Here is a 57,671-nt window from a genome sequence, read left to right as displayed (position 1 = left end):
GACCATGGCCTGCTCTGCAGCCATCTGCGCGTCATCCTTCTCCTCGGACATGCCGATCGGGCCGATCATGGTGCCATTGAGGAACTGTTTGACCACCGGCTCCTCCGAGGTGAGCAGTACCTCGCGGGGACCGAACATCACCAGTTGTCGGCGGAAGAGCATGCCGATGTTGTCCGGCACCGTGCGGGCGAGGTTGATGTTGTGCGAGACGATCAGGATCGTCGCGTCGATCTCGGCGTTGATGTCGATCAACGTCTGGCTGATGTAGGTGGTGCGGACCGGATCCAGGCCGGAATCCGGCTCGTCGACGAGGATGATCTGCGGGTCCAGCACCAGCGCCCGGGCCAGGCCGGCGCGTTTGCGCATGCCGCCGGAGATTTCGCCGGGCAGTTTCGTTTCGGCGCCGATCAGACCGGTCAGTTCAAGCTTTTCCATCACGATCGTGCGGATCTCGGATTCGCTCTTCTTGGTGTGCTCGCGCAGGGGGAAGGCGACGTTGTCGTAGAGGTTCATCGACCCGAACAGGGCCCCGTCCTGGAACAGCACCCCGAACAGTTTGCGGATCTCGTAGAGTTCCTTGGTCGAGCACTCGAGGATGTCGGTGCCGTCGATCACGATCGAGCCCTGCTCCGGGCGGAGCAAACCGATCAATGACTTCAGGAACACCGATTTACCGGTACCCGACGGGCCCAGCAACGCGCTGACCTCACCGGGCGGAAGCGTCAGCGACACGTCCTGCCAGATCTTCTGCGATCCGAAGGACTTCGTCAGATTGGTGACCGCTACCTCGACACCCATTGTTTCCTCACTCTCACGGCCTGGGGATTGGTGTTGCGCAGCAGCGGTGGCCACTATCCGCTGCGGTGCTGTCAGAACAACGGTTCGAATCGGCTGATCAACCAGGTGCTGTCGATGCGGGTGAGTCCGACCCGAATTGCATTCTGCGACTGCGTCGTTTCGGGGCTACTTGCTGTCGTCGTGCTCTGATTGATGTATACGAGGACCGATGCTTGGTCCTTGGACACCGATTCGACAGCGGAACCTGCTGCCGCCGCTTGCATCGTGACCTGCTTGTCTTTTGCCGTCGGCGCGACCACGTCTTTCGCCAGCTTTGTGTATGTTTCGAGGAAGTCGCCGGTCAGCACGCCGCGTGCGGCGTCCAGATCCTGCTCGACGGTGTCGGGCTTGTACGACAGAAGCGTTACCGCACCGTCGGAAGCAACCTGTGCCACGGACTCGCGCGACGCCACGAGCGCCTGGTCATCGGTGCGCTGAACGAAGAATTGAACCAGGACGAGGGAAAGAACTGCGCAGAGCGGGATCAGCGCTGCGGCAGTCATACCGAGTCGGCGCCGACCGGCGGTGGGGCGCCCCGTATCGGACGTCGTGACCAGTGATCCGGCGACCCTGTCGGCCAATGTGCGCCGCTGTCCGCGATGGAGCGGCCAGAACCGCCCGATGAGGAACAAGATCGCCTCGACCGGAAGGCACCCCACCCGGATGATCGCACGGAGGATCCCGATCGGAGATCCTGTGGTGGCAGAGACCGTGCGGAATCCCTCGAGGTACTTGCCGGCTGTTCGCCCGGTGCGCCCCTGCCAGATGATGCTGTTGGAGACGATGTAGAGGCCGGATACGGCCACGACTCCCCAACACAGGGCGACCCATACCTGTCCCGCCAGAATCTGCGACAGGGCCCCTGCAGTTGCCGCCACGGCGAGAGGTGGGCCCATGTCGACTGCCAGTGCCCGGCCGCGGCGCACGAGTGAGGCTCCCTGCTCCCCCGCGGTGCCACTGTCGGGTTCTGCGCTCTCTTCTTTCACCTGGGTAGTCACGTTCAGTGTCGTCATTGGACGAATCCCACCTTCGACAATTTGAGTTGCCCGTCGACGTCGACAACGTCAACGCGCAGCTGGTACTCCTGCGGTTCGATCGTCGCTGTCACACCGGGATCCTGACCCGAAGGTTGGGTCCGATCTCCACCCGCTTCAGGGTTGGGGCCAGCGGAATCAGGTCCGATGACCGGGACGCTGCCCTCCGCCGATGCGGCCACCAGAACAGTGGTACTGCCGTCGTCATTGCGTCGCTCGATGCCAGATTCCACGGCGTGGCCGACGGTGACGTTGCCCGCCGCGCTCATGGTGTCGAGGACGGACTGTTTGCGGGCGTCGAAGTCGTCGTGCCACTGGCCGGCGGCGTTGTCGAGGACCCGTTGGACGTAGCCACCCGGATCGTCTTTGCTTGTCGAGATGAGCTGCGCGACCCCGTCTTCGGCAAAATGCATCAGGGCGCGGTCCGCCGCGTCTCGTTGTTCGACGGCGCGGTGATCCCACCATGCCTTGCCACCGGAGGCGGACGCGGCGAACGAGGCCAGAATTAGGACCGCAACCGCGGCACGGTTGATCGCTGCCTTTCGGCGCCCGCGAACAGCACCTCGTTTCGCCGGACGCTGCGGCTGCTCGTCGACAGTGCGGTCGGCGACGGCATCCGGCGGATGCTGATCGGCCGCCTCTGCAGCGCGTTCGGCAGCAGCGAGTGCGGCAACCGCGGCCGCGCGGGCTTCGATTGCGTGAGCGCGGAGGGTTGTGGTGTCGACGTCGATCCGCGAGCGTGGCGTGTGGGTGGATGTTTTCGTCATCCCAGCCTCCTTTGACATTTCAGGACGGGTTTCTCACAGAGGCTCGAGTTGGGAGATGAGCCACTGATCGCCGGACGCCTCCATGCGGACTCGTACACTGCTGAAGAGGTACGTCGGGTCCGGTTTCGCGGCGCTGGCCGTGGTACCTCGGAGGAAGACGAGGACCACCGCGGAGTCGGATTCGGCTGAAATCACCGATGCTCCGCTCGCTTCCCAATGCGTCTCGACCTGCCCTTGCTTCGCCTGCGGGATTATCGTGTCGGCCGTGAGAGTCGAGTACGAATCCAAGAAGTCGCCGGTCAGGTGGCTTTTGGCCTGGGCGACGTCGTCCTCGACGGTGGGTGCCTTGTAGGTCAGCACGCCCGCGGTCAGTTCACCGGCCTTCCCGGCGACGGCGGCCCGTGTTTGTCCGGTTCGCTCGTCGGAGACGGTGAGATGGAGGTGTGCCACGGCGGCGAAGGTTGCCGTCGACGCAGCCAGGAGCGCCACCGCAACCAGTGTGCGCGTGCGCCGCCCTCTGACTGTGGCGGAGCGGATCAACGCGACTTCACTGCGGTAGGTCAAAGCGGCGGTGGCGAGGACAACGAGTGTGCTCGCAATGATGAACCAGAGGGGGAACTCGAGAACTGCCCCGGTGGCCACGAGCGCACCGAGTGCGACCGCAGTGAGTCCGCATCTGAGGAAGGCGGCCTGACGGGCGGTAGCCGGGTTCGGTGCGGCCGCGGCGGGCGGTTCCTGCGTCGATTCCGCTGCGACATCCTTGTTCTCGAGTTCACAGGTCATGGCACGACCTCCACTTTTGACAGTTTGTAGGACCCGTCGACATCGACGATGCCGACTCGTAGACGCCAGGTTCGTGGCTCGTCCTTGGCGCCGGCGGCGTTGCTTACCTTCGACACCGCCGATACCAGAACGGTTGTGCTGCCGTCATCGTTTCGGCCCTCGATTCCGGCACCGAGCACTTCGCCGCTCGACTCGGTCTTCGACTCCGCAATGGCGGCGACGAACTGATCCTTTGTGCCTTCGAACTCGGTGAGCCACGATCCGGTCGCGTCGTCGATGATGCGATCCGCCCCGGCGGCGGGATCTTGGGAGCTCGGGGAGATCAGATTGAGGACTGATTGCCGGGCGGCGCCGAGCATCGCCAGATCCTGATCGCTGGCGTCCGTGCTGTCCTGGTGCGCGTTCGCGAGGGCCCCCGCAGCCACCAACAGGCCCGCAAGAACGACCACAAACAGTGCCGCCGCGGCGGTGTTCCATCGGCGTGAGCTCGGTTCTGGATGGCGCGAGTCGTCGCCGACCGCGAAGGTGTCGCCGGGATCGCCTGCTTCCTCTGCCGCGGCCGCGGCTTCCGCCGCCTCGGCCGCCTCGGCCGCCGCCACGGCTACCTCGGCGGCCTGCCGTGCGTCGAGTGCGGCGCGGACGGCTGCGACATCCGACACGGTTGCCGATTTACGTCGGAGCATCAGTGGCCTCCTGTCAGAATCGCCTGGACCGGCGAGGTTTCACCATGACCAGATCCGGTGCGGCTGAGATCTGTTTGCGTGTATGTTCGGCCGTCGCTGCCCTGATACTGGCCGGACAGTGGGTTGTAACTTGCCGTCCCGATCTGGGGGCCGGCCGGCTCCTGTGTGTTGGATGCGGGGGCGGCCGCGTTGCCCGTGGTCGGTGTCGGGTCCCCCACCCAGGGATTGGTTCCCGACGGGGTGTAAGGCTCGTCGCTCTTGCAGATCTCCACGGTGGGTGCGCGTTTGCCGGGTTTGTCCATGCACGGCAGATTCCGTGCACCGCGCACCGCCACCGACGAGTCCTGCGGCACCGCGCAGAAGATCGGGTCGGATGTGCGCGTCGGGGCGTCGGTGGCAGAGCCATCGCGCCGTTCGGAGGCCGGGAGGAACCCGGTCGTGCAGGGCGGCGGGGCGTTCAGATTCAGGTTGAAGTCGAGGAATGCGCCGTTTGACGTTCCCTGATCGGGGACATTGATCGTCTTGAGGGCGCTGACGCTGGCGGGCAGCAGTACCAGCAACTGTTCCAGTGACTGATTGTAGGTGACCGCGACCTGACCGAGGCTGGTCAGATTGGCCGCCAGGAGCGGAGCGGTGGGGTGCAGTTGCTGGAAAAGTGCACTTGCCTCACTGGCCGCTGCGGGACTGGTTTCGAGAATGTGCCGGATGTGCTGGTCATTCGCGTCGGCCTGTTGGACGGTTCCCGCCAGGTTCTGCACCCACTCGCGGATCGCGGGGCTGCTGACCTTCTGGGAGTCCAGAAATGGTGCCGCGTCGTTGATCAACGTGGTGGTGGCGTCGGCGTCGGTGTAGGCCTGGTCCAGTACACGGTCGGAGCCATTGAGGATCCGCTGCAGCGCGGGGCCTGACCCCTCGAAAGCGTTGTGCGTCTCATCGATCAGTGCGCTCAGCTGTTGCTGCGGGATCGATGTGAGGCTCGCATTGAGTGTGTCGATCATCGGTCCGATGTCCTGCGGCACACTCGTTTGGCTCGCTGGTACGACCGCCCCATCTTCGAGGAACGGTCCCTCGAGCGAGCTGGGGACGAAGTCCAGGTACTGTTCGCCGATCGCGGACCTGCTGTGCACCTGAGCCTCGGCAGAGACCGGAATGCTGATCGAACTATCGAGATTCAGCGTTGCACGCGCCCCTCCGGCGGTGGGCGTGACATCGGTGACGGTGCCGATGGTCGACCCGCGATAGCTGACGTTCGCACTGCTGTACAGCCCACCACTTGTCGGAAGGTCCACCGCGACCGAGTAGCGCCCGATACCCACCAGCGCGGGCAACCGCATGTACACGACGCCCATCGTGATCAAGGCAATCACGGTCAGGACTGCGAAGATGATCAGCTGAATCTTGACGAATTTCGACAGAATCATCGGGTACCCCTCATCACAACGTTGTCGAGCCCCGCAGTCAACGGGTTCTTCGTCGAGACCGCCGGAATTCGACCCTCCGTGCGGCCGAGCGCGGTCTCGGCGTTCGTAAGCGACCCCTCAAGGGGTGTCCCCTGCAGCAGCCCGCGGTCGAGGCGGCCCATGGTGAGATCGACGGTCGCGGAGAGATTGCCGGCGTCACCTTTGAAGAACTTCGGAATGTTTTCCAGCGGCCAGGGATACGTGGGAAGCAGACCCAGGGCCTGGGTGAGGTCGGAACCGGAGTTGCCGAGTTCGCGCAAGACCGGGTCGAGCTCACGGACATTGGCCTGTACGTCGTCCGAGCTCGCCGTGACAACCCGGTTCGCCGAATCGGCGAAATTTCCGACGGAGGTCACCGTGTCGGTGAGCTTCCGTTGCTGCTCGTCGAGAATGGCGAGCGCGGGCGGAATTCGTTCCAGCGCGCCGGACAGTACGGCGTTCTGCTGGTCGACGGTCGAGGCAAGGCGATCGAGGCCCTCGGCGGCCGTGATGATGTCATCACGTTGTTCGTTCAGACTGCCGCTGAAGGTATCCGCTTGATTGAGAAGGTCACGGACTTCAACCTCGTGTCCGGACAACCCGGCGTTGAGTTCGCCACTGATTTCCTGGATCTGAGCGAGGCCTCCGCCGTTCAGAACCGTCGACACCGAGGCCAGTGTCTGCTCTGTCGTCGGATAGGTGTTCGCGTTATCGATCGGGATCGTGTCACCGTCGCGTAATTCGCCGGCTGGTGCTTCCGTCAGTGGTGACGCCAGTTCGATGTGCAGCGAACCGAGCAAACTGGTCTGACCGACCTTCGCCGTCGCATTGGCGGGGAGGTGGACGTCGGGCTCAAGTGAGACCGTAACGACCGCGTGCCATCCGACGAGCTGCACGTCGTCGACATTGCCGACCGTGACATCGCCGACGCGTACCCGACTGTTCCGCTGAATCGACGTCACATTCGGCATCTCGATCTTGACCGTGTACGAGCCGTCTTCGGAACCGGCGGTTCCTGGCAGTGGCAGGGAGTTGGCCCCCTGCCAATCGCACCCGGACACTGTGAGGGTGAATCCGCCGACCAATGCCATGATCGCGGTCCGGGTGATCTTCTTGCTGGCCACTATCGCCCACCTCCAGCGTTTGCGGGTGCCGGGATTCCGAGAAGTCCTGCCAGCCCGGCAGGTGCGCCGACGGGCTCGACCGATGCGGGAGCGGGCACCGTACCGCGTAGCCAATCTTCGCTGTAATCGATCTGCTCGGGTCGGACCTGTTTGCCTGCAACCGGGTTGATTCCGACCGGCGGATAATTCATCTGCACGAGCTGCAACACCGGTGCGAGCTGTTGGACGCACAGTTTCGCCGCCTCGGCGGCACCCAGCTGACTTGCCGCCTGGATTGCGCCGCAGATGAACTGCACGGGGTTCTGGAGCTGGGTGACGGCCAGAGCGCCGGTGAAGGAGCCGTGAGCGGGTTCATAGATGTTGTAGAAGTTCTGGATCGCCGTCGGACCGACGTGCAGGAGTTGCTCGATGTCGGGACGTATCTCGTTCAACGCCGTGGTCACGGTGGCGAGGTCGCTCACAGATTTGCTGAGCCCGTCGCGGTTGTCCTTCACGAACTGCCCCAGCCGGCTGGTCATCGCATCGATGTTCTGCAATGCGGTCGCCAGCTCTTGATCGGAGTCGTTGAGCACGGACGATACCGAGGCGACGTTCCGATTCAACTCGACGATTTGATTGTCACTCGCGGCGAGTGCAGTCATGAATGCCTGCAGATTGCGCACGGTGGCGAAGAGATCGTCGCGGCCGTCCGACATCGTCGACATGGCATCGGAGAGCTTCGTCAACGTCGAGTTGATGTCGTCGCCCTTGCCGGCCAATGAGTCGGCTGCGGTGTCGACGAAGTCCCCAAGAGAACCGGCCTTATTGGCCTCGGTGGGGCCGATCGATTCGGCGAGATGCTGCAGTTGCCTCCGAAGGTCGTCCCATTCCACGGGCACAGCGGTGCGCTCGATCGGGATCTGACCACCGTCAACCAGTTCGGGGCCGCCGGTGTAGGCAGGTGTCAGTTGGATCGAACGTGACGAGATCAGGCTCTGCGATAGCACGGCGGCCTTGACCTGCTGGGGGACCTTGTAGTCGGCGTCGTAGTGGAACCCCACTCGCATCCGCTCGCCGTCGGGATCGATGGAATCGATCACCCCGACGTCGACGCCGAGGATCTTGACCTTGTCCCCGACGTACAGACCGTTGGTGTTCTCGAAGTACGCGACCGCGGTCCTCGTGGTGACTCGGTCGTACGCGTGCCACGCGAGGCCGAGTGTTCCGGCCACGAGAAGGACGACGACGGTCAGGATTGTGATGCGCCGGCGGGACGTGCGCGGCATCAACGACTGGAACATGGTCATCCTCCCAATCCGGGTAGCGGCGGAAGTCCCGGCAGCTGCGGGAGTGGCGGCAGCTGAGGCAGCCCGGGCAGTGCGGGTGATCCCGGCTGGGCCGGAGCCGCTGCGGGAGCGGCGGGGTCGCCGGGTTGGACGGGGCAGGTGCTCGGATTGGGCAGCGGTGTGGTGTGGCCGGGCGGGGTCAGACCGGGGGCCGCGTTGTGTCCGCAGGTCACCGGGAACTGGTTTGGCCCGTTGAGTGTGCCGGGGTCGACGCCCTGCTCCCGGAATGCGGCGTCGATGAAGGGCTGGAGGAACTGGCCGGGAAGCAGATTCATGATGTACGCCTTGAAGAACGGGCCGGACGCCACCGATTCACCGAGCGAGGTGATGTACTGGCTTGCCGGTAGGATCGCCTTCTTCACATCGTCCTTACGCTCGTTCAACAGTGCTGTCACACCGTTGAGTTGATCGAGTACCGGCCTGAGTTGGGCTTCGTTGTCATCGACCAGTGACGCCACCTGTGCGGTGACGGCGGACAGATTCACCAGGAGCGTGTCGATTGCCTGTCGGCGCTGATCGAGCGCGCCGAAGAGGGTGTTGCTGTCGAGGAGCAGCTTGTTGATCTGTTCGCTGCGGCCGCCGAGGACCTTGGTCAGCGACTCCGCATTGTGGAACAGGTCCTTGACCATCTGATCGCGGGTGCCCACGGTATCCGAGAGCCGGGAGACCCCGTCGAGCGCGGCACTGAGGTTCGGTGCGGTCTGATCAAGGGTCTGACTCAGCGTGTCCAGCGCGTTGGTGACCTGGTCGGTGTCCAAGTTGCTCACGGTGGTGGACAGGTCGCCGAGCGCATCGGTCAGGAGATAGGGGGTGGAGGTGTGCTCGAGCGGGATCGGCTCGTCGGGTGAGAGCGCCTCGTCCCCCTTCGGCGTCACTTGCAGGAACTTTCGCCCCAGCACGGTCAGTGTCTTTATCGCCACCTCGGAGTCCACGCCCAGACGCGGTCCGTCCACACTGAATGCGATCCGGACCTTGTCGCCGTCGAGTTCGATGTCCTCGACATCCCCGACGTGGACGCCGGAGAGGAACACTTTGTCGCCGGCCTCGAGGCCGCCGGTGTCCCCGACGTACGCGGTGTAGGTCACCGACGAGCTCAGCGTGGAGGCGATTCGGTCGAAGTTGACCGAGATCAGCACCAGGGCCGCGACCACCAGGACGCCGATCAGACCGGTGCGAACCGTGTTCGTTTTCTGTGTTCGGCTCACTGTGCTGTACACCTTCCTGCCCGCTGCCCGATGATCGGAATGAGGGCGGGATTACCGTCAGGGCCATTGACTTTCAACGTGACATCGCAGAGGTAGAACGTGAAGAAGTCGCCGTAGAGTCCGAGCCGGGCGAGTCGACCGTATGCATCGGGGAGTGCGCTGAGCGCCCAGTTGACGTAGTCCTTGTCTGCATTCACGTTTCCGGCGACACGTCCGATCTCCGAGATGTCGCTCTTGATCGACGGGCGGGCGTTCACCAGGAGATCTGCGACGGAGGCGGACGCGTCGTTCACGCGGACGAGGGCATCACCGATCGGGTCGGACTGCTCCGAGAGTCCACTGATGACCTGCTGCAGTTTGTCGATTCCTTCGTCGAACTGCTTGTTGTGGTCGTCGACCGTGCCGAGCACGCGGTTGAGGTTGTCGATCACCGAGCCGATCAACTGATCGCGGTCGGCCAATGCGGAGGTCAGCTCGCCGGATTGCTTCAGGAAGTCCGATACCGTTCCACCCTGTCCTTGCAGAACATTCACCAGCGAGGTCGAGAGCTTGTTGACCTGATCGGGGTCCAGTGCTTTGAACAGAGGACGGAATCCGTTGATCAGGGCGTCGAGGTCCAGCGCGGCCATCGTGCGATCTGCCGGGATCGTCGAGTCCTCGGGCTGTGTGGTGTTGGACCCCGGACTGTCGAGCAGTTCGAGGTAGTGAGCTCCGATGAGGTTCTCGTACCGCACCGCGAGCTTGGTGGATTCGGTGAACGGCACGTCCTTGGTCAGCGAGAACTCGACCAGGGCGGTGGCCTCGTCAACGATCTCGACAGACTTCACCTTCCCGACTTCGACGCCGGCCACCCTCACGAACTCATCCGACTTCAACCCGGATGCGTCCACGAAGGCCGCCTTGTACGTGCGTTCGCTGCCGAACCGCACTTGGGAGAAGACCACCACGACAGCGGCGGTGAAGACCACCATGACAACGGCGAAGAGGGTCAAGCGTGCAATGGTTCCAGTGATTTTCATTAGCGTGCCGGCCCTCCGACGATATTTCCGAACAGATAGTCGACGAAAAATGGGGAACCGAGACGGGGGCTGGTCGAATCGGCGATCGATGCACCGGTGTCGGTGACCAGCACGGGCGCCGGATACATGTCTTTGGTGATCATCGGATAGCAACCCGGTTGTCCGCCCGGGCCGCCGGACGCCTCGACCTTCGGCAGGTTCGCTGGATAGCGATAGGGGTCGTCGCCGGGAAGGAACCCGACATCGAGGTCGGCAGAGTATCCGGTGTTGCCACCGAACGAGTTCAGTTGAGCATTGCGCGCGTCGACGGATTGCTGCAATAGACAGGTGATTTCGGGACTGTACTTGGACAAGAGCCCGGTTGTCGGCAGCAGGAGCCGCATGGAATCGACCAGCCCGCGCTCGAGATCATTGGTCAATGCCGCGCCTTCGTTACCGAAGCCCACCGCCGCGGTCAGCGTCGAATCGAGCTCGGCCTGCCGATCGACAACCGAATCCGATGTTGTGGAGGCGAACTTCAGTAGGTCCATCAAGGTCGGTGCGACATCCGCATAGGTGTTGACGACGGTGGACGTGTCACGAAGATCGCTCTGAAGTTGCGGCAGAACCGGGTTGAGTCGGGCGAGCACGGAATCAGCCTTGACCATGGTGTCGCCGAACTGCTCGCCGCGGCCTCGCAGACCCTCGGCGACCGCGCCGAGTGCTGAGTTCAGCTTCGCCGGGTCGACATGGTGCATCACCGACGTCAGATTTTCGAATACTGTGTTGATCTCCGTCGTGACGTTGCCCGACCGCACCTCACTTCCCGCGGCGAGCGGGCTGTGCCCCTGACCTGAGGCGCTTGTCAGGGCGACGTACTTGGCGCCGAACGCCGTCGTGGCCTTGATCTCGGCGGTGGTATCGGCCGAGAGCAGGCCGAAGCGCCCCGAATCGATATCGAGACTCAGTCGGGAGGTGCCGCCAACCTGCTGGACCTCTTTGACCCTGCCGATCTGGACACCGTTGAGCTGCACCTTGGCACCAGGTTCCATCACGAGGCCGGACCTATCGGCGACGACGGTCAACGCAACGGTTTCCTCGAAGGCGCCTCGGAATGTCTGCATGCACAGCACCAGGGCTGTGACGACGCCGAACAGCATCGCGGCACCGGCGATCCGAAGCGGTGGCCGTTTATAGTGTGATTTCTTGCGTGTTCCCATCAGAGCGTCCCCCGTCTAACCGGCCAGGTTGAAGTTGCCGGATGTTCCGTAAATAGCAAGTGAGGCAAACAGAACCACCATCACCACCGCGATCAGCGATGTGCGTACGGCCCGTCCGACCGCCTCACCTACTCCGGCGGGACCACCGGCGGCGTTGTAGCCGTAGTAGCAGTGGATCAGCATCACCACGGTGGCCATCATCAAGGCCTCGAGGAAGGACCAGAACAGATCGCTGGTCCGAAGGAAGGTGAAGAAGTAGTGGTTGTAGACGCCGGCGGACTGACCGTAGATCCCGGTGGTGGTCACCTGCGCAGCGAGGAACGACATGATAACGGCCATGGAGTAGAGCGGAATGATGGCGACGATTCCGGCAATGGCTCTGGTCGACACCAGGTAGGACATCGACCGGATGCCGGTCACTTCGAGGGCGTCGATCTCCTCACTGATCCGCATCGCACCCAGTTGGGCGGTAGCACCCGCACCGATCGTTGCCGCGAGCGCGATACCGGCGACCACGGGTGCCATGATGCGCACGTTGCAGAACGCCGCGAAAAACCCCGTCAGCGCCTCCACGCCGATGTTGCCCAGCGAGTTGAAACCCTGGATGGCGGCGAGGGTCCCGCCGGCGAACGTCATGAATCCCACGATCGCCACCGTGCCGCCGATCACCGCCAACGCCCCGGATCCCATGCCGATTTCGGCGATCAGTCGAAGTGTCTCACGCGAGTACGTCTTCACGGCATGCGGAGTGAACCGAATGGTTCGCCAGAAGAAGACGGCCTGTTCACCGAGGGATTCCAGGAAACGCAGAGGCGCCGCTGCCACCTTCGACGCTCGCCGTTTTCCGGTCAGACTGTTGGTCACGGTCATCGCCCCGTCCCGTACTTCACGCCGATAGCGGTGACAACGACATTCACCGCGAACAACGCCATGAAGGCGTACACGACCGTCTCGTTGACGGCGTCGCCGACGCTCTTCGGTCCGCCCTTCACCGTGAGACCACGATGACACGCCACCAGACCCGCGATGAGCCCGAACAGGCAGGCCTTCACCTCGGAGATGATGACCTCCGGCAAACCGGTCACGAAGGTCAGAGATGACACGTATGCGCCTGGCGTGACGTTCTGAAAGACGACGGAGAAGAAGAATCCTCCAACAATGCCGATCGTGATCACCAGCCCGTTCAGCAGCAGCGCCACCAGCGTGGAGCCGAGCACTCGCGGTACCACCAGACGCTGAATCGGATCGATTCCCAGCACCTTCATGGCGTCGATCTCCTCGCGGATCGTCCGGGCACCGAGATCGGCGCAGATCGCGGTGGCGCCGGCACCTGCCACGACCAGAACGGTGACGAGTGGACCGATCTGGGTGACCGCGCCGAGTGCCGCACCGGCACCGGAGAGGTCGGCAGCTCCGAACTCGACCAGGAGGATGTTGAGGGTGAAGACCACCAGAACGGTGAACGGTACCGCGACGAGCAGTGTCGGCAGCAATGCAACACGAACGATGAACCACGACTGCAGAACGAATTCTCGCCATTGAAACGGGGGCCGGAAAAGTGCACGGAACGTCGCCGCGCACATCTCGAAGAATGCGCCCAGGGGCCGCAGTGCCGCTTCGGCCCGGCCCCGAGCCTTCCCGGCCGTGCGGACACGCGCGCCGCGGCCCGGTGCACGCGGATCTACTGCGAGCGGTGGGGAACCGGTCACCGGTTTCCTCCTCGTTTCGAATGGAAAATGAAGTGGGACGAGCGACTGATCGGGCTACTCGGGCCCATCCACAACCAGACATGTTGTGTGCCGCATCACATTGAATGCTAGGGCTACGCTAGATCACTACACAAGTAAATTGCGATTCACTTCTTCCGTTTGGGGGAGCAATCTCACCCAAAAGTGGCAGGAATCCGTCCCGCGTTTCCCCCCGAGGGGGGATGAGAGGGTGCAAAAGTGATCCGCTGTTGACTATTCTCCATCACGGCGGGATCGGGCGATCGTCAGATGGCTCGACCGACTGCAGCGGCAAAGGAGACACCTCCAGCGGCGCTCCCCCACCGCACATCGCGTCCGTCTCGGCTGCGACCGCGACCTCGCCCGCCGTCGTAACGGGGTCCGTTCTCGTTGCGGTGGCCACTTCTGCAGCCGCCCTGCCCCCTGCCATCGCCGCGGGTGGGCGGTGGTTCTCGCCGCCCACGCGAAAAACCCTCCGGCGTCCTGTCCTGGGAGGACACCGGAGGGCGTTCGTGGCAGCCGATCAGTCGTTGAGCTGCTCGAGCTGCAGAAGGTACTCGCCGATGTACGTGCGAGACTGATCTCCGTTGAGCGGCTGGAACATCGACGCGGCGGAATCGCGGTACAGACGCTCGAAGATCGCCCCCTTGCGGAACGACGACCCACCGGCCATGCTCATTGCATGCCTGGTCATGTGCATGACGTTGTCAGCGATGAAGGTCTTGGCCAGACCGATGTACGGGAAGCGTAGCTCCAACGGCCATTCGTCATCCTTGCCGTCGAGCAGTTCCTGGCAGGTCTGGTAGAGCACCCTGCGTGAGATCTCCACCCGCGAGGCCATGTCGCCGATACCGTCGATGATGTGTCCGACGCCGGAGACCTTGGTCTCTTCTGCGACGATGGCACCGAAGGTGGCGCCGAGGGTCTTCTTCGACAGGACCGCGCGAGATTCCTCGAGAACGCGGTACTGCATGCCCAGGTAGATGCTCGCGAACATCAGCGATGCCCACTCGAGGACGCCGAACGCTCCGGAGCGCCACTCGCAGATGAAGCCGTCTTCCGGAACGAAGTAGCCATCGAAGTGGATGGTCTGGGTACCGGTGGCATGCATACCGAGAGCGTTCCAGGTCTTTTCGATGCGGATGCCATCGCCCTGGCCGTTCTCGTCGACCTTGAAGTCTCCGATGAAGAAGCTCTCCGCGTTGACCCGTTCCTGGAAATCCTCCGGCAGGTTGCCCTCGGCATCGGTGATCGTCGCGTTGGTGGTGATGATGTCCGCGGCCTCGCAGAGCGTTCCCCAGGTCTTCTTGCCGTAGAGCTTCCAGCCACCGTTGGGCTGGGGAACGGCCTTCATGTCGGCCAGGCCGCTGAATCCGGCGCGCTGCTCGGAGAACGGTCCGAAGATGATCTCGCCGTCCGCAACTCGACCGAGCCAGTACTTGTTCTGCTCTTCACTCATCAGGTTGCCGGCGATGCCGACCATGATGTAGTGCATGTTGTAGGCCAACGTGATCGCGGAGTCGCCTTTGGACAACTCACTGATGACCTTCGATGCCTGCAGCAGGTTGCCGCCGGCCCCGCCGAACGCCTTCGGCACAGGAAGAGATCCGAGCCCGGACTCCTTGAACGCCTTGATGGACGGGTAAGCGAAGGTGTTTTCCGCGTCGTACTTGGGGCCGATCTCGCGGAAGAACTTCGAAACCTCCTCTGCCTTTTCAAAGTAGGGCTGGAATTCTTCGTCGGTCATGTCCTGCTCTAGCATGTGCACTCCAATTGCTGTGTCGTTACGAATCGTTCGAGCGTGGTGGTGTCAATCGATCAAGAGGTCTTCGCGGCCGCTTTCCTCGAGAAGCTGCTTGTAGACGTCGAACAGGCCGCCGGTGAGCGGGAGAAGCTTGAGAGCAACCGAACGCTTGCCGTCGAGTTTGACCTTCCGCTGGGCCATCGCGAGCGTGAAGTTGAGCTTGCCCTGCCAGAACTTGTTGCTGTTGTCCGACGACATCCGCAACTGCACCGTGGACGCCATCCCCTCGGTCGCATCACCCGTGGTGACCTTCTGCCCAGGGAAGTCGATGATCATCACGGCGTCCGGATCCGTCTGGATCAGCTTGATCACCAGACCGGTCCCCGCGGTGGCGTCGATGAAGGTCTTTTCCTTCGTTGCTTTGTCGAAAATTCCACCGATATAGGTGTAGACCTCGTCGGCGTTGGCGAATGTACTCATGTCGACCCTTCGGTTCCGGTGCTGGATGAACCAAGTGTGGCAGCGGTCACTCCGTGTCCACACCCCTCTGAAGAGGGATTTCACCCCCGCGTTGGGGAGATAAGTCGGCGGCGCAGTTCGTGATGCCCGCGCGGGTCCCGAGGATGCCTGTGTGCGCCGGCCACGGGCTCGCGGTCGACGATACGTTCCCGAGATAGGTTATGTCGCAACAGTTTCATGCGGAATTCCGTGAGACCCTCGGCGGCTTCGAACCAGCAGGTCGGGATCGAAGGGTTCGTCGGATCCAGCTCGGCGGTGGCAAGCGGAGGAAGCGCAAGGTTCCGGGCGCTCGTCACCCGCCTCCGGCGTCCACGGGTCGTCGGGTCGGGCGGATGCCGTGCCCGCCTCGCGGAAACGCAGAAGGCCGCGCCGTCATCGGCGCGGCCTTCGTGAGGGAGTTACAAGCACGATTACCGGAGAGGTGTGCGTGCCAGGACTGCCCCTCCCACGGGCGGGTAGACACCTCGGAGCGTTAACCACGGCAGTGACTCATTCACCACGTGGTCCACCACTGCGGGTTCCGACAGCGGGAGAAGGGTGACCCCGTCGACGACACCGACGACGTACAAATCCGCGATCAGGCTGGCGAGTCCGATGGGTGTACCGATGTATTCCAACGACTCGATCGGTCGTGGGCCCGCCAAGGTGCTGTCGAGCGTCAGCAACTCCTTGCGCGCGGACCGGGCCTGCGGGGCGATGAGTACCGCAATGTCGACGAGCACCGCGATATCGTCGGGATGGCCTCCCTTGGCCTGGATCTCCGAACGCAGCGTCGCACGTTCTCGATGGGCTTGGGCCATGTCTGCGGCCTGTATCCGCACGATCGTCGCATGATCGTGCGGGAGACCGCCTTCGTCGTCAGCTCCGCGCAGGTCAACCCAGCGGGACTCCGGACGTCCGGTCCGGGAGTCGGTACTGAGCGCGGGGTGGTGGCCGTAGCCATTGAGTTCCGCGGCAACCCGCAGGGCGGGTCGGGACATTCCGTTCAGGCTTGTCATGGCACATTTTCTCCAGTCGGGGTGGGGAGGCAGTGGCCGTGGCGGTCTACGACCCGAACGGTACGGCGCGGTGGTAGCGGCCCTCGTGATAAAGCAGTGGGGCCGCGTCGGAGGTTCCGTCAGCGTCGTCGATGTGGATTTCCTCGACCGCCCCGATGACCAAGGTGTGGTCCCCGGCCTCGATCAGCTGGTGCACGCCGGTCCGCAACCAGCACCGCGTGCCGCGCAGTAGGGGCTCTCCGGTGGACAATGTCACCCAAGCTGATTCGTCAGCGAACCGCTGCTCCGCACTCGCGGAGAAGCGTTGTGCGAGTGGGAGTTGGTGATCTCCGACCAGGTGGACGATCAACGATCGCGCGTCGTGCAGGGCACTGATGCTCGACGAGGTGTGTGCGATATTGAAGGACACCAGTGGCGGGTTCAGCGACAGAGACGAGAACGAGGTTGCGGTAAACCCGACCGGTCCGTTCGCGGAGTCGAGGGTGATGATCGTGACGCCGGCGGGATGGCGACGAAGGGCCGTCCGGTAGAGATCGGCATCGATGGTGGTGGACGCTCCCGCCCTTTGGGCGGAGTTGTCGAGGGACTGGGACAACGGATTCTCCATTCAAGCGGGAAGGTTTCTCTGCAGCCGACGGCGATCTTCCTCGGCATTTAGTGAAGCCTGATGTACATGATCTGAGATTGCCGCTGCGTTACCTCCTACGATAGCGCCGAGTTCGAGCGATCTCAAGAAGTAAGTGTACGGCGATTCACTTTTGGGTTACTCTGATCACAGCTTCGATGCTCGCCCTCGTCGGTGAGAGTCCCCAGATCTGAAAGAAAGGCGTACGGATGCCCGTACTCGACTCGGTGATCGACACGTCATCGGATACCTATCAGGAGAACCGCAGAGTTCAGCTCGCCGCGGTCGACGCGCTGAACGAGCAACTCGATCTCGTTATCGCGGGTGGTGGCCAGCGGTACACCCAACGCCACCACGATCGCGGACGTCTACTCGTCCGCGAACGGATCGAGCTCCTCATCGACCGCGATGCTCCGTTCATGGAGTTGTCCCCGTTGGCGGCGTGGGGAACGCAGTTCAACGTCGGGGCCGCCATCGTGACGGGCGTGGGCGTCGTCTCCGGCGTCGAATGCATGATCATCGCCCACGACCCCACGGTGCGGGGCGGAACGATGAATCCCTTCACGTTGAAAAAGAATCTGCGCGCGTTGGAAATCGCACGCGTGAATCGCCTGCCCGTGGTCTACCTGGTGGAGTCGGGCGGCGCGGACCTGCCGACGCAATCAGAACTCTTCGTGTTCGCCGGCAAGATCTTCCACGACCTGAGCGAGCTGTCGGCGATGGGAATTCCGACCATCGCGCTGGTCTTCGGCAACGCCACCGCCGGCGGCGCGTACGTTCCCGGAATGTGCGACTACGCAGTGTTGGTCGACAAACAGGCCAAGGTGTTCCTCGGTGGCCCCCCGCTCGTGAAGATGGCCACTGGAGAGGACGCCAACGACGAGGACCTCGGTGGCGCCGACATGCACTCGCGCGTTTCCGGCGTGGCCGACCAGTTCGCCGTCGACGAGAACGACTGCATCAGAATCGGCCGCGACATCGTCAGCCACCTCAACTGGCGCAAGTTCGGACCCGCCCCGTCCACGGCCGCCGACGACCCGCTGCACGACCCCGAGGAACTCCTCGGTATCGCCTCGGGGGACCCCCGGGTCCCCTTCGATCCTCGCGATGTCATCGCCCGTGTCGCTGACGGCTCGAGGTTCTCCGAGTACAAACCGCGCTACGGGTCCAGTCTGGTGACCGGTTGGGCGTCGATCCACGGATTTCCGGTCGGCATCCTCGCCAATCACCGCGGCGTCCTCTTCAGCGAAGAGGCCAAGAAGGCCACCGAGTTCATTCTGTTGGCGAACCAGACCGACACCCCGTTGATCTTCCTGCACAACACAACCGGCTACATGGTGGGAACCGAGTACGAGCAGGGCGGCATCATCAAGGATGGTTCCAAGATGATCAATGCGGTCACCAACAGCAAGGTCCCGCACATCACGATCAACGTGGGCGGTTCCTTCGGTGCCGGAAACTACGGAATGTCCGGCCGGGCATACGACCCCCGATTCATGTTCACGTGGGCAAATGCCAAGCTCGCGGTGATGGGTGCCCAGCAACTCGCCGGTGTGATGTCGATTGTCGGCAAGTCTGCTGCAGAGTCCGCGGGTCGCGAATTCGACGTGGAGGCGGATGCTGCGCGCACCGCCGCGATCGAACAGCAGATCGAAGCCGAGTCGCATCCCTTCTTCATCTCCGGACGCCTCTACGACGACGGCGTCATCGATCCGCGTGACACCCGTGCGATCCTCGCGATCGCATTGTCCGCCGCCCATTCCAACCACATTGCCGGCCAGCGTGGCTACGGCGTCTTCAGAATGTGAGTACCGCAGTGTCAACGATCACCAAACTGCTGATCGCCAACCGAGGCGAAATCGCGTCGCGCATCATCAGGACGGCGCGCGAAATGGACATCTCGACGGTGGCGCTCTATTCCGACGCCGATCGCCACTCCCCGTACGTGCTCGAGGCCGACGAATCCATCCACCTGCCCGGCACCACCCCCACCGACACCTACCTGCGGGTCGATCTGGTAATCGCGGCCGCGCACCGAACCGGCGCGAACGCCATCCACCCGGGATACGGGTTCCTCTCGGAGAACGAAGATTTCGCACGACGATGCAAAGCCGAGGGGATCATCTTCGTCGGTCCCTCGCCCGAGGCGATCGCCGCGATGGGATCGAAGATCGAGGCCAAACGCATCATGGCGGATGCGGGAGTCCCCGTGCTGCCCGGGATGGTGATCGAGAACGAATCCGACGAAGATCCGGAGCGGCTGCGGTCAGCGGCGGACGACATCGGACTACCGGTCCTGGTCAAGGCCGCGTTCGGTGGTGGCGGCCGCGGGATGCGGATCGTCACCGACCGCGACGAGATCGTCGAGGCGGTCCGCAGCGCCCGCCGTGAGGCACAGTCGGCGTTCGGTAACGGCACCGTCTTCCTGGAGAAGTTCGTCCAGTCGCCGCGGCACATCGAAGTGCAGATTTTTGGTGACAGCTTCGGCAACGTCGTCCATCTGGGTGAACGCGAGTGCTCCATTCAGCGTCGATACCAAAAGATCGTCGAGGAGTCTCCCTCGACGGCCGTCGACCGCGAGTTGCGGGAAGAACTCGGCAGCGCCGCGGTCTCGGCTGGTAAGGCGCTCAACTACGAGGGCGCCGGCACCGTCGAATTCGTCATGGCACCGGACGGCGCCTTCTATTTCCTCGAGGTCAACACGAGGCTTCAGGTCGAACATCCGGTCACCGAACTCGTCACCGGGACAGACCTGGTGCGCGGGCAGCTCCTCGTCGCCGCCGGCCAGAAGCTGCCCCCGGAGATCGAGTCACCGGAGTTCAACGGACACGCGATCGAGGTTCGCCTCTACGCCGAGGACGTACCGGCCGGGTTCGTGCCCGTGTCCGGGAAGTTGACCACCTTTGAGATCGCCGACCTCCCCGGAATCCGCGTCGACGCGGGATTCGCCTCCGGGTCCACGGTCAGTACCTTCTACGATCCGATGCTGGCGAAGGTGATCGGATTCGGTAGTACCCGGGAAGAAGCCTGCGACCGGGTGGCCCGAGCCATGGACGAATCGCTGATCCACGGGGTCACGACCAACCGCGATCTGCTGATCGGCATCCTCCGCGAGCCCGAGTTCCGCAATGGGCAGACCGATACCGGATACCTCGACCGGCACTCGCTGACCGCTCTGACCGCCGGCCGCGTCCAGGGCGAGACCACCGCGGCGACGCACGCGATCGTTGCAGCGCTCGCGGCCCAGGCCGATCGCCGCGCCGCGACTGCGACGTTGCCCGGGCTCCCGTCCGGCTTCCGTACCGTCCGCAGTGCATCCCAATCCGTGGTGTTCGGCCACGGCGATACCGAGATCGAGGTTCGGTACGGGTTCCTCCGCGACCGGATCGACGCCACCGTCGACGGTCGCAGGATCGAGCAGATCGAACTTCTCGACGTCGCGCCCACCCTGGTCGACGCGGTCATCGACGGTGTTCGCCGCCGCTATACGATCGTCCGCGACGGGGCCGCGCATTTCGTCAACAGCGCCCTCGGCGCCACCGAACTGCACGAGGTGGAGCGATTCCCCGACCCGAGCGATGTGCAGGAATCCGGTTCCCTCCTGGCTCCGATGCCCGGCGCCGTGGTGAGGATCGAGGTGTCCGAGGGACAAGGAATCACCGCCGGCGCCGCCGTCGTCGTACTCGAGGCCATGAAGATGGAGCACACGATCAAGGCCCCCATCGACGGAGTGGTGACGAAGATCCCCGTCTCGGTTGGGCAGCAGGTCGACTCCGGCACCGTGCTCGCCGTGGTGCACGACGGGCAGGAGGACGCATAGATGACACCCGACACATCCACCACATCCACCGTGGCGGTCACCTACGAGGTGCGAAATTCCATCGCATGGCTCACGATCAACCGGCCCGATGCCCGTAACAGTCTCAACCGCGCAGTCCGGGACGGCCTGTTCGCCGGAGTGCGGCGCTTCAATGACGACGAATCCGCAAAGGTCCTCGTCCTCACCGGCAGCGGCGACAAGGCGTTCTGCGCCGGTGGCGATCTCAAGGAAATGAGCCAGGAACAACTCACGGTCCCCCCCGTCGACTTCGTCCCCCAGTTCGGACGAAACATCGCAGTCGACAAGCCCACGATCGCCGCCGTCAACGGTGCCGCCTTCGCCGGCGGCTTCCTCCTGGCACAGACCTGCGACCTCTGCATCGCCTCGACTACGGCGACCTTCGCCATCTCCGAGGTGAAGATCGGCCGTGGCTCGCCCTGGGCGGCTCCCCTTCCGCTGATGGTGCCCCAGCGGATTGCGATGGAGATCGTCCTGACCGGTGCTCCTTTGACAGCTCAGCGGGCCTATGAGATTGGATTCGTCAACCGGATCGTCGAACCCGACGAGCTTGTTGAGGCGACACAGAAGTTCGCCGAGTTGATCGCCGCGAATGCCCCACTGTCGGTGGATGCCGGGAAGAAGACAGCCAAGCTGACCGCCGAGTATGCACTGTCGGCGGCGTTCGAGATGGCCGAAGAGATCTGGGAACCGGTCTACCTCAGCGAAGACGCACAAGAGGGAATGCTCGCCTTCAGCGAAAAGCGGCGCCCCCACTGGAAGGGGCGATGATGGCGCTGGACTATGAGGCACTTCTCGACGACCTCGACGTCGAAACCGTACGGCTGATCGTCGTTCTTCGTGGCCTCACACCGGATCAATGGGAGATCGACACTCCCGCAGACGGCTGGGCCGTGCGCGATCAGGTCTCACATCTGGCATTCTTCGACGACGCTGCAAGAACCGCGATGGAGGATCCCGAACGGTTCCGCGAAGAATCCGCCGTCCTGATCGCCGGCGGCATGGACTTTCCGGATCGGATTGCTCGTGATCTGCGGACGATGTCCCATCGGGACCTGATCGAGTGGTTCGTCCACTCTCGAAGCGAGCTGATCAAGACGCTGCGACGGACTGCTCCCAAGGCGCGCATGCCCTGGTACGGCCCCGACATGAGTGTCGCCTCGTCGGCAACCGCACGGCTGATGGAGACGTGGGCACACGGCCGGGATATCTACGATGCGCTCGGCGTACGGCACGCAAGCAGTCCGGGTCTGCGCAGCGTCGCGCACCTGGGGGTGAGTACCTTCGCCTTCGCGCATCAGCTCAACGGGCTGCCCGTGCCCGACCACGCTGTCCGAGTGGCGCTTCAAGCTCCGGACCCCGATGCAAGCGCGTGGACGTGGGGACCCGCTGATGCGGAGAACTCCGTTGTGGGTCCGGCGGAGGACTTCGTCCTCGTCGTCACTCAACGGCGCAATGTGGCCGACACTCGCCTCGTCGTCACCGGTCCCGTCGCCCGCGCCTGGATGGGCATAGCCCAAGCCTTTGCCGGTGCTCCCGGCAGCGGCCGACCCAGTCTCACCGCCCCGTCAATCACTGGAGGAAACCGATGAGAGAGTCTGACGCCCCGCGTCGGCCGATCCGTGTCGGCAACGCATCGGGATTTTACGGCGACCGACTCTCGGCCTTCCGTGACATGGTCGACGGTGGCCCGGTCGATGTGATCACCGGCGACTATCTCGCCGAACTGACCATGCTCATCCTGTGGAAGGCCCGCAAGAAGGATCCCACGACCGGCTACGCGAAAACCTTTCTCACCCAGGCCCGTCAGTCCCTCGCCGACTGCGCCGCCAAGGGAATCAAGATCGTTGTGAATGCGGGTGGCCTCAATCCCGCCGGACTCGCCGACGAGGTTCGCAAGCTCATCGCCGATCAGGGGCTCGACTTGTCCGTCGCGCATCTCGAGGGCGATGACATCCGGCCCCGGCTCGAATCGCTCCAGGCCGAGGGGCACGAGTTCCGGCACCTCGACAAGGGCAGCACGCTGGCGGAGGCCGGGGTGAGTCCGGTGTCGGCGAACGCCTATCTCGGGGGCTGGGGTATCGCCGCAGCCCTGCGCAACGGTGCCGACGTGGTGATCTGTCCACGCGTCACCGACGCCGCACTCGTTGTCGGCACGTGCGCATGGTGGCACGGTTGGGCGCGGACCGACTTCGACGCCCTCGCCGGGGCGGTGGCGGCCGGTCACATCATCGAGTGCGGCCCGCAGGCGACCGGGGGCAACTATTCACAGATCCGGGAAGTGCACGATCGCCGGTACCCGGGCTCCCCGATCGCCGAAGTTGCTCACGACGGGAGCTTTGTCATCACCAAGGACCCCGGAACCGGAGGCCTGGTGTCCGTGGGCACCGTCACCGCCCAGTTGTTGTACGAGATCGACGGCCCGCTCTACCTGAACCCCGACGTCGCCGCACACTTCGAGACGATCGAGATCACCCAAGAAGGGACCGACCGCGTCCGGGTGGCCGGGACCACGGGAAGCCCCCCGCCGCCCGACCTGAAGGTGGCGATGAACTACATCGGCGGCTTCCGCAACACAATGACATTGGTCCTCACCGGACTCGACATCGAAGAAAAGGCCGCTTGGGCGGTCGACGAACTGTTCGAGATCCTCGGCGGGCAAGAAAAGTTCGACGACGTCGACATCCAACTGCTCCGCTACGACATTCCCAACCCGCCCACCGCCGCCCAATCGACCGCGCACCTACGGATAACCGTCAAAGACGCCGATCGCGCCAAGGTCGACCGCGCCTTCTCCAACTCGGTCACCGAGATCGCCGTCGCCGGCTACGCAGGCTTCCACACCACCACCCCGCCGTCTTCGGCATCGGAATTCGGGGTCTACTGGCCCTCGCTCATCCCGGCCAACGAAATCGAACATGTGGTCCTCCACGCCGACGGAACCAAGGAACTCATCGACCACTGCCCGCGGACCCAGACACCGGCACCGACACCGACAACGTCGACCCCACACGACGCGGCCGACCCGGCACCGACCACTCGTCTCCCGCTGGGGTCCGTCGTTGCCGCCCGCTCCGGCGACAAGGGCGGCAAGGCAAATGTCGGTGTGTGGACCGATAGCCCGGAGCGGTGGGACTGGCTGCGCCGGCACCTGACCGTCGAAAAGTTCCTCGACCTGGTCCCCGAGGCAGCATCTCTGCCCGTACACCGCTACGAGCTCCCCAATCTCCGGGCACTGAACTTCGTCATCGTCGGATTCCTGGGCGACGGAGTGGCGTCCTCGACCCGCACGGATGCACAGGCCAAGAGTCTCGGTGAGTACCTGCGTGCCCGGCACACCGACATCCCGACAGCATTGCTCCCCGAGACCAACTGACACCACCGGCGGCGACCGCCGCCCTCACCCGAGGAATCACCATGGAGTTCACCGAATCCGACGAGCACGTCGCGATCCGCGAGGCGGTCGCCGCCATCACCACCAAGTTCGGTCCCGACTATTACACCCGCCACGCATTGGCCCACGAACCGACCACAGAATTATGGAAGGCACTCGGAAGCAGCGGATTCATCGGAATCAACCTCCCCGAAGAGTACGGCGGGGGCGGCGCCGGCATGACGGAGCTGGCACTGGTCTGCGAGGAAACCGCCGCCCACGGCTGTCCGCTCCTGCTCCTACTCGTCTCCAGCGCTATCTCCGGGGAATTGATCGCCAAATACGGCAGCGCCGACCAACGGCAACGATGGCTACCAGGAATGGCCTCGGGAGAGACCAAAGTGGTCTTCGCGATCACCGAGCCCGACGCGGGTTCTAACACGCACCAACTGTCCACGCACGCCGTTCGCGACGGCGGCGACTACGTGCTGAACGGCACGAAGTACTACATCTCAGGTGTCGATGAGGCGGAAGCACTCGTGGTCGTCGCCCGTACCGGGCACGACGAGGCGACCGGCCGGGCACAACTGTCCTTGTTCCTGATCCCCACCGATGCCCCGGGATTGGTCAAACACGCGCTCCCAGTCGGGGTCGCGCTCCCCGAAAAGCAATTCACCCTGCACTTCGACAATGTTCGTGTTCCGGCCGACGCCCTGCTGGGGGTCGAGCACGAGGGTTTCTCCCAGGTCTTCGACGGCCTCAACCCCGAGCGAATCACCGGCGCCGCGATCTGTGTCGGGGTCGGTAGGTTCACCTTGACCCGCGCGGCCGAGTACGCCCGAACACGTACGGTCTGGGGCCAGCCGATCGGCATGCATCAGGGACTGTCCCACCCGCTGGCGAAGGCGCAGATCGAGGTGCAACTGGCGGCCTTGGCCACCGCGAAGGCCGCATGGTTGTACGAGCACGGAAAACCCGCGGCCGAGGCATCGAACGTGGCGAAATACGCAGCCGCCGAGGCCGCTGTCGCGGCGGCAGATGCCGCCATCCAGACCCACGGCGGCAACGGACTGAGCAACGAGTACGGACTTCTCCCGCAGTGGGGACTTGCCCGGCTCCTCCGGATCGCCCCTGTGAGCCGCGAGATGATCCTCAACTACGTAGCCCAACACAGCTTGCAACTTCCCCGGTCCTACTGAAAGCGCCTTCCACGAGCTGAGGAACACGATGTCCACCACCGAAATCGGTTGCAACCTGATCCACCGGATCAACGTCGGTGACAGCCTCACCCGGGCGGCCTGGCGCAGACCCGCGGCACTGGCGCTGGTCGACGGGGACCGTCGATTCACCTACCGCGAGTTCAACAGCTGGGTCAACCGTGTCGCACACGGCCTACACCGCCACGGTCTGCGAGGCGGCGACGCGCTCGCACTCGCGTCCGGCAATTGCGCGGAGTTCCTCGTCACCTACTACGCCTGCGCGAAACTGGGGCTCGTGTGCGTCCCTATCAATCTTGGCTGGGGCACCAGCGAAATCTCCTACGTTCTCCGACATTCCGCGGCCAGAGCGATTGTCGTCGAAAACGAGTTCCTACCGCGAGTCCACGATGCTCTCGCCGATGCAGTCAGCGTCATTGACATCTTTCTCATCGACGGCGACGTCAACGCAGGCGATCCCACCGTAACCGCCTTCGCGGAACTGGCTGGCGGTTCGCCGGATTCCGAACCTGAGCATGTGATCGCCGACCGCGCACCGCTGTCATACCTATACACCAGCGGAACCACCTCATCCCCGAAAGGGGTGGTCGGAAACCACGCCGCCATCTACCTCGAGTCGATGACCATGGCGCTCGAGGCTCAGTTCCGCGAGGACGACCGGTTCGTCGCAATGATGCCGATGTTCCACACCGCGCAACTCAATACCCACTGCACCGCCGCGATCCTCGTCGGAGCCACAGTCTTCATCGAACGCCGCTTCGACGCTCGGCGCCTGTTGGCGCTCATCGAACACGAACGAATCACCCAGATCTTCGCCCTCCCCATGATGTACAGCGAGATGCTCGAGCATTCGGACATCGGTTCCCGCGATCTCTCCTCCCTTCGCCGCGCGCTGTACGCCATGGCGCCCATGCCGCGGCATCTCATCGAACGCTGCATCGAAGTCTTTGCATGCGACTTCTACCTATTGTTCGGCCAGACGGAAATGAGTCCGACGACCACGCTCTTCCGTCCCGAACACCAGTTGACCCACACCGGCGCTGTCGGAACGCCGGTGATCGGGGTGCAAGCGGCGATCATGGCACCGGACGGGGAACTCCTGCCTGCGGGGGACCAGGGGGAGATCGTCTACCGCAGCCCACACACCATGACCGAGTACCTGGACAACCCGGAGGCAACGTCCGAGGCCTTCGCCCACGGGTGGTTCCATTCCGGCGATATCGGACGATTCGATAACGACGGCATCCTCTGGTTCAGCGACCGGTTCAAGGACGTCATCAAGACCGGCGGCGAGAACGTCTCCTCCCTCGAGGTGGAGCGCGCCATCTATCAGGCCGATCCCCACATCGCGGAAGCAGCTGTCATCGGGCTCCCCCATCATCGCTGGAGCGAGGCGATCACCGCGGTCGTGGTGCCGGCATCCGGCGCAACGGTCGATTCCGCGGCGCTGATCGACAAGATCAAGCGATTGATCGATCCGTACAAGACCCCCAAGTCGATCATCGTGGTAGATGCGCTCCCCCGAACCTCGACTGGCAAGATCCAGAAGAACGTGGTTCGGGACAGGTTTGCCGAGCACTATGAAAGAAGGTGATACGACGATGGTGGAGAGTAGTGGGATGATCGACGACAGAGTGGAGCCGGTACGCACGCGGGACCCGGCGCGCCGCTACCGGATCTTGGCCGCCGCGGCCGACCTGGTGGCGCGCAATGGCTTCAATTCCGTGTCGATGGCCGAAATCGGTGCCGCGTCCGGAATCACCGGTTCAGCGATCTACCGGCACTTCGACAGCAAGTCCGCAGTCCTCGTCGAACTCTTCGACAGCGCGATAGACCGCCTGCTCGACGACGCGGAGCGCACCCTCGACAGCGGCATCGGACTCGAGCAGGCACTGCGTGAGCTGGTCGAAGGACAGATCGAATTCGTTGTTGGGAAACGAGAGGTCGCGCAGGTCTACCACAACGAAATCCACAACCTCCCCGAAGACGACCGCCGCCGCCTGCGCCGAAAGCAGCGGCTCTATCTCGAGGAGTGGGTGCACCTGGTCGACGAACTGCGCTCGGACCTTGACGACGGAGAAGCCCGGGCTGTGGTGCACGCCGCGATCGGCGCTATTCAGTCCACCCTGTTCCACAGCGTGGGTCTCCCCATCGATCGCTTACGGCAGATTCTCGCAGATTCGGCGCTGGCAATCCTCGGCGTCGCACCGGCACGGGCCTAGCCACAGGGCACGCGTGTGTGGGCCCGGCATCCGCACACACGATGCGCTGTCGAGGCAGCTCGTCAGGCGCCGCCGGACCGTCTCCCGGTGCGCCATCTCGCCTGGCCCCGGGCCGTGGGGAAGAGATTCGCCGCTCCACCGGCGACGCAGGGAAGACCCTCACCCTTCGCGGCCAGCCAGCTGACCGCGACGAGGCCCACCGAGGTGTCCGTCACGTCAGGAGAAAATATCGCGTGCCCACCGGCTCGAAAGGCCAACTCTTGGTCTCTTCGCTCGGCGGTGCGCAGAATCGGATGGCGATTCTGCGTGTGATCCAGCATCGCGTGGACGTGAATTGCGCTTCCACGCATCGTGACAGCATCGAATGTGTTGAGGTTGACCACCCATTGCGCTGGTCGACGCGCTCGCGGTCGCTACGAAGTTGCGCTGGGTTGGGTGCGCAGTACATCTGACGGTGCATTGAGCGGGTGCCGATCTAGCGGGATTACTAGCATCTGGGACGTACACCACAACGCGGTTGCTGCGAAGGCAACGCTGATGAAACCCGTGCCCCACAGCAACCCAGTAGATGGGTGAGATGAATTTATGGCGATAGTCGTGGGAAATCCTGCCCCAAGGGACTCCGCTCGCGAAGCGATCGTCGGACTGCATATGCCAGAAGCAGCGCCGTCAATGCCCACAGGCCGCATGTGGCAAGAGTGCGCATCGCCAGGTTCAGCGGCGCCTCGTAAGGGGGTGTGGGCATCGGTTTCTCCCAGAATCGGGATGCTATTCACACACCCTCGAGAATCCCGGCCTACGCATCGACATCTGATCGGACGGTCAACGATGCTGCTGGACTCGGTACAGATTCGGACAGGGTTTGCGATGTTCATGGCGGTGGGATGCCAGTCCCCGGTCAGGTGTTCGAACCGAAGCAATCTGGCGTTTGCTCCACAGTTGACCCGCCGACGTGCGTGGCTGCGCCTCCACTACCGAGGCCCCGCCTGTAGCCCCTGCACGATCCCGAGGGATGAATCGTGCAGGGGCAAGATGTCAGGCCGGGTCGATCACGATTGCGAAGGCACGCGCTTCCGGACCGGGTGAGCGGTTCAATGAGATGAACTTCGCCTCGGTGTACTCGTCGAGTGCGTCCGGGCCGCCCTCGCGGCCCAGGCCGCTCTGCTTGAATCCACCGAACGGGTAGGCGGGATGGATGACGTGCCAGTCGTTGATCCACACCATGCCGGCATCGAGTTCGCGGGCGATCTCGATCGCCTGTGCCTCGTCGCCCCATACTCCCGCGGACAGTCCGTAGTCGGTGTCGTTGGCGATCTTGATCGCCTCGTCGACCGAGTCGTAGGTGAGCACGACGAGGACCGGTCCGAACACCTCTTCACGTGCGATCCTGGCGTCGTTGGTCACACCGACGAAGATTGTCGGCTCGATCCAATAGCCCTTGTCGAACCCGGGACCGGTGGGAACGCCGCCGCCGACCACGGCCTTGGCACCCTCGGTTTCCGCGATCGCGAAGTAGTCGAGGATCCGCTGGTGCTGGACCTTGGAGATGATCGGTCCGACTCCGGTTGCGGGGTCGAGTGGATCGCCGACCTTCAGTGTGCGTGCGCGCTCGACCAGTCGTGAGACGATCTCGTCGCGTTTGCTCGAAGGAATCAGCAGTCGGGTACCGGCTTCACAGGCCTGGCCGTTGTTGGCAAGGGCTGCGAACAGCGAACCGTCGATCGCGGTGTCGAGGTCGGCGCTGTCGAGAATGATGTTCGGTCCCTTGCCGCCGAGTTCGAGGGTCACTCGCTTCACCGTGTCGGCCGATTGGCGCAGGATGCTCTTGCCGACCGCGGTGGAACCGGTGAAGGCCACCTTGCGTACGTCGGGGTGTCCGCTGAGGTGCGCGCCGACGGGTTCGCCGTCGCCGGTCACCACATTGAGCACGCCGGGCGGCAACCCGGCCGCCTCGAACTCCTTCGCCAACTCGAGCGCCACCAGGGGTGCATGCTCGTCGGGCTTGAGGACGACCGTGTTGCCCGCTGCGAGGGCAGGCGCGATCTTCCACACGATGACCAGCAGCGGAATGTTCCACGGCACGATTGCCGCCACCACACCCAGCGGCTCGCGCCGGACGATGCCTTCGGCCGGCACCGGACCGATCTCGGGGCCCGCCGTCTCGAATTCGTAGGTGGCGGCCTGGTCGGCCAGGTACTGCATCTGAGCGATCGACAACCCGATATGCAGGGCCCCGGTGATCCGGATGGTGGCGCCGTTCTCACGTGTCTGGAGCGCGGCGAGCTCGTCGATACGGCCGCCGAGCCTGCCTGCGACATCGTTGAGCAGGGCCGCTCGTTGAGCAGGCGGGGTACGCCGCCAAGTGCCCTCTTCGTGCGCCGCCTTGGCCGCGGCGACGGCCTCGTCGACCTGCGCCACGCCACCCTTGGCGACGGTGGCGACGAGCTCTTCGGTTGCAGGGCTGCGAATTTCGTAGTTCTCGCCGGTATCAACCCATTCGCCGTTGATATAGAGCGAGTAGTGCGGGACGCTCATCGGCGTGCTCCTCTTTCTCTGATGTGACTAGCGACAGCAGTGCTGTGTCGAAGGTTTCGATGGTCAGCTGATCTGGCGAGCCCGCCCTTCCCAGAACGGGGCACGGATCGATTTCTTGTCGATCTTTCCGGCCGGATTGACCGGGAGGGTGTCGACGAAGGCCACCGTTTTGGGAGCGTGAACGCTGCCCATCTCCCTTTTGACGTGATCGATCAGTTCCTGCTCGGTTGCCGTGACACCGCTCTTGAGAGCGATGACCGCATGGACCGCTTCGCCCCACTTCTCGTGTGGGACTCCGATCACTGCTACCTGCGCCACTGCGGCATGGCCGGCCAGGGCGTCCTCCACCTGTCGCGGAAACACGTTGAACCCGCCGGACACCACCAGGTCCTTCTTGCGGTCCACGATGTAGAGGAACCCGTCCTCATCGAGACGACCGATATCGCCGGTGTGCACCCAACCGTCACGCAGTGCCTCGGCGTTGCGTGAGACGTCGACGTAACTGAGCATCTGCCCCAGCTGCCGGGACACGATTTCCCCGGGTTCGCCCAGCGGCAACACCTGGTCCGCTTCGTCCTGGATTGTCACATCGACGTGGAACAGGGGCCGACCGGCCGAGGCGAGTCGCTTGATCCACACCTCGCTGTCCACACGGTGCTCGTTCTTGCGCAGGCAGGATACATACCCCGGTTCGGTCCCGGCGTAGGCCTGGATGAAGATCGGGCCGAACACGTCCAGCGCCTGACGCAGCCGGTCGGGTGCGATGGGAGATCCCGCATAGACCATCGTCCGCAGCGAAGACAGGTCGTGCGCTGCGCGGCGCGGATGGTCGAGCAACAGGTAAATGATGGTGGGAACGACCGCGGTGGCGGTCACCTTCTCCTGCTCGATGGTGCTCAGCAGTTTGTCCACGTCCAACCCGGGCAGCATCACGTTGGTGCCGCCTCGCAGGAACGTCGGCATGACGAAGATCTGCGTATAGTGCGTCAGGGGCGCACCGTGCGCGAAGACCTCACCCCACGCGATGTCGCCGATCTCGAGGCCCGCGGTGATGCTGTAGTGGCCCCACGTGAAGTGTGAGTTGACGACACCCTTCGGGTCTCCGGTGCTCCCGGAGGTGAACAGGACGTACGCCTCGTCGTGGACGTCGATCTCTACCTCGGGACGAACCGTCGGCTGCGATCGGAAGAGTCCGTCGTAGCCGAACACTTCGCCGATCTCAGGGGGCGCCGAAGCCGGACTGCTCCCGATCCGGATCACGGTCTGCAGCTTCGGCAGGTCACCTCTGATCTCGGCGACGACTGCGTCGAACTGGGCGTGATAGATCAGCGTGGTGGCATCGGTCTGCGTGAGGCTCGACCGGAATGCGTTGGCAGCATTACGAGTAGGCATCTGCACCAACACCCCGCCGGCAGCCCAGATTCCGTGCTGCGTGGGAATGAATTCCAAGCAGTTCGGCATCAGCAGGCCGACGCGCTCGCCTTTCTGCAGCCCCAGAGAGACGAGTCCGTTCGCTACCTGGTTACGCCAGTCGAGCAGCTCACGGTAGGTCACCCGCCGATCACCATCGACGATCGCGACGTTGTCCTTGTAGTAGGTACATGCCCGATCGAGTACGTCCGGCAACGGCCCCCACATGGTCAGGATCCAACGAGAACGGACGGGTCGAATCCCTCGACCCAGTACTCCGGCGTCACGATCGGGATTCCGAGTTCCTGCAGGACCGGGGTATCGTTCCAGTACGTCGTTTCGCGGACGATCTGTCCGGCGCTGTCGAGCTGGTGCCAGGTGATGCCGCGGGTGGACAGCGTCTTGCCCTGGGTCGGAACTCCTTTGTAGGTCTCGAGACCCGTGCCCGTCCAGTTCCACAGGATCACCACGGCCGGGTTTCCGGCCACGCCCGCCACCGGGAACGAGTCGGTGATCTCGAAGGAGTGCAGGCCGACACCGTTGGCCGTGTCGGTGTTCGCGTACGGGGCGAGCTTCGGCGCCAGCTCATCCTTGGTGATGGCGGTGTCGGTGACGTGGTCGGAATCGGCGTGGTCGTCGTAGACCAGGTCGTCGGCGTACAGGGCGACCGTCGCCGCTGTGTCGGAGGTCAACGCGGTGATCCAGCGCCGGGCGTGCTCTTCGTGCTTACTCATGGTGTTGGTAGTTCCTTTCGCGCAGGGTCGGTGTCAGACGAGAACAGCGGACTTGGTCACGCTGGCCGGGTCGATGGGCTGTCCCAGGTCCGCCGCTGCCGTCGCGATGTCCCACAGGCTCGCTTCCCGGGTGATGAGGCCGGCTTCGTTATAGATGTGGAATGTGATTCCCCGCGCTCCGGGCACCTTCCCGTTGGCGGGAACACCGACGAACGCGGTCGCCGTGGGCGCCTTCCAGGTCCACCGGTAGATCGCCGACTTCTCGTCGCCGACGACCTCGTCGATCCGAAAGTTGTTGATGCCGATGCCATTTTCGGTGTCCTTGTTGGCATACGGCGCGAAGACACGGAGGAGCTCGTCCCTGTCGGTGATCTTCTGGCCGAGGATGGGATCCTCGAAGAGGAAGCCGTCGGCGTACAACGCAACGACCGCTTCGGGGCTCTCACGGAAGGCCTTCAGCCACTTGACAGCAAAGGAATGACTCATGAATATCGCTCTCCTCGGTGGTTGTCGTAGTTCCCGCGGATACTCGAATATCGGTATGCTCCGCTCACTTCAGGAACACCTTCAAGGTATTGCGTAGGTCACACCGGCGGCGACTTACTTGGGGAGGAAACCCACCCCTCAACAGGGGGATACTCGGAGGGCGCCAGATGCGGTTGGGCGTCGATACCGGGCCGGCCGGTCCGGTCCGGAATGCCGACGCGGTTGCGTGCGGTCGTCAGTTCCGAAACGGGCGTCCCCGCCAGCATGGTTCGGCATCGGAAATACGACCGCCGCCCGGCAGAGGGCCGGGCGGCGGGGCGTTGACGAGGTGATGTCGAATCGAATTACTCGATGCGGTTGCCGATCGACCAGGCAATGGCCTGTGAACGGTTGGTCGCACCGAGCTTCCGCAGGATGTGCTTGACATGCGATTTCACCGTCCCCTCGGTGATGACGAGGGACTCGGCGATGTCGTTGTTGGTCGCCCCCGCCGCCATCAATGTGAATACCTCTTGTTCGCGGGAGGTGAATTCGGCGAGAGGCACCAAGCTGGGGCGCGAGGCGAATTCCGCCGACGGGTCGGCTCCCGCAGGATCGAAGTCGGTCCGTCCGGCCGAGGCCATCCCCGATTCGCACAGCTCGTCCATCGTCGCCACCGTCGACGAGAGGATCTCCCTGATCTGGTCACGTTGGCTCCGCAACCGCTCCATCAGCGACGTCCGTTCGTAGATGTATCCGACACCTTCGGTGAAGGCCCACAGGACGTCGCGGTCGATCTCGTCGATCCGGCTCGGAACCGGGGAATGGTCGGCATGAAGTAGGCCGACAACGTTGGTGTCGAGGACCAGGGCCGACACCACGTACGAACGTGAGCGACCCGACTCGACGATGATCGGCCGGTATACAGGCGTGTTCTCCGTGTCGTAGACGATCGCGGGCCGATGATCGGTCAGTAACCGCGCCTCGGGAGCCCGGTCATCGAACGGTATCCCGCGATCGATCCAGTCGGTGAACCATGAGTCAGATTCATCGCTCTCGCCCAGGTATGCCTTCCACGGTTTCCACGTGCCCGCCTCGACTCGCGACAACACCACCCGCCGGAATCCGCAACGAACGGCCACGTCCTCACAGAGGCGGTCGAGGAGGTCGGAGGTGCTCGGGACGGTCCGCAACCGATGGAGCCCTGCCGAACACTCGGCCAGACGCTCGGTCCTGCGGCCCATTTCATTGAGGTACAAATCCATCGCCAACTGCTGCAGGTCGAGCACCGTCTTGGTGAGTCGCTCGACCTTCGCCGTGTCGGCTCCCGCCGCCTGTCGCAGTTCGTCGATGCAGTGATGTGTCAGGACTGAAATCGCCTCTGCGGAATGCGCGGGGCGCTCGTGCCGGATCGTCGGAAGAGTGGTCGAACCGACGTCAGCGAAGATCTCGTCCCGGATGGTCTCCAGTCGGGTGATCAGCTCGATGTCTTTGCGGCGCCACCCCTGCAAGGATCCCCGTGCCGTCTGGGGCTGCGTCGTTCCGAGCAATGCCTGTGTCATAGCGTCCGTCCCATCGAGCGTTTCATCTTCCCGTATCGCGCGATGGCGCTGGCCCTGTTGGTGGCACCCAACTTGCGGAAGATGTGTTTCACGTGCGATTTCACCGTGCTCTCGGAGACGGTGAGCTGGGCGGCGATTTCCGCGTTGGACGCGCCTTTCGACAACAGTTCCACCACATCGACCTCCCGTGGGGTCAATTGCCGTTCGGGTCGCCCCGCGACCGGCACCTCCGACGATCCGCCCGTCGACCCGCGCTCCCGAGAAGGATCGACAGCCACCGGAGGCAGCATCCCTATAGGGGCGTCGAGGGTCAGCGGGCCACCGTGAACGTCGTCGATCATTGCTTCCGTGGCGCTGAAGACCATACCGAGCCGATCACGCTGCTCACGCAGTCGCTCGGTGAGCACCATCCGTTCGTAGACCGGTCCCAGCCCGTCGGCGAAGAGCCGAACGATGTCACGGTCCGCGGGCGTCAGCACCCGCCCCGAGATATTCGTGTCGGCATGAAGCAGGGCGACGACTGTTCCGTCGACCACCACTGGCGCAACGACATAGCTGGTGGTCCTCGACAACCTGATGAGCGGACGATACGTCCGCGTTTCTGTACCGGCATCGCTGACCAGCATCGGGATCCGGCGCCGTACAACATCGGCCTCGAGCGGCGACGCACTCAAGGGGATCTCGAGATCGCTCAGATAGTTGCGCAGCGCAGCGGAGATGGCCTCGGAGACCAGGTGCAGGGTATGGGGAATCCACATCGAACCCTGGATGCGAGAGACCAGAACCCGATCGAATTTTCCTGCGGTACCCAGTTCTTCGGCAGAGCTGCTGAAGAACTGGCCGGGCCGGGCTGCCGCCGAGCGCAGGCGGGCCAGCGAACCGAGCACTCGTTCCAGGCCGTGTTGGGGAGTCAGGCAGGCCTGCTCGTAGAGGATGTCCTGGGCTTGGTGTATCTCCCCGAGAATGGAGGACAAAGCACCGGCCTCATCGATCGTGTCACCCACGTTTCGGGTCTCGGTGGACTCCACCCCCGCCATCTCTCGCATCGCGGCCGCCATCTCGCTCAGCTGGTGGACGACGGACGGCTGGGCGGCGGGAGTATTCACTGTTCCTCCATATCGAGGTGCGGGGCATCCATGGCCGCCATGTCGGCGACTTCCATCCTCGGGATGCTGCGGCACTGCACCTACCTTCAATCCACCATCTCGTGGCTGACGATTTACTTATGTCTGCCATTGTGGTGATCCGGATCACTGTTGTCAACGAAGCTGCAGGGAATACCACCTAGTCAGGGGGTATGCACGGAAATCGTGGCCTACGTGGACGCGGGCCCGTAGTGAATTGCCCTTAACTATGGGGGGTGGGGTCTCGGCCATACAATGCGCGGTGAGCGGCCAGGCGCACACGTTCTTGCACGTTGGGCATGCAGCGCAATCGCATCGTCCTGGATACGTCGTTGACGATTGTCAGAGCAGCGTGAACGCGGAATCGCACCTGGGTGTCGCCGATATCCGGCCGGGTTTCTTTCAGCAGTTGGAACCACTGCCCGACGTAGTCGTGCTGTGCGCTGCGCACCGCGTGTCGTCGGGCGGGAGGGAGGCTGAGCACCTCGCAGGTCAGCACTGTCAGCAGGTCGTGATGGATCATCGCGAAAGTAGTGTACGCATCGACCGCGGCGTCCAGAGCCTGCCTCGCGGGGTGTGTCCGCGGAGAACAGTGCCTGCGACAGCCCCAACTGCAGTGGTTCGGCACCCCGGTCGACCACGGCGGCCAGGAGATCGGCCTTCGTATCGAAGAGTCGGTAGACGCCGGCGCTGTGGACCTGCACGGCGACGGCGACCTCGTCCATTCGCGACTGCTTGACATCCCTTCGGGCGGCAATAAGTACTCGCGGGCGCGGAGCGCACCTGATAAGGAATGACGATCAAGACGATTGCATCTTGGTATTGGATTATTATCAGTCACGTTGGCAGTGTACTTGTCGTACCTCTGATTCCGCGCCCGGCAGGAGACGAAACATGCCTTGGATAGAACTCGCAGGCAACGACATTCACTACACCGACACAGGAACAGGTGATCCCGTCGTCCTCGTGCACGGCCACGGATCGGCTGCCGCGTGCTGGGAACCGATCATCGCGGCATTGGCCCCACGTTTCCGGGTGCTGGCGTACGACAGCTACGACCACGGTTACTCTGCCAACTCTCGACGCGAGGGTCCGATGGCCGACCGGGCCACCGAACTCGAAGAGTTCATCGGAAAACTCGGCCTCGCGCGTCCGGTGGTGTTCGGTCAGTCGATGGGCGGAATGACAACTCTGCGGTGGGCCTTGCGCCACCCCGCGGAGGCTCGGGCGCTCGTCGTCTGCGGCATGGGGTGGCCATTGCTCCCGATGGACGACAAGATCGCCAGCGCGCTGGACGACGAGGAACGAATCTGGCTGGGCGTGGGTGAGTCGTTCACGCCGGACTGGATCGAGGCAAACCCGGTTGAGCACGCCCGCTACATCCGCGTCCGCTCGACCGCGGCAGCTATCGAGGCCGCACGCCATCGACGCCCGATGACGAGCTCGCAGGACGAATTCCTGAGCGAGGACCCGGCCGCCGCCGATCGGACAGCCGCGGGGCTGAAGGCGATCAGCAGCCCGCTGCTGCTGTTCGCCGGCTCCAAGGAAGCACCGTTCATCATGCACGGCGTGGAAAACACCCATTCTCTGGTCCCGAACAGCACCCTCGTCATCGCCGACGGTGCTGCTCACAACGCGTACTACCAGGAACGGGAACTGCTACTCGCCTCCTTCGAGAACCTTCTGGCCACCAACCTGACGACGGCGTAGCAGTTCAGTCACCACGGTCTCGGTTCGCATCACTGCAACAGTGCGGACCGAGACCTCACCAATTCGAGCACATTCCGCGACGCAGGCGTCTCGGCACCCTTCCGCCAGACAACGCTGATATCGGTGGGACGACTCTCGTCGATGGGAATGTGCGACGTCGAAGCCGGAGTCGTGGTGCGAGCCGGGTGAATACCGAACCCGACGCCGATCTCGGCCACGATGAAGGTGAGAATGGTGAGCGCGTCCTTGACTTCGATGATTCGCCGGGGACGAAACCCCGCCACATCGCACAGCTCCTCGACCATCTGCCGCACCGTCCGGCCGGGCGCGGGACGCATCAGAACGAACGTCTCCTCGCGTAGCCGGTCCATCGAGATGGTGGACTCCTTCGCCAGAGGATGGCCGGCGTGGAGCAATACACCGAGGCGAACCGAGGCGACGACCTGCCGGGCCAGGCGCGTCCCGGATACCGGGCCACCGAGAACAGCGAGGTCCAGGGCGCCTTCCTCCACGAGCCCCAGCAACTCGGCATTCGGTCGCGATGCGTCGATTTCGAGTTCCAAATGCGGGTATTCATCGTTGACTGCACGGACCAGGTCGACGAAGTGGTCATGTGCGAAGCCCGCGTTGTAGCCGAGTCGCAGTCGGCCGTACTCACCGGTGCCGGCATTGCGCGCCTGCTGGGCAGCATTGTCTATCGACCACAGTGCTTGGCGGCACGGCTGGAGATAGGCTTCTCCCGCGTCGGTGAGCCGGACGGATCGCTTGTCTCGATCGAACAGCCGTGCTCCGAGGAACTTCTCCAGGTTCTGGATCTGCTGGCTCACGGCCGGTTGGGCGATATTCAGTCGCCGCGCCGCGCGCCCGAAGTGGAGTTCCTCTGCGACCGCCACAAAGGCGTACATCCAGTTGATTTGCACGCCACTCCCCCGGCCGTGATAAGCGATCTTGATCACGACAATCTTACACTGATATTGGACGCATATTTATGTCGCATGTCACTGTTCTGGTGTAGGACGTCACAGCTCGACCATTTGGACCGGTGGGACGCCGACCGTCCCCCTTGTCACGCCGTTCAGGAGGCACCATGACCAAACAGGACACGAACGATGAGCAAGACGTAGTCGAGACGTCCGGCGCACGATCACGCGACATGGGCCGCAAGGCCGCCGCGAGTGCGTTCCTCGGGAGCATGGTCGAGTACTACGACTTTTTCCTTTTCGGCACCGCTGCAGCGTTGGTGTTCGGACCGCAGTTCTTCGGACCGCTGGGAACGACAGGCGGGTTGCTCGCATCGTTCGCGACTTTCGGTGTCGCATATGTCGCCCGGCCGCTCGGCGCGATCGTATTCGGAACGCTCGGTGACCGGCTGGGCCGGAAGAAGGCCCTGACTCTGGCACTGAACATGATGGGGCTGAGCACATTTCTCATCGGGTTTCTGCCCACGTACAGCGCGATGGGTATGCTCGCGCCCGCCCTTCTCGTCATCATGAGACTGTTCCAGGGACTCTCTGCAGGCGGCGAGCAGGCCGGTTCCAACGCGCTTGCACTCGAACATGCGCCGACTGGCAAACGCGGCGTCTACACCAGTTGGTCCATGCAGGGCACCGTCTTCGGCAGCCTGCTGGCCAGCCTCGTCTTCGTCGCCGCGACGAGCTTGCCCGACGACCTCTTCATGAGTTGGGGCTGGCGACTGCCATTCTTTCTGGCGGGCCCACTCATGCTGATCGCGCTCTACGTCCGCTCGCAGGTGGCCGAGACCGAGAGCTTCGTACACGTCTCGTCGGCGAACGACACGTCCACACTTCCGCTGGTGGCGGTATTCCGTGACTACTGGAAAGCCCTACTCCGTGTGATCGTCTGCAACTTCCTCTCGGTCGTCAGCACGACCCTCGGCGTCTACGCATTGAGCTTCGCCACCGGAACTGCAGGCGTGGGCGCCAATCAGTTCTTGCTGGCCGGAATGGGTGGGAGCATCGTCTGCCTGATCGCACAACCACTGTGGGCCAGGCTCTCCGACCGGGTGGGACGCCGGCCGATCATGTCCGGATCCCTTCTCCTCGTGGCGGCGCTGTGGTTCCCCTATTTCGGCGCGATCGCCTCGGGCAACGTTCTGCTGATCGCGGGTTGCGTGGCCGTGTTGATGCTCGCCTTCTCGGGCGCGAACAGTGTGCAGGCGTCGTTCTATGCTGAGCAGTTTCCGGCGAAGGTGCGCTACACCGGCATGGCCATCGGGATGCAGTTGGGCATTCTCCTCGGCGGCTTCACCCCCGCGATACAGGCCGCCCTCGCCGGCGAAGGCACAGGCGGATGGGTCGGTCCGGCCGCGTTCGCTGCCGTGATGTGCCTGGTCGCAGCGGCCGGCGCCTGGTCCGCACGGGAGACCGCGAACGCGTCACTCGACGACCTCGACACAACTTACGAGCCGGACGCGACATCATCGAGCAAGGTCCTTGCCCAAACGGATTCGTCGGCGACAGGTTGAGCGCCTGCCGTCGGAGCGCCGATTCCTCAGGCGCCGCCCATACGTGACGTTGCAGGATCAGGCGTTCGGTGGGCTTCGCCCCCGTGAGTACTTGTTAACCACGGGGGCTGTTGCGGAATTGAGTGACGAGGGTGTGGCTGTGTTCGGCGCGTTCGGTGGGTCAGCAGAAAGTGCGGCCCGCCCCGGCTGCCGGTCAGGTGGTGGCCGGGAGGACGCTCGCGGCGGCCAGGATCTGGGCCCTGCGGTTCCGGGGGCGTGGAGTGCTCGTGAGCCGAGCTCGCCTCGGGCGCGCTAGCTTGTCGATGCTCCCCCGCCCCCTTCGACGCACACGATGTATCTTGAGATTTACTTACCGGGGTTGTAGCTTGATTTTCAACCTAGCATGCACCGTCGCCATTTCTCGGCATTTACTTAGGTGTACACCCCCGCCTCTCGTGGTGCTCTCAAGGAGACTGACGTGTCCATTTCCGAAGCGTTGGCGAATCGATTGACCCTTCCGTTGATCGCCGCCCCGATGACGGAGGTCTCCGGCCCCGACCTGGTCATCGCGGCGTGCCGCGAAGGCGTCGTGGGATCCGTGCCCACCCACAATGCGTCCACAACCGGCGAACTCGACCGCTGGCTCACCCGGATCGAGACGGCCTTGAGCGAGGTTCCGAGGTCGGCGCCCTTTGCGCCGAACCTCGTGGTGCACCGATCGAACCGACGACTGCGCGAAGACCTCGCGTGCCTGGTCGATCACGACGTCGAACTCGTCATCACCAGTGTCGGGTCACCCGAGCCCGCTCTCGCCCCACTACGCGCGATCGGCTGCCAGATTTACGCCGATGTCGCGACGTTGCAGCATGCGGAGCGGGCCATCGCATTGGGTGTGGACGGATTGGTGCTACTGACCGCGGGTGCCGGAGGCCAGACGGGCTGGGCAAACCCGTTCTCCTTCGTCCGCGCCGTCCGCGAGCGATTCGACGGCACCATCGTTCTGGCCGGCGGTATCAGTGACGGCGTCGCGTTGCATGCCGCCCAGGTTCTCGGCGCCGACCTCGGGTACATGGGAACGAAGTTCATCGCTACCGACGAAAGTCAGGCCGACAACGACTATCGGCGCGCGCTGGTCGAGGCGAGCCTCGACGACGTCGTGCTCTCGACCCAGGTGGGTGGCATTCCGGCGAGCCTGCTCAAGTGCTGGGTCGATCGGCAGGCCGGGGACGCCGCGGCCAGCGATGCCGCATCCGAGGGTTTCCGCCAGGACCGGTTGCTCAGTAACCGCACGGCCTGGAGTGGTGGGCACAGCGTGTCCGGCGTGGATGCGGTCCTCTCGGTCGCCACGCTCATCGAGAAGACCGGCCGGGAATACGAGGAATCCCGCGCCAGATCGGTGGCGCGGGACAACTCCGGCGTACGGGCAGTCACGTAAGCAGTTCCCGCGCCACCAGTTTCCACTCGTGCAGGTGCGGGTCGGTGGCGGGGTCGCGCGGATCGAGCGCATAGGTCAGCGCGGTACCCCGCATCGAGGTGTTGAGTTGTTCGCGTACCAATTCGTAGCGCGGTCGTGCACACAACTCCGGTCCGAAGAACACGTCGGTCGTCTCTCTGACGAGTTGGCCCAGACGGCGTTCCTGCGGCAGCAGCGCTTCGCGTAACTTGTCGTTGGCGCGTGAGGCGAGCCACAATTCGGTCGCGGCCCAGAAATACGGCTGGTGGAAGGTGGGCCACATGATCTCGACCGCCCAGTCGATGCGCTCGGTGGGGTCGGGCGGCCAATCGTCGCGATGCCTCAAGTCCTCCATACGCGCCGTCGCGAGATGTTGGACGGCGGCGACCAGAAGTGCTTCGCGTGAGGGAAATTGATGTAGGAGACGGCCACGGGATACTCCCGCTTCCTGTTGGATCCGCAACGTAGTGGCGGCCGAATAGCCGTCACGGAACAACACCTCGACTGCGGCGTCGAGGATCTGCCTGCGCGTGATCGCCGTCCGTTCTTGCTGGGTGCGCTTGACCGAGGCGTCACTGATCGACACCGACATCAACTCCATCCGTTCGGAGATTAGCCCTCGACGGGGTTGGCACCACTGCCCACAGTGGTGCCAACCCCGATCGTAATTGACGCCGTTACTCGTAGGTCTCTCCGTGCTCGGCCTTGGCGACCAGGGAGGCGGGCGGCTCGAAACGAGTGCCGTACCGGGACGCAAGGACACGGGCCCGCTCGACGAACGCCGCGATCCCACCCGGGTAGCCGTTGATGTACTGGAGGACGCCTCCGGTCCAGGCAGGGAACCCGATACCGAGGAGGGATCCGACATTGGCGTCGGCAACCGAGGTCAGTACCCCTTCGTCGAGGCAGCGCACCGACTCGAGGGCCTCGGCGAACAGCATCCGTTCTTTGAGGTCGTCGAACGGGACCTCGGTGCTCCCCGATTGGAAGGCGCCGCGCAACCCCGGCCACAGGCCGACGCGGCCACCCGACTCGTCGTACTCGTAGAAGCCGCCACCTGTCGACCGGCCCCGACGATCGAGCTCCTCGACCAGCCGATCGAGTACGGCCTCCGATCCGTGCTCGACCCAGACGCCCCCGTCCGCCTCGACCGCCGCACGGGCTTCCTGCCGAATCTTGCGAGGAAGGGTCAACGTCAGCTCGTCGAGCAACTGCAAGGGGGGTGCGGGATAGCCGGCCTGGGCCCCCGCCTGCTCGATGATCACCGGTTCGACACCCTCACCGACCGCGGCGGCTGCCTCGTCGAGAAACTTCGTGATCACCCGGCTGGTGAAAAAGCCCCGGCTGTCGTTGACCACGATCGGGGTCTTCTTGATCTGCTGCGCGAAATCGAAAGCCTTCGCTAACGTTGTCGGTGCGGTGTGTGCGCCAACGATGATCTCTACCAGCGGCATACGTTCGACCGGGGAGAAGAAGTGCACACCGATGAAGTCTTCCTTACGGGCGACGCCTTCTGCGAGCGTTGTGATCGGCAGCGTCGACGTATTCGAGCCCAACACCGCGTCGGGGGCGACGACGTCCTGGATCGACTTGAAGACAGCCTGTTTGACCTCCACACTCTCGAAAACCGCCTCGACGACGAAGTCGACGTCAACGAAGTCGGCCGGATTGTCGGTCGGGGTGATCCGGGCGAGCAGCGCGGCGGACTTCTCCTCGGTCGTTGTTCCCCGCGCGAGCGCCTTGGCCTCCAACTTTTCGGCGTAGGCCTTTCCTTTTCGGGCCGACTCGATCGACATGTCCTGGAGCACGACGTCGATTCCTGCCTTCGCCGAGACATAGGCCACCGCAGCGCCCATCATCCCGGCGCCGATCACACCGACCTTCTTCGCCGAGAACCGGGGGTGCCCCTCCGGTCGGCTACCGCCGGCCTTGATCCTCTGCAGATCGAAGAACTGGGCCTTAATCATGTTGGTCGATACCTGACCGGTGACGAGCCCGACGAAGTAGCGTGTCTCGATTTGCGCCGCCGTGTCGAGGTCGACCAACGCTCCCTCGGCGGCGGCGGCGAGAATGGCCCGGGGCGCCTCGACGGGTGCCCCCGCCACGGTGCGGCGCAGGTTCGCTGTCACCGCCGGGTTGAGCGCGGTACCGCCGGGGATCCGGAAACCCTTCCGGTCCCACGGCTGAACACCGCCCTCGGGATTGTCCTGGATCCACTTCTTGGCCGCGGGGACGAGTTCGTCGGCGCTCGTTACCAGGTCGTCGACGAGGCCGAGGGTCTTCGCGGCCGCGGGGCTCAACGACTTACCGGTCAGAAGCAGGCTCGTCAGTGCCTTCTCGAGTCCCAACATCCGAACGGTCCGGGTGATTCCGCCGGCACCGGGTAGCAACCCGAGCGTGACTTCGGGCAGTCCGAAGATCACCGATTTCGCATCGACCGCGATGCGGTGATGGGTGGCCAACGTGATCTCGAGGCCGCCGCCGAGGGCTGCGCCGTTGACTGCTGCCACCACCGGACGGCCCAGTGTCTCGAGGCGCCGCAACTGGGCCTTGATCCCGTTCGCAAAATTCGTGAACTTGACAGCGTCCTGCGCGGTGGCACGGACCAGGTCGTTGAGGTTGCCGCCGGCGAAGAAGGTCTTCTTGGCCGACGTGATCACGACACCGGTGACAGAGTCACGCTCCGCCTCGAGGCGGTCGAGTATGTTGCCCATGGACTCGACGTACTGGTCGTTCATGGTGTTCGCGGACTGGTCCGGATCATCGAGGGTCAGCAGCACGATTCCGTCCGAATCCTGCGACCAGGTGATGGTTGATGTTGCACTCATGTTGTTGCCGTTGCCTTTCAGACTCGCTCGATGATGGCCGCGATACCCATGCCGCCACCGACGCACAGGTTGATCAATGCGCGCCGGTCGCCGCGACGCTCCAACTCGTCGACCACCGTTCCGACGAGCATCGCGCCGGTCGCTCCCAACGGGTGTCCCATGGCGATCGCACCACCGTTGACGTTGAGTTTCTCCTCCGGAATGGCCAGATCCTTCTGGAATTTCAGGACTACCGAAGCAAACGCCTCATTCAGTTCGAACAGGTCGATGTCATCGACGGTGAGTCCTGCGACGTCGAGTGCCTTGAGCGCCGCCGGGGTGGGGGCGGTGAGCATGATCGTGGGGTCGGCTCCGGTCACGGCCGTCGCGACGATCCGGGCTCGGGGGGTGAGACCGAACTGCTTGCCGGCCTTCTCGTTGCCGATCAGCACCAGGGCGGCGCCGTCCACGATGCCGGAGCTGTTACCACCGTGGTGGACGTGTTCGATCCGTTCCACCGACGTATACTTCTGCAGCGCAACAGCATCGAATCCACCCTTTTCACCGAGCGCGGCGAAGGAGGGCTTCAGTGAGGCCAGCGATTCGACGGTGGTACCCGGACGTCGGTGTTCGTCGTGGTCGAGCAGGGGGACACCGTTGAAGTCCTTGACCGGAACCACCGACTTGGCGAAGTATCCACCGGCCCAGGCGGCCTCGGCGCGGTCCTGCGAACGCACCGCGTAGGCATCGACATCTTCGCGGCTGAAGCCTTCGATCGTCGCGATCAGGTCTGCGCCGATTCCCTGCGGCGCGAAGTGGAGATCGTATGCGGTCGTCGGATCGTTGAAGAGGGCACCGCCGTCACTGCCCAGCGGCACCCGCGACATGGACTCGACACCACCGGCGATCACGAGATTCTCGAACCCCGACCGGACCTTCTGTGCAGCGATATTCGTCGCCTCGAGCCCCGACGCGCAGAACCGGTTGATCTGCAGTCCGGCCACGGTCAGAGGCAGGCCCGCCACCAGCGCCGCGGCCCGGGCGATATCCCCACCCTGCTCGCCGACCGGGGAGACCACGCCGAGCACGATGTCGTCGACATACCCTGGGTCCAGGTCCGGAAACCGTGCGCGCAGCTCATCGATCAGGCCCACCACGAGGTCGACCGGTTTGACCGAGTGCAGACTCCCGTTCTTGCCCTTACCGCGAGGCGTGCGAATGGCCTCGTATACAAATGCCTCTTCAGACAAGGCAACTCTCCTCGAATCGTGAACGAATCCCCTGGGGAGGCAATTTTCGAGATGCGCAGAGCCACAGAGGACGAAGTGAAGAACCTGCGGTCGAACCACTGTCGCCGACCGTTCGCTCACGGTATCGTCGAATCAACATCCAGTCAACACTGACTGGATGTTGGATGCAGGGAGTTCGAATGCTGATCGACGGCAACATCGGCGGATCCATCGACGGGACGGGAGGAGCGAACCTTCACGAGATACACGAGCAGGTGGGACTGGCCGAGCGGGTCGGCTTCGACGGGGTGTGGTCGACGGAGGTCAGTCGCGACCCGTTCCTGCCACTCCTCCTCGCCGCAGAGAACGCGCCCCGACTCCACGTGGGCACCGCGATCGCAGTGGCATTCGCGCGCAGTCCGATGACTCTCGCCACGGTGGCCAACGATATGCAATCCTTCAGCTCCGGAAGATTCACGCTCGGGCTGGGTTCGCAAATCAAGCCGCACATCGAGCGCCGATTCAGCATGCCGTGGTCCGCGCCCGCGCCGCGGATGCGGGAGTTCGTCAATGCACTCCATGCCATCTGGGAGAGTTGGCAAAACCAGACGCCCCTCGACTTCCGGGGCGACTACTACAGCCACACCCTGATGACGCCGATGTTCCGCCCTCCGCGGAACGAATTCGGGCCTCCCCAAGTGATGATCGCCGCTGTGGGCCCGCAGATGACATCCGTCGCCGCCGAGGTCGCGGACGGGATGCTGGTGCACGGTTTCACCACCGAACGGTACCTACGGGAGGTGACCGTCCCGCAGATCGAGTCGGCACTCGGCAAGGCCGGAAAATCCTTCGAGGACTTCACATTGTCGTATCCCGGGCTCGTTGTCACCGGATCAGATGAACGACAGTTCGAGGAAGCGGCAACCGCTGTACGCAAACAGATCGCCTTCTACGGGTCCACCCCCGCGTACCGGGCGGTGCTCGACCTCCACGGTTGGGGCGACTTACAGGCCGAGCTCCACCGGCTGTCCAAGCTCGACGACTGGGAGTCCATGACACGGCTGATCGACGACACCATCCTGCGCACGTTCGCGGTCGTCGGCGAGCCGGACGCGGCCGCGGCCGAGATATCGCGCAGGTTCGGCGACATCATCGGCCGATTCACCCTGTACACCCCCTACGCCCTCGACGCGGCGGCCCAGAGTGCGATCGTCTCGGGAGTGCACAGTCGGCGCACCGCCCCCTGATCCGCGAAGGCGGTGGCCCGCCGATGTGCCCACTCCTGTGGCGTTGACGACGTTGCCGCCGGACCGATCGTGGGACGCCGCAGCCCTCGGAGCCGAGGAGTCCGATTCGAGGGGGCGCACCTCGCCCACAGGCGAAAGGGACTGAGCCCATCCTGTATGGCACTCGGGAATCTCTCCAAAGGTGGACCCGAATCCCCAAATGGTGTGAGGAACATACCGCCCCGGTCCGCGAGACTTGGATCACATCAGAGAGATTCAGACAGTTGGGTCACAGTACGGGAGGAAGTAGATGTCGGTCGATCCTTCGGCGATCATCGTCGCAGTCGCCACAGCACTCGGCGGCGCGGTACACGGATCGGAGGCGCCGCCGGCCTTGAAAGACTATGGAAGCCAACAGATACAGCAGATCACGGAAGCCGCACCCGCGATCGGACAGCAGTTCAACGATGCCATCGAGATGCTTCCGCCCGAGGCACGTGGCACAGCACAGCAAGCCATCACCGATACCGCGGATGCAGTCCACGATGCGATAGACACCTACGCGCCACCAGTTCCCGACGGCGCCTCTCCCCCACCCGACGGTACCGGTAGCACCACGGGCGAGATTCCGGTCCCCGAACCCGGCCCAGAACCCGACGGGACAATCCCCGGAAACGACGACACCGCCCAACAACCCGACACGCCGCCGCGTGCGGTCTCGGAGACCTCCCACCTCACGTCCCTCTCGGACACCTCCCCCCTGCCAGCCTCACAGTTCGGGACAATCGCAGTCTTCGTCCCCTGGTTTCAGAAGGCCGGAACTATCTGCGGCGGCATCAAAGCCCCTGTGCTGGCCGCGTTGTACTCGGCGGAAAACAACTTCCGATATGGCGCCTCGGCGCCCGTCTCCCCAGACGGTGCCCGCGGTCCCGGCCAATTCATGCCCGGCACCTGGGCAAAATACGGGCGAGACGCGGACGGCGACGGAAAGGCCGACATACTCGCTGTCGGCGACTCCGTTATGGCGTCCGGGCATCTTCTCTGCGACATGTACGAGGAGATCGATTCATGGAAACAGGCCGGCCTCGTCTCGGGTGATGCGCTGGACCTGACCCTCGCGGGGTACAACGCCGGTGTCGGAGCGGTCCGCCGATCGGGCGGGATGCCCTCGGGGCTCCCCGACTACGAGAATCAGACCAAGCCGTACGTGGCCAAGATCCGGGCAGCGGAAACGCGGTTCGCGTCGATCCTCGATCCAGGGTCCGGCGATTGGGGAGGCGTCGGCGGCAGAATTGTCGAGGCCGCGCTGCATTATCTCGGGCTTCCCTACGTATGGGGCGGCGGCAACGTGAACGGGCCCTCCGGTGGCGGTTTCGACTGCTCCGGACTCACCTCGTACGCCGTACACGCCGCGACGACAGAAGGCGTATCGCTACCTCGCACCTCGGAAACCCAATGGGATGTCGGTACCGAGGTTCCCCTCGCCGACGCCCGACCAGGCGACCTGCTGTTCGGCAACTGGGGTCCGGGCGGGCCCGGGCACGTGGCCATCTACATCGGCAACGGCAAAATGGTGCACGCGCCCACCACCGGCGACGTGGTTCGCATCGCACCCGTGTTCGACGGAATGAAAGCGCGGCGAGTGGTGTGAGCCCACATCGACCAGCAACGCTGCTCGGGGTGTTCCTTCCCGCCGGAACGGAAGCACCACCGCACCCGCGATCTGCACCCGAACCGGGCTCGACCACGACCCTGAGCCCACCCTGGTCGAGCCACGGGGACAGAGCGATCACCGCATCGGCGAATACGGACGTGGCAGACGATCTCGACGGGCATGGCACCCTCGCGCGGGCACACCGGGAAGGGCCGTGCTCATGACGACCGCACACCCCGCTCAGCGCCCCGGCCGACCCGGTTACGACCTCGACTCGCTCCTCGCCGTCACCGTGAAGGCCTTCAATGACAGAGGTTATGAAGGCACCAGCATGGAGGTGCTGGCCCAGCGGCTGGGAATCACGAAGTCGTCGATCTACCACCACGTGTCGGGCAAGACCGAACTGTTGGAGCTCGCGTTGTCGCGAGCGCTCACCGCGCTCTTCGCCGTCACCACCGAACGGCAGGCCACCAGCGGCCGGCATATCGACCGCCTCGAGTACCTCGTCCGGCGCACCGCCGAGATCCTCGTCGCAGAACTGCCCTATGTCACCCTCCTGCTGCGCGTCCGCGGGAACACTTCCGTGGAGCGCCGCGCCATCGCCCGTCGACGGGAATTCGACGTCTTCGTGCGCGACCTCGTCGTCGCGGCGGCCGAGGAAGGTGACCTTCGAGAGGGTATCGATCCCGCCCTCACCAGCCGCCTCGTGTTCGGCATGCTCAACTCGCTCATCGAGTGGTACCGGCCGCGAGCCGAAGGATCATCCGAGGATCTCGCCGACGCTGTCCTGCGCCTGACATTCGAGGGCATGCGTCGTCGATAGCGGCTGACCAGATCGAGACCCGCCACCTTCGCGCCTTCCGGTCATGCTCGGTCGGGCCACGGCGTCATCGAGTCGTGCCTGCGACCGCCGGCCGTGTTCGAGCGGCGACGGTCAAATGCGCATCGGAGGTGCTCACCGTCGCGCCGCCGGGTGTCGACATGTCTCACGACCAACACGTGCCATCGACCGCTGTATGCGCTGCGATAACCTTGAATCAGTATGTGATTGCAATCACAATATTGGAGGTTTGGGTGAGCCACACCCGCAGCGGAACCTGCCCCGAATGCGGAGGCTATCCAATCATGGAATGCACTCTGACCTGCAACAAAGAGGCATATGCACATAGAGGATCGAGCTATCGATGGACGAGTTCGACGAAGTCGGCCTACCGAACACTCAACGTGATCTGAGCCGCGATATCGCTACCGAGTTGGACACCGTCGGACTCGAGAATGCGGAGGAGGTCGGGCGCGGAGGCTTCGGGGTCGTGTATCGCTGCACAGAGCGTTCCATCGATCGGGTGGTCGCAGTCAAGGTGTTGACCTCCGATGTGGGCCCCGACGATCGCACTCGTTTCGTACGTGAGCAACGCGCCATGGGCAAACTCTCCAGCCATCCCCACATCGTCCAAGTTCTCCACGTCGGCGTCACCGCGAATGGGTCCCTGTTCCTCGTGATGCCGTACCACGAGCACGGCTCACTCGAAACCCTGCTTCGGCAGAAGGGACCCTTTCCCCTGCCGACCGTGCTCGGGATCGGCGTGAAACTGGCCGGTGCTCTCGCCGCCGCCCACCGCGAGGGCATCCTCCACCGCGACATCAAGCCCGCCAACATCCTGATCACCGGCTACGGCGAGCCTCAACTGACCGACTTCGGCATCGCCCGGATCGGGGGCGAATTCGAAACATCCGCGGGCAGCATCGTCGGCACCCCCGCCTTCACCGCCCCCGAGGTGCTCGAGGGACAACCTCCAAGTCCCGCATCCGATGTATACGGCCTCGGCGCGACACTGTTTTGCCTGATGACTGGACACGCCGCCTTCGAGCGACGCACCCGAGAAGGTGTGGTTGCACAATTCGTGCGGGTCACCAACCAACCGATCCCGGACCTGCGTGAGCACGGCATTCCCGACAACGTGTGCACCGCCATCGAACATGCCATGGCGGGCGATCCCGCCGATCGACCGGCATCGGCTGACGCGTTCGGAAACGAACTTCGAACAGTCCAACTACTTCACGGGCTGCAAATGGACGCGATGGCAATGCCCGCCGATCCGTTCCCCGCCACATCGCCCCGGCCCGGAGCGAACGGGACTCCCGCGTCGAGAACACCGGCAGCGGTCCCGGACACCCCGCCCACCGCCGCCACCAAGTTCCGGCCCCCGACCTCGGCACGGCCTCTGGTCGAGCGCCGACGACTCCTCGAGATCCTGCACGCCGGAGCTGGACGGCGCCTGACCGTGATCCACGCCCCCGCGGGTTTCGGCAAGAGCACCCTGGCCTCCCAATGGCGGCACGCTCTCATCGCCGACGGAATGCCTGTAGCCTGGCTGACCATCGACCGCGATGACAACAACGTCGCCTGGTTTCTCGCCCATCTGGTGAAGGCGATCCACACCGCGCGGCCCACGATCGCACCCGAACTGGAGCGCATCCTCGAAGACCACTACGACGATGCCACGCGATACGTGCTGCCCTCGTTGATCAACGACATCCACGACGGTGGTCGAGCGATCGCCGTCGTGATCGACGACTGGCACCGGGTGACCTCGCCCGAAACGGTGGCGGCCATGGATTTCCTACTCGAGAACGGATGCCATCACATACAGGTCATTGTCGCGACGAGATCCCAAGCCGGTCTTCCCCTGAGCCTCATGCGCGTACGCGACGAACTCGTCGAGATCGGTCCGACGGCAATGCGTTTCGACGGCGCCGAATCCAGGGCGTTCCTCGTCGATGTCAACGGCCTCGTCCTGAACGACCACGAAGTGACCAGCCTCCGACAGTCGACCGACGGTTGGGTCGCGGCGCTGCAATTGGCGTCGCTGTCGCTACGAGGGCGCAGCGATCGCATGGACTTCATCGCGCACCTTTCCGGAGGCCATCATGCCATTCACGAATACCTGGTGGAGAACGTGTTGAGCACGCTCGAACCGCCGATTCTCGAGTTCCTCCTGGCCACAGCCATCACGGAGAAGATCTGCGGTGACCTCGCCGGCGAGTTGACGCACGTCCCCTCCGGCCAAGGGATGCTCGAAGAAATCGAACGGCGAGACCTGTTTCTGCAAAGCATCGATGACGACCGGGAGTGGTTCCGGTATCACCACCTGTTCGCCGACCTCCTCCATCGCCGCCTCGAACGCCTCCATCCGGGCCGTCGTGAAGAACTCCACCGGATCGCCGCGCGGTGGTTTGCCGACCACCGCATGCTCAGCGAGGCTGTCGACAACGCACTCGCCGCCGGCGACACCGACCACGCCCTTCGACTGGTCGAAGACGGCGGTATGAAACTCATCGAAGACTCGCGGATGACAACCCTCCTCGGGCTTGTCGCGAAACTCCCCCCGAACGTCACTGTTACCAGCGCCCGACTCCAATTGAATATCGCGTGGGCGAACATACTGATGCAGCGTCCCCGACAAATGAGGGCAGCGCTCGATCTCTTCGAGGCCGCACTCACGAACACGGTGACCGACGCCGCCACGACTGAGGCCCTTCGCGTCGAAGCCGCAGTCGTCCAAGCCTCCGGCAAACTCTTCGCCGACGAGATCGCGGGGGTACAGGACCTCGTCGCCGATTGTGTGCACCACCCCGACGCGGTGCGGCCCTTCCTCGCCTCGGGCGCCGGCAGCATCGCTTCCTTCGTCGCCCTCTACACCTTCGACTTCGACGCAGCACGTCGGTGGCAGGACTGGGCCGCCGCATACCATGCACAAACCAGTGGGCCCTTCAGCGTCATGTACGGACACTGCCTGGCCGGCGCAGCGGCGTACGAACAACTCGATATCCCCGCAGCCGAGAACTACTTCCGATCCGCAGTGGCGATGACCGGAAAATCTGGGGTCCACGCCCATGCGGCACGCCTTGCCGGAGCGTTGCTCGGGGCCCTTCTCTACGAGATGGGAAAAATCGCAGAGGCCGAACGGCTCCTGGACGAAAGCTACAAACTCGGTTCCGAGGGTGGCGGCCTCGTGGAATTCATGCTCGCCACCTACGGCACCGGATCACGGGTCAAAACCTCACTCCGACATCACGAGGAGGCCGAACGTCGACTCGACGAGGGAGCCCGGATCGCCGAATCGCTGCGGCTGCCACGTCTAGCCGCCCGGATGGTAAACGAGAGGATCCGTTCAGGATTGCCCGTCAGCGATGAGGTCCGCACCCGGCTGATGGCAGCGAACAGGCACCGTCCGCAAACAGACGGAATCGCCACCATCACATCCGAACTCGACGAAGACTCAGCCATCCGGCTCCTGCTCCGCGAGGGTTCCCCCGACAGTGCCGTGCACGCCTGTGCGCGGGCGAAGGAACTCGTGCTCGGCATCGAAAGTCAGGGCAGGCCCCGAGCGCTCATGCGCGCAAAATTGCTGTTGGCGGTGTGCTTGTCCGCCGCGGAGCGGTCCGCGGAAGCGCGGTCCGTCCTGGCCCCGGTCGCAGCGAAATGCGCGGAGCTCGGCCTGACCCAAATACTGTTGGATGAGGACACGCGCATCGCGAACATACTGGCCTCGACCTGACAGCGCACACGAAGTCCCCCCCGACCGGAACATCGGCGAACTAGTCCACCGTCGACGACCATGGAGCTCACACGGATGACCAGACAGTGGGCTCCCCTCTGCTCAGAGAACCCCGATCGCGGCATCGCCATGGTCGACGCGTTGCGAGATCGAAGTCAGTCGCACTCAACCGGCTGCTGGACGCCCACGGACACGGCAGTCCGGGACTCACGGTCCGCCTCCATGTTCAACGTGACCACACCGGCCACAATGCATATCAATCCAGCCACTCGCGTCACCGACACCGCGTCACCGAACAACAGCACTCCCACCGCCGCGATAGAAGCGGTGCCAATGCCCGACCACAATGCGTAGGAGACACCGAGGGAAAGGGATCTGAGCGCTTTCGACAAGAAGAAGAACGACACGAGGTATCCGGCAAGGACACCCGCCGTGGGAATCGGCCGAGTGAACCCTTCGGTCGCGTGAAGTCCGGTGGTGGCAAAGATTTCCACGACGACCGCACCCATGAGGTAGAACCAACCCATGGCGCCTAACCTCCAAAGTTCATTGCAACGATGCCAACGACGGTCAGAGCCAAACCGGCAATCTTGATCCGTGAGATACGTTCCCCGTGGAAGAGCGCACCGAGCGCGACAACCGCCGCCGTCCCCAGCGCCGACCACAACGCGTACACAACGCCGATGTCGATCTGTTTGACCGCATTTGCCAACAGAAAGAACGCGCTTCCATAGAGCGCCAACACCGCCACAGATTCCCGAAATCGGGTGAACTCGTGAGTGAGCGGCAGCATATTCGTCGCCGTAACCTCAAGGACAATCGCTACGAGAAGCACCAACCACGCCATTGAAATCGATTCCCATCTGTCGTGAGGTTTGGCCGTTTCTTCCACGCAGTCCGCCCTGCGGCGGCTCGTGCTGACGGTACGGCTCGCATGCTCGCTGCCAGATCACGCTAGCGATCTGCGAGGAGGCCCAATCCCACCGCTCTAGCCGCACCCGGTATGTGCTGGTTCGCTAGGCGATCTCGCGGTCCGAAGCGAGGCCACCGGTGTCCGAAACGCCGCTTCGCACGGCAGTCACCGCGCGAATGAACTTCGCGACACCCTCGATTGCCCGGCGCGCCTCGGGCAGAAGATCCGCGGCTACATGGAAGACGTGGAACTGACCATCCCAGACCTCGAGGGCAGCGGGGACCCCCGCGTCCGTGAGGCACTCGAACATCAGCCGCGCATCGGGATACAGCAGATCTTTGGACCCGACCTGAAGCAGAACCGGCGGTAACCCGCGCAGGTCTGCATCGACCGGAGACACAGGCAGTCCGGACTCGCCACCGGTGCGGTGCTCTACCCGCACGGTGAGGGCAGTCAGAGCCACCAAAGCCGAACCAGGAAGAATCGGGCATTGCGCTGAGGCGGGATGCCGCAACTTCACGGTCGGGTCCAAGTCCGTGAGCGGAGACAGTGCAACCAAGCCGGCCGGCCGCGGCAGCTCCAGATCCGCGAGGGCGAGCGCCACCATGAACGCAAGATAGCCACCAGCGGAATCGCCGGCAATGACGATCTGCGTCGAGGCAAAGCCTCGTGCAAGCAACCAGCGATAGCCAGAGATCCCGTCGGCGACGGCGTCACCTATCGCATGCGTGGGCATGAGCCGGTAGTCGACACTGAGCACGCTCGCATCCGCCGCCTGCGAAATCCGCGAGGCAAGTCGCCGGTGCGTATTGAGACCACCGGTCAGGAACCCCCCACCGTGAAGGTAGAGCACCACACTGTGGAGGTCGGCGTTGTGCGCCTGAATCCATTCCGCGTCACAATCCGGCAAGCGCACTCGACGATGCCCGACCCCGTCCAACGCGGGTAGTAAGCGCGCAGCCTGGTCGACCACCCGCGCGGCCCAGTTCGTGCTCGGGATGCGCGCCCACACACCGAGCGCCGGTTTAACGGTCACACGCAACGTGCGTGTCAGGAGCTTCGACTGAATACTGTTGCCAGGCACGAAACTCGAACGCGTCACGAAACGCGATTCGGACCCCGCCGTTGGTGACTGACCCCCTCCCGCAATGCCCTCCCCGGGCCTCCGTTCCACCGAACTGACGGCTGACATCGGAACTCCAAACTTCCAGGGATGAACATGCCGGGATTTGAGGCCCATGGGCCCAAACGCCGTACGAAGACATCTCTCAACATATGGCTCACATCACCCGAGCGGACTCCCCCAGAGAGGGAAAAATACTCCCCAACAGGGGGATCCTTCCTGCCAGCAGTTGCGGTCAAGTCAGCGCGCTGGTGCACTAGACGGATCGGACGGTCTCGCCCCTCGGTAGGAAGTTCAGACAGAACTCTGCTTCTGACGACAGCCTGATCGGTTCGGGGCATCGTCCCGGAACAACTCGGTCCGGAAGACGCATCTCTCCACGCTTGTCCAGGTACGACGGTTGGAGGTAATACCGTGATCGATGACTACTCTTCCCTCGAAGACATGAGGATCATCGAGTTCGCCCGACGATGGCTCCCCTACGGCGGTGGCACAACCGGAGACCTCCTCGTCGAGTTCGGCATGACTCCAGACTGCTACCTCGCGAGACTGGACAGCATCCTGGCAGGGCCGAGAGCCGACGAACTCGATCCCACCTTCCGCGACGACCTCCGTCGTTTCGTGTCGATACGGACATCGCGACCTGCCCCTGCGTCGTAGAGGCGAATTCAACCGCGACGCGGGCCCGGCCGTACACGGAATCGTCGTTTCAGGACAGCGGGATACTCCGCGGCGTGACCGACGGCCAGAATATGCTGTCGCGCAGCAAGGCGCGACGTTGTTCCGAAACCAATCCGGTGGGCCGCCCGATCGCATCGTTTACGAGTCCGGTGAAGCGAGTACCTGACGCACGCCCCTCCAAGCGAAATGCATACTGCACCAATTGCTGCACCGAAACCCCGAATAGGCTCGCTGAGTCCGTCATGGACGAGACAATCGATCGCAGGACGGTGCGGGGGTGGGCCGGCTAAGCGATCTGCGTTGTCTCTCCTCGCCCGGAACTGTGTGCCGAGGAATTCGAACCCGCAAGCTTGACCGCGCACAGTTCGAGCAGTCCACGCCTTGTCCCGAACCCGACTCCCTCGAGGACTCTCGCCGTCAGTATGCGCTGGAGCCGCCGGTAGAACACTGGTGGCAGCAGCAAACTCGGGAAGGATGTGCTCGTCTCCACCCCCATAGGGCGCCCACCTCACGGCGAAGGCAAGCATGGACTCTTCATCTTGAGTCGTGGTCACTCATATTTCGAGAATCAGGTGGACGGAAGGACGCCTAGCAGCACTAGACGGTATGGGGGGTGGCTGGGGCCTCGCTCACATGTGAGCGAGGCCCCAGCCACCCCCATACCGTCTAGAAGCAAACCACTGCCGAGTGCATGGGACCGTCCCCCTGAGGGTTATCTCTGCACCCATTCGAGATATGTTCCAAGTCACAACTCTCGGCGCACAGCCACTGGAGGTCTCCGGATCTGTCCACAAAGTTGCGTAGACGACGAGACGTGATAGTGGGCACGGGCTGGCCAGCGTCAACAACAACGCGACCGGTCCGCAGGCGCCGTCGACGAGGGCGTGGATTCTGGTCATCCACTCACCCCGGAAACGGCCGAGGGCATGGTCGGGGGTTCGCCGCCAACCATGGAATTTGACTTAGCCCTGCAGCTTCCCTGGACTCGGGCGCTGGTGGATGGCCCGATCCACCCACTGGACGTGCGAACGCATCTTCTCCTCCAGGTACTGCGCGTCACCCCAGGCCACCGGCAAAGCCGTGCCGACCGCGTTCGACCGATCCGGGTCGGCGATCAAATTCTGCACGGCGGTGTACTGACCTTCGGTAGCTTTGACTGCGCCTTGTGCTTGTTCACCGATCGCGCCTTGCGTTGGCGTGAACTGGGCGGCTGGCGAATCGAATCCGGGATCGGCAACTCCCGCCGCTTGCGCTCGGACACCTCCGGCACCGTCGCCCGCGCGGCCGCCGAGAGGATTGGTCGTGAACCGTTGTGGCGTCGCCGCGACATCTTGACGTGGATTCGCGATCGCCCCGGCACGGCGGGCCGCCCCGGCACGGCGGGCCGCCCCCGCGACGACGGGTAATACCCGCCACAGACCTCAGCCGTCCAGCACCGGAGTGGGCAGCAATGTAGGGACATGCCGTCACCACAGGTCATCCCTGAAAGGGCGGGGCCCTGTCAACCCCTGTCCGACCTGCTGTTTTGCTCGTTTTCGGGCCTCCGTGCGGGGAACGCTGGGTGAGGGCCCCTTCGGTCAGGACGGAGCGCCCGCAGCGCCAGTGAGGACGAACGGTCTTGACCGTGGCCCGGCCCGGCGCAGACTGGTCACGGCCCCCCGGAAACGATGAATTCGGTTGGGGGGGTGAACGGTCTCCAATGTGATGCGGGTGGTTTGGGACAGGCCGGGTTTCCTCGGCTGTCGGTCATCCCTTCGCCCGGCGGTGCGGGCATGGAGCGGTGCGCTGGCAATACGCGGGGTCATTCAGATCGGCGACCACGCCGTTGACACGGGGGTCAGACCTGATTGCGGCCGCGCGCGTGTTGCGTCCGGGGTGCTCACGCCGCCGCCTTGTGGTGGGCCAGCGCGCGGATCTGTCCGTCACGCAGCCCGTAGTAGACGAGGGTAAGCAGTTTGCGGGCCGCGGCGACCTTGGCGATGTTCCTGCCGCGGCGGGCCTCGATGCGTTTGCGGTCGACCGAGATCTTCGTGCCGGCCGGTTGCCGCTGGATGGCCTCTACCGCCGCCCAGCGCACCAGTTTGGAGCCCTGCTTGGTGATGTGCCCGCGGCGCACGACGGTGTCGGACTCGCGGTGCTTGGGCGTCAGGCCTGCCCACGAACACAGGTGACTGGGGTCGGTAAACCGGTGCACGTCACCGATCTCCGCGACGAAGACGGCACCGAGGGTGGGGCCGACCCCGGGCAGCTCCTGAATCGCCCGATTACCAGGATGGCCACGCAACTCGGCGGCGATCCGGTCGAAGAATCGTCCCTCGTGCGCGTCGAGGACGTCGATCAGCTC

General features: G+C 63.9%; 49 protein-coding genes (1 of these 49 only partly in view). 17 read left to right on the top strand and 32 right to left on the bottom strand.

The features are described from left to right. From MLGJGCBP_RS46810 to MLGJGCBP_RS46725, 17 genes are all read right to left on the bottom strand, one after another. Positions 1 to 798, bottom strand: partial view of an ABC transporter ATP-binding protein gene (locus MLGJGCBP_RS46810; RefSeq protein WP_160097215.1) — the 5' portion only. 237 nt of this gene lie to the left of the window's left edge; 798 of the gene's 1,035 nt are visible here — the first part of the coding sequence; the start codon lies at positions 796 to 798; the stop codon falls past the left edge of the window. Between the two features lie 71 nt (positions 799 to 869). Next, the gene (locus MLGJGCBP_RS46805; RefSeq protein ID WP_160097217.1) at positions 870 to 1,850 is read right to left on the bottom strand and encodes an RDD family protein; all 981 of its coding nucleotides are present in this window, start codon (positions 1,848 to 1,850) and stop codon (positions 870 to 872) included. Continuing rightward, positions 1,847 to 2,638 (bottom strand): hypothetical protein, encoded by a 792-nt coding sequence (locus MLGJGCBP_RS46800; RefSeq protein WP_160097219.1) that lies wholly within the window; start codon positions 2,636 to 2,638, stop codon positions 1,847 to 1,849. The genes MLGJGCBP_RS46805 and MLGJGCBP_RS46800 overlap by 4 nt, the downstream gene beginning before the upstream one ends. 33 nt (positions 2,639 to 2,671) lie before the next feature. Next, a complete protein-coding gene (locus tag MLGJGCBP_RS46795; protein WP_160097221.1) occupies positions 2,672 to 3,421 on the bottom strand; it encodes a hypothetical protein in 750 nt (249 codons plus the stop codon). After that, positions 3,418 to 4,104, bottom strand: coding sequence for a hypothetical protein (locus MLGJGCBP_RS46790; protein ID WP_160097223.1), 687 nt, complete (start codon positions 4,102 to 4,104; stop codon positions 3,418 to 3,420). Before MLGJGCBP_RS46790 ends, MLGJGCBP_RS46795 begins: the two co-directional genes overlap by 4 nt. Further along, a complete protein-coding gene (locus MLGJGCBP_RS46785) occupies positions 4,104 to 5,525 on the bottom strand; it encodes an MCE family protein (RefSeq protein WP_160097225.1) in 1,422 nt (473 codons plus the stop codon). Before MLGJGCBP_RS46785 ends, MLGJGCBP_RS46790 begins: the two co-directional genes overlap by 1 nt. Then, entirely contained in the window at positions 5,522 to 6,667 is a 1,146-nt protein-coding gene (locus MLGJGCBP_RS46780) for an MCE family protein (RefSeq protein WP_160097227.1), read from the bottom strand. The genes MLGJGCBP_RS46785 and MLGJGCBP_RS46780 overlap by 4 nt, the downstream gene beginning before the upstream one ends. Then, positions 6,667 to 7,953 (bottom strand): MCE family protein, encoded by a 1,287-nt coding sequence (locus tag MLGJGCBP_RS46775; RefSeq protein ID WP_160097229.1) that lies wholly within the window; start codon positions 7,951 to 7,953, stop codon positions 6,667 to 6,669. The genes MLGJGCBP_RS46780 and MLGJGCBP_RS46775 overlap by 1 nt, the downstream gene beginning before the upstream one ends. Beyond that, positions 7,950 to 9,197 (bottom strand): MCE family protein, encoded by a 1,248-nt coding sequence (locus tag MLGJGCBP_RS46770; protein WP_160097231.1) that lies wholly within the window; start codon positions 9,195 to 9,197, stop codon positions 7,950 to 7,952. Before MLGJGCBP_RS46770 ends, MLGJGCBP_RS46775 begins: the two co-directional genes overlap by 4 nt. Beyond that, the gene (locus MLGJGCBP_RS46765) at positions 9,194 to 10,216 is read right to left on the bottom strand and encodes an MCE family protein (RefSeq protein WP_160097232.1); all 1,023 of its coding nucleotides are present in this window, start codon (positions 10,214 to 10,216) and stop codon (positions 9,194 to 9,196) included. Before MLGJGCBP_RS46765 ends, MLGJGCBP_RS46770 begins: the two co-directional genes overlap by 4 nt. Further along, positions 10,216 to 11,355: an MCE family protein gene (locus MLGJGCBP_RS46760; protein ID WP_236581726.1), complete on the bottom strand. Its 1,140-nt coding sequence runs from the start codon at positions 11,353 to 11,355 to the stop codon at positions 10,216 to 10,218. The genes MLGJGCBP_RS46765 and MLGJGCBP_RS46760 overlap by 1 nt, the downstream gene beginning before the upstream one ends. Positions 11,356 to 11,430: 75 nt before the next feature. After that, on the bottom strand, positions 11,431 to 12,285 hold the full coding sequence (locus tag MLGJGCBP_RS46755; RefSeq protein WP_160097235.1) for an MlaE family ABC transporter permease: 855 nt from the start codon (positions 12,283 to 12,285) through the stop codon (positions 11,431 to 11,433). Next, a complete protein-coding gene (locus MLGJGCBP_RS46750) occupies positions 12,282 to 12,998 on the bottom strand; it encodes an MlaE family ABC transporter permease (RefSeq protein ID WP_236581175.1) in 717 nt (238 codons plus the stop codon). The genes MLGJGCBP_RS46755 and MLGJGCBP_RS46750 overlap by 4 nt, the downstream gene beginning before the upstream one ends. Before the next feature lie 667 nt (positions 12,999 to 13,665). Then, positions 13,666 to 14,904 carry an acyl-CoA dehydrogenase family protein gene (locus MLGJGCBP_RS46740; RefSeq protein ID WP_160097241.1) on the bottom strand — a complete coding sequence of 413 codons (1,239 nt, stop codon included), beginning with the start codon at positions 14,902 to 14,904 and terminating at the stop codon, positions 13,666 to 13,668. A 48-nt stretch (positions 14,905 to 14,952) separates the two neighbouring features. Beyond that, positions 14,953 to 15,366, bottom strand: coding sequence for an SCP2 sterol-binding domain-containing protein (locus tag MLGJGCBP_RS46735; protein ID WP_160097243.1), 414 nt, complete (start codon positions 15,364 to 15,366; stop codon positions 14,953 to 14,955). A gap of 449 nt (positions 15,367 to 15,815) precedes the next feature. Further along, positions 15,816 to 16,403 (bottom strand): hypothetical protein, encoded by a 588-nt coding sequence (locus tag MLGJGCBP_RS46730; protein WP_160097245.1) that lies wholly within the window; start codon positions 16,401 to 16,403, stop codon positions 15,816 to 15,818. Between the two features lie 46 nt (positions 16,404 to 16,449). Continuing rightward, a complete protein-coding gene (locus tag MLGJGCBP_RS46725) occupies positions 16,450 to 17,010 on the bottom strand; it encodes a flavin reductase family protein (protein ID WP_160097247.1) in 561 nt (186 codons plus the stop codon). Positions 17,011 to 17,237: 227 nt separating this feature from the next. On the opposite strand from MLGJGCBP_RS46725, the gene MLGJGCBP_RS46720 reads away from it, so the two are divergent. From MLGJGCBP_RS46720 to MLGJGCBP_RS46685, 8 genes are read left to right on the top strand one after another with little or no spacing between them, the layout of a single operon-like run. Further along, positions 17,238 to 18,836 carry an acyl-CoA carboxylase subunit beta gene (locus tag MLGJGCBP_RS46720; RefSeq protein WP_160097249.1) on the top strand — a complete coding sequence of 533 codons (1,599 nt, stop codon included), beginning with the start codon at positions 17,238 to 17,240 and terminating at the stop codon, positions 18,834 to 18,836. Between the two features lie 8 nt (positions 18,837 to 18,844). Next, the gene (locus tag MLGJGCBP_RS46715; RefSeq protein ID WP_160097251.1) at positions 18,845 to 20,848 is read left to right on the top strand and encodes an acetyl/propionyl/methylcrotonyl-CoA carboxylase subunit alpha; all 2,004 of its coding nucleotides are present in this window, start codon (positions 18,845 to 18,847) and stop codon (positions 20,846 to 20,848) included. Next, positions 20,849 to 21,637, top strand: coding sequence for an enoyl-CoA hydratase/isomerase family protein (locus tag MLGJGCBP_RS46710; protein WP_201453099.1), 789 nt, complete (start codon positions 20,849 to 20,851; stop codon positions 21,635 to 21,637). Then, on the top strand, positions 21,637 to 22,458 hold the full coding sequence (locus tag MLGJGCBP_RS46705; RefSeq protein WP_160097253.1) for a TIGR03084 family metal-binding protein: 822 nt from the start codon (positions 21,637 to 21,639) through the stop codon (positions 22,456 to 22,458). The genes MLGJGCBP_RS46710 and MLGJGCBP_RS46705 overlap by 1 nt, the downstream gene beginning before the upstream one ends. After that, a complete protein-coding gene (locus MLGJGCBP_RS46700) occupies positions 22,455 to 24,242 on the top strand; it encodes an acyclic terpene utilization AtuA family protein (protein WP_160097255.1) in 1,788 nt (595 codons plus the stop codon). The genes MLGJGCBP_RS46705 and MLGJGCBP_RS46700 overlap by 4 nt, the downstream gene beginning before the upstream one ends. A 41-nt stretch (positions 24,243 to 24,283) precedes the next feature. Further along, on the top strand, positions 24,284 to 25,438 hold the full coding sequence (locus MLGJGCBP_RS46695) for an acyl-CoA dehydrogenase family protein (protein ID WP_160097256.1): 1,155 nt from the start codon (positions 24,284 to 24,286) through the stop codon (positions 25,436 to 25,438). 28 nt (positions 25,439 to 25,466) lie between these two features. Beyond that, positions 25,467 to 27,050, top strand: a complete 1,584-nt coding sequence (locus MLGJGCBP_RS46690; protein WP_160097258.1) for a long-chain-fatty-acid--CoA ligase — start codon at positions 25,467 to 25,469, stop codon at positions 27,048 to 27,050. Between the two features lie 25 nt (positions 27,051 to 27,075). After that, positions 27,076 to 27,678, top strand: a complete 603-nt coding sequence (locus MLGJGCBP_RS46685; protein ID WP_160097308.1) for a TetR/AcrR family transcriptional regulator — start codon at positions 27,076 to 27,078, stop codon at positions 27,676 to 27,678. A 1,035-nt stretch (positions 27,679 to 28,713) separates the two neighbouring features. On the opposite strand, the gene MLGJGCBP_RS46680 is transcribed toward MLGJGCBP_RS46685, so the two are convergent. From MLGJGCBP_RS46680 to MLGJGCBP_RS52775, 7 genes are all read right to left on the bottom strand, one after another. Beyond that, positions 28,714 to 30,213, bottom strand: a complete 1,500-nt coding sequence (locus tag MLGJGCBP_RS46680) for an aldehyde dehydrogenase family protein (protein WP_160097260.1) — start codon at positions 30,211 to 30,213, stop codon at positions 28,714 to 28,716. A 63-nt stretch (positions 30,214 to 30,276) separates the two neighbouring features. Continuing rightward, on the bottom strand, positions 30,277 to 31,851 hold the full coding sequence (locus MLGJGCBP_RS46675; protein ID WP_160097262.1) for an AMP-binding protein: 1,575 nt from the start codon (positions 31,849 to 31,851) through the stop codon (positions 30,277 to 30,279). A 2-nt stretch (positions 31,852 to 31,853) separates the two neighbouring features. After that, positions 31,854 to 32,357 (bottom strand): ketosteroid isomerase-related protein, encoded by a 504-nt coding sequence (locus tag MLGJGCBP_RS46670; RefSeq protein WP_160097265.1) that lies wholly within the window; start codon positions 32,355 to 32,357, stop codon positions 31,854 to 31,856. Between the two features lie 33 nt (positions 32,358 to 32,390). Then, positions 32,391 to 32,843 (bottom strand): ketosteroid isomerase-related protein, encoded by a 453-nt coding sequence (locus tag MLGJGCBP_RS46665; RefSeq protein ID WP_160097267.1) that lies wholly within the window; start codon positions 32,841 to 32,843, stop codon positions 32,391 to 32,393. A 344-nt stretch (positions 32,844 to 33,187) separates the two neighbouring features. Continuing rightward, on the bottom strand, positions 33,188 to 34,384 hold the full coding sequence (locus tag MLGJGCBP_RS46660) for a helix-turn-helix transcriptional regulator (protein ID WP_160097269.1): 1,197 nt from the start codon (positions 34,382 to 34,384) through the stop codon (positions 33,188 to 33,190). After that, positions 34,381 to 35,490 carry a LuxR C-terminal-related transcriptional regulator gene (locus MLGJGCBP_RS46655; RefSeq protein WP_160097271.1) on the bottom strand — a complete coding sequence of 370 codons (1,110 nt, stop codon included), beginning with the start codon at positions 35,488 to 35,490 and terminating at the stop codon, positions 34,381 to 34,383. Before MLGJGCBP_RS46655 ends, MLGJGCBP_RS46660 begins: the two co-directional genes overlap by 4 nt. A gap of 241 nt (positions 35,491 to 35,731) precedes the next feature. Then, positions 35,732 to 36,031, bottom strand: a complete 300-nt coding sequence (locus MLGJGCBP_RS52775) for a hypothetical protein (protein ID WP_236581167.1) — start codon at positions 36,029 to 36,031, stop codon at positions 35,732 to 35,734. Positions 36,032 to 36,402: 371 nt separating this feature from the next. Here MLGJGCBP_RS52775 and MLGJGCBP_RS46645 point away from each other — a divergent pair, with 371 nt between their 5' ends. After that, on the top strand, positions 36,403 to 37,218 hold the full coding sequence (locus MLGJGCBP_RS46645) for an alpha/beta fold hydrolase (RefSeq protein WP_160097273.1): 816 nt from the start codon (positions 36,403 to 36,405) through the stop codon (positions 37,216 to 37,218). A 29-nt stretch (positions 37,219 to 37,247) separates the two neighbouring features. Here the strand turns inward: MLGJGCBP_RS46645 and MLGJGCBP_RS46640 are convergent, their stop codons facing one another. Next, positions 37,248 to 38,138 (bottom strand): LysR family transcriptional regulator, encoded by an 891-nt coding sequence (locus tag MLGJGCBP_RS46640; RefSeq protein WP_160097275.1) that lies wholly within the window; start codon positions 38,136 to 38,138, stop codon positions 37,248 to 37,250. Positions 38,139 to 38,305: 167 nt separating this feature from the next. Here MLGJGCBP_RS46640 and MLGJGCBP_RS46635 point away from each other — a divergent pair, with 167 nt between their 5' ends. Both MLGJGCBP_RS46635 and MLGJGCBP_RS46630 read left to right on the top strand, forming a co-directional pair. After that, entirely contained in the window at positions 38,306 to 39,703 is a 1,398-nt protein-coding gene (locus MLGJGCBP_RS46635) for an MFS transporter (RefSeq protein WP_160097278.1), read from the top strand. A gap of 457 nt (positions 39,704 to 40,160) precedes the next feature. Continuing rightward, entirely contained in the window at positions 40,161 to 41,117 is a 957-nt protein-coding gene (locus MLGJGCBP_RS46630) for an NAD(P)H-dependent flavin oxidoreductase (RefSeq protein ID WP_160097280.1), read from the top strand. On the opposite strand, the gene MLGJGCBP_RS46625 is transcribed toward MLGJGCBP_RS46630, so the two are convergent. The 3 genes from MLGJGCBP_RS46625 to MLGJGCBP_RS46615 all read right to left on the bottom strand — a co-directional run bounded on the left by MLGJGCBP_RS46625 (position 41,110) and on the right by MLGJGCBP_RS46615 (position 45,192). Then, entirely contained in the window at positions 41,110 to 41,736 is a 627-nt protein-coding gene (locus MLGJGCBP_RS46625) for a TetR/AcrR family transcriptional regulator (RefSeq protein ID WP_160097282.1), read from the bottom strand. The genes MLGJGCBP_RS46630 and MLGJGCBP_RS46625 overlap by 8 nt on opposite strands. A 76-nt stretch (positions 41,737 to 41,812) precedes the next feature. Further along, complete coding sequence (locus MLGJGCBP_RS46620) at positions 41,813 to 43,963, bottom strand: 3-hydroxyacyl-CoA dehydrogenase NAD-binding domain-containing protein (protein WP_160097284.1); 2,151 nt, start codon at positions 43,961 to 43,963, stop codon at positions 41,813 to 41,815. A 17-nt stretch (positions 43,964 to 43,980) separates the two neighbouring features. Further along, on the bottom strand, positions 43,981 to 45,192 hold the full coding sequence (locus MLGJGCBP_RS46615; RefSeq protein WP_160097286.1) for an acetyl-CoA C-acetyltransferase: 1,212 nt from the start codon (positions 45,190 to 45,192) through the stop codon (positions 43,981 to 43,983). A 179-nt stretch (positions 45,193 to 45,371) separates the two neighbouring features. Between MLGJGCBP_RS46615 and MLGJGCBP_RS46610 the strand changes: the two genes are divergently transcribed. The 4 genes from MLGJGCBP_RS46610 to MLGJGCBP_RS46595 all read left to right on the top strand — a co-directional run bounded on the left by MLGJGCBP_RS46610 (position 45,372) and on the right by MLGJGCBP_RS46595 (position 52,610). Further along, positions 45,372 to 46,418 carry a TIGR03617 family F420-dependent LLM class oxidoreductase gene (locus tag MLGJGCBP_RS46610; protein ID WP_160097310.1) on the top strand — a complete coding sequence of 349 codons (1,047 nt, stop codon included), beginning with the start codon at positions 45,372 to 45,374 and terminating at the stop codon, positions 46,416 to 46,418. A gap of 289 nt (positions 46,419 to 46,707) precedes the next feature. Then, positions 46,708 to 48,048: a C40 family peptidase gene (locus MLGJGCBP_RS46605; RefSeq protein ID WP_160097288.1), complete on the top strand. Its 1,341-nt coding sequence runs from the start codon at positions 46,708 to 46,710 to the stop codon at positions 48,046 to 48,048. A gap of 223 nt (positions 48,049 to 48,271) precedes the next feature. Next, complete coding sequence (locus MLGJGCBP_RS46600; RefSeq protein ID WP_160097290.1) at positions 48,272 to 48,874, top strand: TetR/AcrR family transcriptional regulator; 603 nt, start codon at positions 48,272 to 48,274, stop codon at positions 48,872 to 48,874. Between the two features lie 361 nt (positions 48,875 to 49,235). Then, entirely contained in the window at positions 49,236 to 52,610 is a 3,375-nt protein-coding gene (locus MLGJGCBP_RS46595; protein ID WP_160097292.1) for a serine/threonine-protein kinase, read from the top strand. A 155-nt stretch (positions 52,611 to 52,765) separates the two neighbouring features. On the opposite strand, the gene MLGJGCBP_RS46590 is transcribed toward MLGJGCBP_RS46595, so the two are convergent. The 3 genes from MLGJGCBP_RS46590 to MLGJGCBP_RS46580 all read right to left on the bottom strand — a co-directional run bounded on the left by MLGJGCBP_RS46590 (position 52,766) and on the right by MLGJGCBP_RS46580 (position 54,607). After that, positions 52,766 to 53,137, bottom strand: a complete 372-nt coding sequence (locus MLGJGCBP_RS46590; protein ID WP_160097294.1) for a DMT family transporter — start codon at positions 53,135 to 53,137, stop codon at positions 52,766 to 52,768. Between the two features lie 5 nt (positions 53,138 to 53,142). Continuing rightward, positions 53,143 to 53,502, bottom strand: a complete 360-nt coding sequence (locus tag MLGJGCBP_RS46585) for a DMT family transporter (protein ID WP_236581169.1) — start codon at positions 53,500 to 53,502, stop codon at positions 53,143 to 53,145. Between the two features lie 124 nt (positions 53,503 to 53,626). Next, entirely contained in the window at positions 53,627 to 54,607 is a 981-nt protein-coding gene (locus MLGJGCBP_RS46580; protein ID WP_236581170.1) for an alpha/beta hydrolase, read from the bottom strand. A gap of 453 nt (positions 54,608 to 55,060) precedes the next feature. On the opposite strand from MLGJGCBP_RS46580, the gene MLGJGCBP_RS46575 reads away from it, so the two are divergent. Then, complete coding sequence (locus MLGJGCBP_RS46575) at positions 55,061 to 55,306, top strand: DUF3263 domain-containing protein (protein WP_160097296.1); 246 nt, start codon at positions 55,061 to 55,063, stop codon at positions 55,304 to 55,306. Between the two features lie 905 nt (positions 55,307 to 56,211). Further along, positions 56,212 to 56,733 carry a hypothetical protein gene (locus MLGJGCBP_RS46570; protein WP_160097298.1) on the top strand — a complete coding sequence of 174 codons (522 nt, stop codon included), beginning with the start codon at positions 56,212 to 56,214 and terminating at the stop codon, positions 56,731 to 56,733. Between the two features lie 473 nt (positions 56,734 to 57,206). Here the strand turns inward: MLGJGCBP_RS46570 and MLGJGCBP_RS46565 are convergent. After that, on the bottom strand, positions 57,207 to 57,671 hold a 465-nt coding region (locus tag MLGJGCBP_RS46565), incomplete at its 5' end, for a transposase (RefSeq protein WP_160104033.1).

Origin of the sequence: Rhodococcus sp. T7 (assembly GCF_009872365.1) — a bacterium.
Taxonomy (GTDB): domain Bacteria; phylum Actinomycetota; class Actinomycetes; order Mycobacteriales; family Mycobacteriaceae; genus Rhodococcus_F.
The sequence above is the reverse complement of the archived record's forward strand: the minus strand, read 5'-3'. Positions and strand labels throughout refer to the sequence as shown.

Excerpts from the sequence above, each read along its gene's own strand:
- MLGJGCBP_RS46805 (WP_160097217.1), bottom strand. The coding sequence starts at position 1,850 with ATGACGACACTGAACGTGACTACCCAGGTGAAAGAAGAGAGCGCAGAA.
- MLGJGCBP_RS46800 (WP_160097219.1), bottom strand. The coding sequence starts at position 2,638 with ATGACGAAAACATCCACCCACACGCCACGCTCGCGGATCGACGTCGAC.
- MLGJGCBP_RS46795 (WP_160097221.1), bottom strand. The coding sequence starts at position 3,421 with ATGACCTGTGAACTCGAGAACAAGGATGTCGCAGCGGAATCGACGCAG.
- MLGJGCBP_RS46790 (WP_160097223.1), bottom strand. The coding sequence starts at position 4,104 with ATGCTCCGACGTAAATCGGCAACCGTGTCGGATGTCGCAGCCGTCCGC.
- MLGJGCBP_RS46785 (WP_160097225.1), bottom strand. The coding sequence starts at position 5,525 with ATGATTCTGTCGAAATTCGTCAAGATTCAGCTGATCATCTTCGCAGTC.
- MLGJGCBP_RS46775 (WP_160097229.1), bottom strand. The coding sequence starts at position 7,953 with ATGACCATGTTCCAGTCGTTGATGCCGCGCACGTCCCGCCGGCGCATC.
- MLGJGCBP_RS46765 (WP_160097232.1), bottom strand. The coding sequence starts at position 10,216 with ATGAAAATCACTGGAACCATTGCACGCTTGACCCTCTTCGCCGTTGTC.
- MLGJGCBP_RS46760 (WP_236581726.1), bottom strand. The coding sequence starts at position 11,355 with ATGCTGTTCGGCGTCGTCACAGCCCTGGTGCTGTGCATGCAGACATTC.
- MLGJGCBP_RS46755 (WP_160097235.1), bottom strand. The coding sequence starts at position 12,285 with ATGACCGTGACCAACAGTCTGACCGGAAAACGGCGAGCGTCGAAGGTG.
- MLGJGCBP_RS46750 (WP_236581175.1), bottom strand. The coding sequence starts at position 12,998 with ATGTGCGCGGCGACGTTCCGTGCACTTTTCCGGCCCCCGTTTCAATGG.
- MLGJGCBP_RS46740 (WP_160097241.1), bottom strand. The coding sequence starts at position 14,904 with ATGCTAGAGCAGGACATGACCGACGAAGAATTCCAGCCCTACTTTGAA.
- MLGJGCBP_RS46735 (WP_160097243.1), bottom strand. The coding sequence starts at position 15,366 with ATGAGTACATTCGCCAACGCCGACGAGGTCTACACCTATATCGGTGGA.
- MLGJGCBP_RS46730 (WP_160097245.1), bottom strand. The coding sequence starts at position 16,403 with ATGACAAGCCTGAACGGAATGTCCCGACCCGCCCTGCGGGTTGCCGCG.
- MLGJGCBP_RS46725 (WP_160097247.1), bottom strand. The coding sequence starts at position 17,010 with ATGGAGAATCCGTTGTCCCAGTCCCTCGACAACTCCGCCCAAAGGGCG.
- MLGJGCBP_RS46720 (WP_160097249.1), top strand. The coding sequence starts at position 17,238 with ATGCCCGTACTCGACTCGGTGATCGACACGTCATCGGATACCTATCAG.
- MLGJGCBP_RS46710 (WP_201453099.1), top strand. The coding sequence starts at position 20,849 with ATGACACCCGACACATCCACCACATCCACCGTGGCGGTCACCTACGAG.
- MLGJGCBP_RS46705 (WP_160097253.1), top strand. The coding sequence starts at position 21,637 with ATGGCGCTGGACTATGAGGCACTTCTCGACGACCTCGACGTCGAAACC.
- MLGJGCBP_RS46700 (WP_160097255.1), top strand. The coding sequence starts at position 22,455 with ATGAGAGAGTCTGACGCCCCGCGTCGGCCGATCCGTGTCGGCAACGCA.
- MLGJGCBP_RS46695 (WP_160097256.1), top strand. The coding sequence starts at position 24,284 with ATGGAGTTCACCGAATCCGACGAGCACGTCGCGATCCGCGAGGCGGTC.
- MLGJGCBP_RS46690 (WP_160097258.1), top strand. The coding sequence starts at position 25,467 with ATGTCCACCACCGAAATCGGTTGCAACCTGATCCACCGGATCAACGTC.
- MLGJGCBP_RS46685 (WP_160097308.1), top strand. The coding sequence starts at position 27,076 with ATGATCGACGACAGAGTGGAGCCGGTACGCACGCGGGACCCGGCGCGC.
- MLGJGCBP_RS46680 (WP_160097260.1), bottom strand. The coding sequence starts at position 30,213 with ATGAGCGTCCCGCACTACTCGCTCTATATCAACGGCGAATGGGTTGAT.
- MLGJGCBP_RS46675 (WP_160097262.1), bottom strand. The coding sequence starts at position 31,851 with ATGTGGGGGCCGTTGCCGGACGTACTCGATCGGGCATGTACCTACTAC.
- MLGJGCBP_RS46670 (WP_160097265.1), bottom strand. The coding sequence starts at position 32,357 with ATGAGTAAGCACGAAGAGCACGCCCGGCGCTGGATCACCGCGTTGACC.
- MLGJGCBP_RS46665 (WP_160097267.1), bottom strand. The coding sequence starts at position 32,843 with ATGAGTCATTCCTTTGCTGTCAAGTGGCTGAAGGCCTTCCGTGAGAGC.
- MLGJGCBP_RS46660 (WP_160097269.1), bottom strand. The coding sequence starts at position 34,384 with ATGACACAGGCATTGCTCGGAACGACGCAGCCCCAGACGGCACGGGGA.
- MLGJGCBP_RS52775 (WP_236581167.1), bottom strand. The coding sequence starts at position 36,031 with ATGATCCATCACGACCTGCTGACAGTGCTGACCTGCGAGGTGCTCAGC.
- MLGJGCBP_RS46645 (WP_160097273.1), top strand. The coding sequence starts at position 36,403 with ATGCCTTGGATAGAACTCGCAGGCAACGACATTCACTACACCGACACA.
- MLGJGCBP_RS46635 (WP_160097278.1), top strand. The coding sequence starts at position 38,306 with ATGACCAAACAGGACACGAACGATGAGCAAGACGTAGTCGAGACGTCC.
- MLGJGCBP_RS46625 (WP_160097282.1), bottom strand. The coding sequence starts at position 41,736 with ATGGAGTTGATGTCGGTGTCGATCAGTGACGCCTCGGTCAAGCGCACC.
- MLGJGCBP_RS46620 (WP_160097284.1), bottom strand. The coding sequence starts at position 43,963 with ATGAGTGCAACATCAACCATCACCTGGTCGCAGGATTCGGACGGAATC.
- MLGJGCBP_RS46610 (WP_160097310.1), top strand. The coding sequence starts at position 45,372 with ATGCTGATCGACGGCAACATCGGCGGATCCATCGACGGGACGGGAGGA.
- MLGJGCBP_RS46605 (WP_160097288.1), top strand. The coding sequence starts at position 46,708 with ATGTCGGTCGATCCTTCGGCGATCATCGTCGCAGTCGCCACAGCACTC.
- MLGJGCBP_RS46600 (WP_160097290.1), top strand. The coding sequence starts at position 48,272 with ATGACGACCGCACACCCCGCTCAGCGCCCCGGCCGACCCGGTTACGAC.
- MLGJGCBP_RS46595 (WP_160097292.1), top strand. The coding sequence starts at position 49,236 with ATGGACGAGTTCGACGAAGTCGGCCTACCGAACACTCAACGTGATCTG.
- MLGJGCBP_RS46590 (WP_160097294.1), bottom strand. The coding sequence starts at position 53,137 with ATGGGTTGGTTCTACCTCATGGGTGCGGTCGTCGTGGAAATCTTTGCC.